Genomic DNA, 54,383 nt, shown 5'->3' on the forward strand with positions numbered 1-54,383 from the left:
TCAGTTGGATCAGCGCGTTGGCGATCAACTCGGTCCCGCCCGACGTCTCCAGCGCGCTGCCCAATGGGATCATTGAACCCAAAAGCACCACCACGGGCCATTCGATGTGATTGTAGATATCGGCGATGGGCATGATCTTGGTCAGCACATAGGCCACAACGACCAGTCCCAAAGCGATGGGCAGATAGATCAGCCCGATACTGGCCGCCAGCACGGCGGCGGCAAACAGGCCAATTGCCAGCCACGCCTTGTCATTGGCCGTCACGTTCAGGCCCCGCTGGGCCAAGGGCAGACAGCCCAGCCACTCGGTCACATCCGCGCTGCGGTCGCGCGGGCAGAGCAGCAGCAGAATGTCCCCGGCCTCAACCTCGGTCTTGCGCACCTGCTGGGTGATTTGACGTCCCTGACGCGAGATCCCCATCAATACCGTGCTCTGCCGCCACGCCAGACCAAGACCCTGCGCGGTGCGCCCGGTGATGCGGGCGCTTTCGGTTGCCACAACTTCGATCACCTCAAGCCCGTCGCCTTCGGCGGTCAACAGCTCCTGTCGCCGTGTGTCCGAAAAGTTCAGGTTGAGCGCGGCGCGGAATTCATCCAACGCTTCGGGGCGGGCCTCTAATACCAGCGCGTCGCCTTCCTGCAATGTCCTGTGGGCAGACCGCCCATAAAGCCGTTTCCCATCCCGAATCAGGCCGATGATGGCGACATCAGATTTCTCGGCATCCTCATAAAGCTGGCTGACACGTTTGCCGATCTGGGGTGACTCGGGTGGGATGGTCAGTTCCGCAATGTACTCGGCCAACGCCTCGGATGTTTCAGTCTGCGGTCCCCGGTTCGGAATCAGACGCCAGCCCACCAATGCCACAAACGCCAACCCTGTCAGCGCAGCGATGCCACCGACCGGGGCGAAATCGAACATTCGGAACGGCTCGCCCAGGGTTTCGGCCCGGATCGAGGCGATGATGATGTTGGGAGGTGTGCCGATCAGCGTGGCCATCCCGCCCAGAATGGTCGCGAAACTCAGCGGCATCAGGGTCAGACCCACGGACCGCCCCGCCTTGCGCGCGGTCTGGATGTCGACCGGCATCAGCAACGCAAGTGCTGCGACGTTGTTCATGAAGGCCGACAGAACCGCCCCGATGCCACCCATTAGCGCAATATGCGCCCCCAGCCCGCGCGAGGCATCAACCAGCGAACGCGTGATCAGAAACACTGCCCCCGACCGCACCAGCCCGGCCGAGACGACCAGAACCAGCGCAACGATAATGGTCGCCGGATGGCCGAACCCGGCAAAGGCGCGTTCAACCGGGACAACACCGAGGACGACACCAACCATAAGGGCCGTGAAAGCCACCATATCGTATCTGAAACGCCCCCAAAGCAGCATCCCGAAAACAGTGGCAAAAAGGCTAAATAGAATAATCTGGTCCGTCGTCATGCCGCCACCATACCTGTGGGGGGCGTGTGAACAAGCCGGTCTCTTGAACTCAAGCGCTGCAACCGTCTATATGAGCGCCGAACACGAAACTACGATGACGAGGACGCACCATGGCAGGCCATTCCAAATGGGCCAATATCCAGCACCGCAAGGGACGTCAGGACGCCGCGCGGTCCAAACTGTTTTCCAAGCTGTCGAAAGAGATCACCGTGGCCGCCAAGATGGGCGACCCCGACCCCGACAAGAACCCGCGCCTGCGTCTGGCGGTGAAAGAGGCCAAGTCGAACTCGGTCCCAAAGGACGTGATCGACCGCGCGATCAAGAAATCTGTGGCCGGTGAAGGCGACGATTACGAAGAAATCCGGTACGAGGGTTATGGTCCCAATGGTGTGGCGGTGATCGTCGAGACCATGACCGACAACCGCAACCGGACGGCTTCGACCGTACGTTCGACCTTTTCGAAGAATGGCGGCAATCTGGGTGAGACCGGTTCGGTCGGGTTCATGTTCGACCGCAAGGGAGAGGTTGTGTATCAGGCGGATGCAGGCGACGCGGACACGATTTTCGAAGCGGCGATCGAGGCCGGGGCCGAGGATGTTGAAAGCTCGGAAGACGGTCACATCATCTGGTGCGCCGACACCGATCTGAACGATGTGTCCAACGCGCTGGAAGAGGCGCTGGGCGAATCCGAATCCACCAAGCTGGTCTGGAAACCCACCACCACCACCGAGCTGGGTCTGGAAGACATGCAAAAGCTGATGAAGCTGGTGGACGCGCTGGAAGATGATGATGACGTGCAGCGTGTTACCACCAATTTCGACGCAACCGACGAGGTCATGGCGCAGCTTTGACGCGCCGTCATATCACGATTCAGGCCCGGCCATCTGGTCGGGCTTTTTTGTTTCTGCCGGGATGTCGTCGTGGGACTAGTCTGAGCGTAGCGTCAAACGTCACCTTCCACTGCAATCAGGTGCTTGGCCGCCATTCGCCGAACCGCCCGAGACAGAGGTTTTAGCGCAGGGGCGAGGATGCGCCGCGTTTGCCATGACAGGGGCACATCCAGTGGTGTTCCGGGGACCAGTTCGCACAGTTTACCCTCGGCAAGGGCAGTTTGCACCAGCGCGATCGGGTTCATCCCCCAACCAAGCCCGGCCATAGCTGCCTCGACAAAGCCCTGCGTGGACGGGAGGTAGTGGGTCCGCGTGGACAGGCGACGGCCAGTCCGTTCGGCAACCCAAGTCTTTTGCAGGTTGTCCTTGCGATTGAATGTCAGGCACGGCGCCTTTCCCAGCGCTTCTGTCGATACCCCGGTTGGAAACCACCGCGCTATAAATTCCGGACTGGCAGTTGCCAGATAACGCAGCGTGCCTAACGCATGCGTATCACACCCCGCCACAGGCTGGCCGCCGACAGTCACGGCCGCGCTGACCTCACCCCGCCGCAGCCAATCGGCCGAGTGATCCTGATCATCGATCACCAGCTCGAACAGCATATCCGATGTCTGTGCCATCGCGCCGATGAACCATGTGGCCAGACTGTCGGCCGGAACCGCGATCCGTACCCTTGCCGGGCCATCAGTTTGGCCCAGTGTCAGTTCCCGGCTCAGTTGTGCCTCAAGCAGGCCAATATCCTCGGCGTGCCGTGCAATCCGCAGGCCTGCCGGTGTCGCCGTGCAGGGCGTCCCGCGATGAACCAGTGCCGAGCCGACACGATCCTCAAGTGATTTGATGCGCTGGGAAATGGCCGAGGGCGTCACCGCCAGCTCGGTCGCGGCGGCATCGAAGCTGCCGGTGCGCAGAATGGCCGACAACGCCGCGAGGTGGCTAGGATCGAGCAACATTAGTCAAACTTAACTCATGCAATTTTCTTTAATTTGATTGGCGCACAGCCAGAGGTTAGTCAACAGCGCATTACAGGAGATCACATGTCCAATCCCATGATCGCCGGGTTCGTGCTTGGCTTTAGCCTCATCCTCGCCATCGGAGCGCAAAATGCCTTTGTCCTGCGTCAGGGCCTTCGGCGCGAGCATGTCTTGCCGCTGTGCCTGACCTGTGCCGTGTCCGATGCCATCCTGATCGCAGCAGGGGTGGCCGGGTTCGGTACCCTTGCACACACGGTGCCATGGTTTGAAACGGTGATGCGGTACGGAGGCGCCATTTTCCTCACATGGTATGGTCTGCGCAGTCTTGCCTCTGCATGGAAGGGTGGAGCAGTCATGGACGTCGGCGGCGCTCATGCTACGACGTTGCGCACAGCCATGCTGACGGTGCTGGCGTTCACATGGCTCAACCCCCATGTTTATCTGGATACGGTTGTCTTGATCGGGTCGATTTCAGCCCAATATGACAATCGGCTGGCCTTCGCGCTGGGCGCGATGACTTCCAGCTTCGTCTTCTTCTTTTCACTGGGCTACGGGGCCGGAATACTGTCGCCGCTCTTTGCCCGCCCCCGGGCTTGGCAGGTGCTGGATGCGGTGGTTGGACTGGTCATGCTTGGCATCGCGGCGAAACTCGTTGTCATGTGAAGGGTTGTGGCCACCCTCAAATGGGTGTTCAACCGTGCCATGACCCAAACCACCGATCTGTCGCGCCCAATGGCCGGAATGTTCTGGATGTTCGCGGCTGGTCTGTCCTTTGTGGCCATGACGGCGCTGGTCAAAACTCTGGGCAGCCATATGAACCCCATACAGGCGGCGTTTCTTCGCTATGCTCTGGGCTTGGTGTTTCTGCTTCCCGCCTTGCGCGCCCTATCTGGAACGCCTCTGTCAAAGCGCAACCTGACGCTATTTGGTGTACGGGGTGTCGTGCACGCACTGGCCGTGATGCTGTGGTTTTTTGCGATGACGCGCATTCCTCTGGCCGAGGTCACGGCGATGAACTACATGACACCGGTTTACGTGACCGCCGGTGCGGCCCTGTTTCTGGGCGAGAAACTGGCCTTTCGGCGGATCGCGGCAATCTTGGTGGCGCTTGTCGGTGTCCTCATTATTCTGCGCCCGGGGTTTCGCGAGGTCACGGCAGGGCATATGGCGATGCTGGGCACGTCTTTGACGCTTGGCATATCCTATCTGCTGGCCAAAGTGATGGTGCGCGAAATCCGCCCGTCGGTTGTTGTGGCGCACCTTTCGATTTGGGTTACCATTGCGTTGGTTCCCTTCGCGGTTTCGGTCTGGCAGCCCCCAAGTCTGTGGGATCTGGGTATCCTGTTCCTAATCGCCACATTCGCGACAGGCGGGCATTATTTCATGACGCTTGCATTGCAGGCCGCGCCTGTTGCGGTCACTCAGCCGGTCACTTTCCTGCAGCTGATCTGGTCCACCATTTTGGGAGCAGCGGTGTTCCACGAAGGCATTGATATCTGGGTCGTCGCCGGAGGCACTCTGATCCTGACCGCAGTCAGCTTCATCACGTGGCGCGAAGCTGTGATGAGCAAAGGTCGAACTGCAAGGCCAACCCCGCTTCAGGGGTCTGAAAGCCCGCCACCGCGGAATTCAAGTTTATTGATTGACGAGTCAATAAAGAAGCCCTAGCATTTTTGTCACAACTCCAAAGGCGTGACAAAGGGGCAGGAATGCCGAAACTCGGAATGGAACCGATCCGGCGGGATGCGATCGTCAAGGCCACGATCGCCGAGCTTGGTGTGAAAAAATCTCTGGATGTCACCGTCAGCCAGATCGCCAAACGCGCAGGTATGTCCAGCGCTCTGGCGCATCATTATTTTGGCGGTAAGGATCAGATTTTTCTGGCCGCCATGCGCCAGATTCTGACCGATTTCGCGACCGAAGTGCGGGAGCAATTGAAAGCCGCCGCACCAAAGGAACGCGCACAGGCGATCATCCGGGCCTGTTTCGCACCCTCCTGTTTCACCCCTGATGTTATTGCTGCCTGGATGACCTTTTATGTGCTGGCCCAAACCAATCAAGAGGCGCTGCGCCTGTGGCAAATCTATCAGGCGCGGATCAAATCCAACCTGATCGACGCGTTGCGCCCGGTGCTCAGGGATCCGGTTGAGGCCGCCGAGGACATGGTCGCCCTGATTGACGGCCTGTATATCCACGCCGCCCTCAATGCGCCGGAAGAACCCGACCTTGCCGTCACTCACGCCATGCGTGTGCTTGATACGTTCCTTGAGGTTGAAAAATGACAAAACCCAACATCCTGATCCTGATGGTGGATCAGTTGAACGGAACCCTCTTTCCTGACGGTCCCGCAAACTGGCTCCATGCTCCGAACCTGAAAAAACTGGCCGAGCGATCCACGCGGTTCGCAAATGCCTATACCGCATCGCCCTTATGCGCGCCGGGACGAGCCAGTTTCATGTCCGGCCAACTGCCCTCGCGCACCGGGGTCTATGACAACGCGGCCGAGTTCCGCAGCGATATCCCGACCTACGCGCATCATTTGCGCCGGGCCGGGTATTACACCTGCCTGTCCGGTAAAATGCATTTCGTTGGCCCCGATCAGCTGCACGGGTTCGAAGAGCGCCTGACCACCGATATCTATCCGGCCGATTTTGGCTGGACGCCAGACTACCGAAAACCCGGGGAACGGATTGACTGGTGGTATCATAACATGGGCTCGGTCACGGGGGCCGGCGTCGCGGAAATCACGAACCAGATGGAATATGATGACGAGGTCGCCCATCACGCCAAGGCAAAGCTGTATGACCTTGCGCGCGGCAAAGATGATCGTCCGTGGTGCATGACTGTCAGTTTCACCCATCCCCATGATCCATATGTGGCGCGCCGTAAATACTGGGACCTTTATGAGGATTGCGAGCATCTTCTGCCCCAGACCGCCGATCTTGGTTATGACAATCAGGACCCGCACTCGAAACGAATCTTCGACGCAAACGACTGGTGCAGCTTCGACATAAGCGAAGAGGATATCCGCAAATCCCGCCGTGCCTATTTTGCCAATATTTCCTATCTGGACGACAAGATCGGAGATATTTTGGAGGTGCTGAACGCGACCCGGCAAGAGGCGATCATCCTCTTTGTTTCAGATCACGGAGATATGCTGGGGGAACGCGGCCTGTGGTTCAAGATGACCTTCTTCGAAGGCTCGGCTCGGGTTCCGCTGATGATTTCAGCAGCCGACCTTCCCGTGGGGCGCATCGATTCACCGGTATCCACAATCGACGTTACACCAACCCTTGGGGCGCTCGCTGGCGTCGACATGGCCGAGATCGCTCCATGGACGGATGGCGAGGATCTGGTGCCGCTGGCTCGTGGGCAAGACCGCACCGTGCCGGTTGCGATGGAATATGCCGCCGAAGCCTCTTATGCACCGCTGGTGTCGCTGCGCTATGGCAAGTGGAAATACAACAGATGCGTGCTGGACCCCGATCAGCTGTTTGATCTCGAAGCCGATCCGCACGAAACGCAAAACCTGGCCGCGAATCCCGATCACGCCGGAACCCTGCAAACCCTGCGCGCCAAATCCGAAGCTCGCTGGGACCTCGACCGCTTTGATGCGGAGGTCCGGGCCAGTCAGGCCAGTCGATGGGTGGTCTACGAGGCCCTGCGGCAAGGGGGGTATTATCCGTGGGATTATCAACCGCTGCAGAAAGCGTCTGAACGCTATATGCGCAACCACATGGACCTCAACGACGTGGAAGACACCCAACGCTTCCCGCGCGGAGAATAACCTCTTCATCTTTTTGAAAATACTCCCGCCGGAGGCAAAGAGATTTTTCGACGAAAAATCTTGACCCGCGCGGACCGGAGATAGAGCTATGGAAGCAGATTTTGTTATCGTCGGGGCTGGGTCCGCAGGGTGTGCGATGGCCTATCGGCTCAGCGAGTCCGGGGCCTCGGTTCTGGTAGTCGAACACGGCGGTACCGACGTCGGGCCCTTTATTCAGATGCCTGCTGCCCTCAGCTATCCGATGAACATGGCGCGTTATGACTGGGGGTTTCAATCAGAGCCAGAGCCGCATTTGAACAACCGCCGGCTGGCCTGTCCGCGCGGCAAGGTGATCGGCGGGTCATCTTCGATCAACGGCATGGTTTACGTGCGCGGTCACGCGCGCGACTTTGACACCTGGGCCGATATGGGCGCGGATGGCTGGTCTTATGCGGACGTGCTTCCGTATTTCAAACGTATGGAGACCTGGCATGATGGCGGCCATGGAGGTGACGCATCTTGGCGGGGCAGTGATGGCCCCTTGCATGTGTCACGAGGGCCTCGACATAACCCCTTGTTTCAAGCCTTCGTCGATGCGGGGCAACAGGCTGGGTACGAAGTTACAGGCGATTATAATGGAGAAAAACAAGAAGGCTTTGGCCCGATGGATCAGACTGTCTGGAAAGGACGGCGCTGGTCGGCGGCGAATGCTTATCTGAAACCCGCACTCAAATACGACAACTGCAACATTGTGCGCGGGCTTGCGACCCGGGTGGTCATCGAAGAGGGGCGCGCGACCGGGGTTGAACTGATCCGTGGCGGGCAGACAGAGGTGATCCGCGCCCGCCGCGAGGTTGTCCTTGCGGCTTCTTCCATCAATTCCCCAAAGCTGCTGATGCTGTCCGGAATCGGCCCCGCCGCGCAACTTGCCGCGCACGGGATTTCTGTCGTGGTTGACCGTCCGGGAGTAGGCGCAAATTTGCAGGATCATCTGGAGCTTTATATCCAGCAGGCCTCGCTGCAGCCGATCACGTTATACAAGCACTGGAACCTGCTCAGCAAAGGGTTGATCGGCGCGCAGTGGGTATTTACAAAATCCGGTCTGGGCGCATCGAACCAGTTCGAGAGCGCGGCCTTCATACGTTCGAGACCCGGTGTCGAATATCCCGATATTCAGTACCACTTCCTGCCGATGGCAATCCGGTATGACGGGCAGGCCGCAGCTGAAGGGCACGGATTTCAGGCACATGTGGGGCCGATGCGTTCACCGTCGCGCGGATCGGTGACCCTCCGCTCGGGCAGGCCCGAAGACGCGCCGGTGATCCGGTTCAACTACATGAGCCACAAACAGGATTGGGAGGATTTTCGCACCTGCATCCGCCTCACGCGCGAGATTTTCGAACAGCCCGCATTCAAACCGTTTGCAAGTCATGAAATTCAACCGGGGGCTGCTGTTCAGTCGGATGCAGATCTGGATGCCTTCATCGCTGAACATGCAGAAAGTGCATATCACCCCTGCGGAACCTGCCGAATGGGGCGTGCAGATGACGATGATGCGGTTGTAGATCCTCAGGGCCGGGTGATTGGGGTGGACGGGCTTCGGGTCGCGGATAGCTCGATCTTCCCGCAGATCACCAATGGAAACCTCAATGCGCCGTCAATCATGGTGGGTGAGAAAATGTCGGATCATCTGCTGGGTAAAGAGGCTTTGTCGAAGGCCAATGACCGGCCTTGGGTTCATCCTGAATGGGCGACTGCGCAACGATAAAGAGAGCGGGAAGTAAGCACTTAATCACAGGTTTTGATGTGAAGTTTGATCCGCGTCAAAGCGGTATTTGCCCGACAGGTTTAATTCTGGCTTGCAACAACGCATCAAGGAGCAAACCGGATGTCCCACACCCCGCATGAACTGGCCGAAGAGTTTCCCGAAAAGGTCGAATTGATGAGCCAGCTCAAGCAAACCGATGCCCATTTTGCCCGGCTGGCGGATGAATATCACGAGGTCAACCGTATCGTCCATCGGGCCGAAACCAATGTCGCGCCGATGGAAGAACTGGCCGAAGTGGAATTGCGCAAGAAACGCGCGGTTCTGAAAGATGCGATATGGGCGATCCTGTCTAAAAGCTGAGGCTTCGGCGGGGGCTCTGCCCCCGTCGCGGCAGGCCGCGACTCCCCCGAGGTATTTTTGAACAGAAGAAGATCAGGTTACTTCGTAAGGAAGGGTGCCACGTTTGTGCGCGTCGATTTTCAATCGGCGTTCTAGCGGTGGAACCGAGCGCTGGTGGCAGGTTTGTCTTTCGCAGATGCGGCAGGAAATCCCGATGGGTTCAAAGGCAGTGGCATTGGTGATGTCGAGGTTGTCGGCATAGACCAGTGCCTCGGCATGGCGGATTTCGCAGCCCAGCGCAATGGCGTAGCGGCGCGTGGGTGCGCCGAAGGACCCGCCTGATTTGGATACGTCGCACGCGAGCGAGATGTAGCGCACGCCATCGGGTGTTTCCGCAAGCTGCTGCAGGAAATGGCCGGGTGTTTCGAAGGCGCGGTGGACATTCCACAAGGGGCAGGCCCCGCCGAAGCGGGCGAATTGCAAACGCGTAGCCGAGTGGCGTTTGGTGATCGTCCCTGCCTGATCGACCCGGACAAAGAAGAACGGGATGCCTTTGGCCCCGGGGCGTTGCAGCGTGGACAGGCGATGCGCCACCTGTTCGATGGAGGCGCCAAAGCGATTGCTCAGTAATTCCAGATCATGCCGACAATCCTGCGCCGCGCCGAGGAAGGTGCTGTAGGGCATCAGCGACGCACCGGCAAAGTAGTTGGCCAGGCCGATTTTTGCGATTGACCGGGCTTCTTCCGTTTGAAATCTGGCAAAATCCAAAGTTGCCTCAAGCAGTTTGTCCTGGCTGAGAAGCGCCACCTGCAACAAGAGTTGAAAGACTTGGGTTTGCGGCGCGGTGCGGGAAGAAAGCCGCAGAGTTTTGTCTGTCGCATTATAAATGCGAAAGGTTTCGGTGTCGGAAAACGTGACGTGTATCCCCCGTTCGGACAAACTCTTCAATGCGGCCTGGCGGATGCCTCCGGCCTCTTCGGCGCGCATGGCAAAACGTTCCGCGGCACGGTCCACCGCGTCGATGTAGTTGTCGCAATAGTGGAAGAAATCGCGGACCTCCTCCCAGGGGCTCGCCTGAATGCGGGCGTCCTCGCGCCCCAGTGCTTCATCCAGAGATGCCAGTCGTTCATGGGTCTGGCGATAGGCTTTGTGCAGCTCGATAAAGGCTCGGGCCAGTGCGGGCGCGTTGGATGCGGTCAGCCTGAGATCGGCAAGGGGGGGCATGGCGTCGGCAAAAACCGGATCAGCCAATGCCTCGCGCATGTCGGACACCAGACGCTCGCTGTCGCCGGTGCTAAGTTCTGTGACGTCCATTCCGAACTCTTGCGCGAGCGCCAGAACAACGGTGGTCGAGATTGGACGGTTGTTGTTCTCCATCTGGTTCAGATAGGGCAGGGAGACGCCCAGTTTGGACGCAAACTCTTTTTGCGTCAAGGTCAGGCGCGTGCGCATTTCACGGAGTTTTGCGCCGGCATAGAGCTTTTGAGTGGCCATGGCATTTCTTTGCAGATTTACTTGCTGATTAGGCTAACTTTGCAAAGCCACGGGTGCAAGCGGACTAAAGGCCCAATTGGCGCTCGCGCCAGATGACGCTGCTGATGGCGAATATCGCGAGGCCAGCGGTTGCCAGCATCAGCCACAATAGAGGCATGGCTCCGGATTCCAGTGTCAGCAAGGCTCCGGCCCAGGCGCTGAGGGCTGCGCCTCCGCCCAGCATGATCGCGCCACTGAGCCCTGAGGCGGTGGCCGCCAGATGTGGTCGGACGGACAGAGAGCCAGCTGTTGCGTTCGGAATGGACATGCCGTTGCCCAATCCGACAAAAGTCATCAACCCGAAGAAGCTGAGCGCTGTGCCCATGCCGAGCAGAAAGAGCAAAGCCGAGAGGGCGACGCCAGAGGCGTTCAGTATGCATCCCCACAGCACCATGCGATTGACTCCGAAGCGGACAGAGAAACGCCCGCTGATGAAATTGCCAAAGAAATATCCGACGGCGGGTGCGCCAAAGTAAATACCCACCTCGGCGGCCGTCATGCCGAAGATTTCTGTGCCGATGAAAGGCGCGCCACCCAGATAAGCAAAAAAGGCACCAGACGACATGCCGGAGGACATCGAATACCCCCAGAACCGGGGTGAGGTCAGCAACTCGGGATATTCACGAAACTGCTGGAACAAGCTTTTTCCGCTGGCGGCGGCGGTTTCGCCGAAATCCCGGTAGGTCAGGTACAGGGTCAAGGCTGCCAGGATGAACGGAAGCCAGAAATTGGCCTTCCACCCAAAGGCTTCCTCAAGAATCCCGCCGATGGCAGGCCCGATCATAGGAACGATGGCCATGCCCATGGTCACATATCCGATCATCGAGGCGGCCTGATCCTGATCATACATATCCCGAACGGCCGCCCGGCTGAGCACGATACCCACTACGATCACAGCCTGAAACATCCGAAAGGCCAGAAAAGTCTCGACATTTGGGGCATAGATGCAGCCCAGGGTGGCAAGCAGGAACAACCCCAGACCCCACAGCAGAACCGGCCTGCGCCCGGCCTTGTCAGCCAGCGGTCCGATCAGAATCTGCAGTACGGCATTGACCAACAGGTACAGCGCAATCGACAGCTGCATGGTTTTGTAGTCAGTTTCGAAATACGTCGCCATAAAGGGCAGGCTGGGCAGGTACAGGTTCATGCTGAGCGCCGACAGGCCCGACAGCAACACGAGCGTTGCAAGTGTCGGCGGTGTGCGATGGGTTGATGCCGGGCTGAACTGCATGGTTCACAATTATAGCCCACCCCGGAGAAATACCATGCACAGGCGGCGATTGTCGTGTTAATTAACAAATTTGCAGTTTTATAAATTAATCTCGAAAGGTATTTGCAAATTTGCTGAATATTTCTTTGGCTCAGCCTGCGCTGCGGCTAAGGTCTGGCAAAATTTCAAAGGGGACTACCGTCATGAAAGACATCCTTTCCGAACTTGAAGATCGCCGGAACAATGCGCGTCTGGGTGGCGGGCAACGGCGGATCGATGCTCAGCACACCCGTGGCAAACTGACGGCGCGCGAGCGGATCGAACTGCTGGTGGACGAAGGCAGCTTTGAAGAATTCGACATGTTTGTCAGCCATCGCTGCACGGATTTCGGCATGGAAAACCAAAAGCCTGCAGGGGACGGCGTGGTCACCGGGTGGGGAACCATCAATGGGCGTATGGTCTATGTGTTCAGTCAGGATTTCACTGTATTCGGCGGCTCGCTGTCGGAAACCCACGCGCAGAAGATCTGCAAGATCATGGATATGGCGATCCAGAACGGCGCGCCGGTGATCGGAATCAACGACTCGGGCGGGGCGCGGATTCAGGAAGGTGTGGCCTCGCTTGCCGGGTATGCCGAAGTGTTCCAACGCAATATTATGGCGTCCGGCGTGGTGCCGCAGATCAGCGTCATCATGGGGCCGTGTGCGGGCGGAGCGGTTTACAGCCCGGCGATGACCGACTTTATCTTTATGGTCAAAGACACGTCTTACATGTTCGTGACGGGCCCGGATGTGGTCAAAACCGTTACCAACGAGGTCGTCACAGCCGAAGAACTGGGCGGGGCCTCGACCCATACCAAAAAGTCCTCGGTTGCCGATGGAGCGTTTGAAAACGATGTCGAGGCTTTGGCCGAAGTCCGCCGTCTGGTTGATTTCCTGCCTCTCAACAACCGCGAAAAGCCACCAGTACGGCCATTTTTTGATGAGCCCGATCGGGTCGAAACCTCGCTGGACACGCTGATCCCGGAAAATCCGAACTCACCTTACGACATGAAGGAACTCATCACCAAGATCGCGGATGAGGGGGATTTCTACGAGATTCAGGAAGATTACGCCAAGAACATCATCACCGGATTTGTCCGTCTTGAAGGGCAGACGGTTGGGGTCGTCGCCAATCAGCCGATGGTCCTGGCGGGTTGTCTGGATATTGACAGCAGCCGCAAAGCCGCGCGGTTCGTCCGCTTTTGCGACTGTTTCGAAATCCCGATCCTGACGCTGGTCGATGTGCCGGGCTTTTTGCCTGGCACCAGTCAGGAATATGGCGGGGTGATCAAGCACGGCGCGAAGCTGTTGTTTGCCTATGGCGAAGCGACTGTACCGAAGGTCACGGTGATCACCCGTAAAGCTTATGGCGGTGCCTATGATGTGATGGCATCCAAACACCTGCGCGGGGATTTCAACTATGCCTGGCCAACGGCCGAGATCGCGGTAATGGGCGCTAAGGGCGCGACCGAGATCATCCATCGTGCCGATTTGGCCGATGCCGAAAAAATCGCGCAGCACACGCAGGATTACGAAGACCGGTTCGCCAACCCGTTCGTTGCCGCTGAGCGTGGGTTCATCGATGAGGTGATCATGCCGCAATCGACCCGCCGCCGTGTGTCGCGCGCCTTTGCCAGCCTGCGCAACAAGCAGCTCAAGAACCCGTGGAAAAAGCACGACAACATCCCGCTTTAACCAGGCGGTGTCGGACGCAGTCATGCTTGAGGTGACCTGAACGCTGGTTTTCAGGACGCCTCGGGCGGGGCGGGCGCAGGCAAATTTGACTTTGAGGCCGGAACTGATAAATGCGCTTAGCAATCGGACATAGAGTTGCGCAGGCCCATAGCCAGGCGCGCGCGACCCCGGAGAGAGGAGCTTGCCTTTGGCAGGTCCGGGGTCGCGCCTTGATTCTGGCCGTTCTGGGCTGCAGCTCACCCGCATTTGCCGAAACCGAGAACCTTCTGCCCGTGCCGTCTGGCCAGCCTGTTCATCTGAATGAGGTCCTGCTGGACACCAATCCCGGTGAGCTTTGGATCAGGTTTCGGTTTGTTGCACCCAAGATCGGTTCAACCACGGGCTATATCGGGCACGATATTGCAACCGTTGATATGGCGCATCTGTGCGAAAGCCTGGCTGTCGCCTATGTTGCCAAATACGAGCTGGACCCGGCACGCGTCATCATTTCCTTTTCGGATCGTGCGGTCGAATTCGGACAATCCTCGCCCGACGCTACACAGTTTTTCGAAGCCTACCGGCTGGAGCAATCTCAATGCATTTGGGAGGAATTCTGATGGCTTTTGCACCTCGTGAAAGGGGTTTGCCCGCCACCCGCTTTGACAAAGGGACGCGTCGTTTGGTCCGCAATACCAGCACCGCTTTTCTCGGACATCACACCAGTGACAAGGAGCCGACATGCTGAAGCATCGCGGATTTCCCGGACGCCTGGCCGGCACCGATTTTCAATTCACCATCCGGCGCGCCAACCCCAAGGGCGTCACACCCCTGACCCGACGCGAGCGGTTTCGGGATCGCAAGCCCGCCGATCGTCGTGCGGACGCGGCCTTTATCGAAGCGCTGTGGCAGCATTTCGGGGATCAGCCTTTTGAGCGCGGCAATCTGGATGCCGGACGCCTGAGCTGGTTTTTCGAGCGCGAAGTCGTACCTGCCGAAGACCCGTTCGATCCGGCCAGCTATGATGCGCTGCTGGTGATCGATGTCACGACGGCGCGCGTTTCATTTCCTGAAATTTTCGATGGGGTACGCTGAACGTGGGCCCGGTCGTTGCATATACGCAACCTGCAACCGGACATGGGGTGATCCCGCCCTGTGTCGGGCGGGATCGGTTTTATGCATCAGAAGTTCAGCTGAGCCGCCAACTGAATACGGCTGGCGTCGAAATCCTGCCCCGAAGGAGAATCGTTCCGTTCGCCATAAATGTATTCGGCGCTCAGTGTCAGGCTGTCAGTCGCCTGGTAGAACGCGTTGACGTGGATCGTCTCAAGCTCGGTGAAGGCCAGTGTGCCGGTCGAGGTCGGCAGGTCGTAGTCTTCGTAACCGTAGGCGATACCCACGTTCCATTTGGGCGTCAGTTGCTGGCGCAGTTCGACTGTGAAGCCGTCCACATCGTTGGCTTCGCCACCGACGACAGCATCACCCAGGCCGATCAGCCAGGGGCCAAGGGCCTCACCGGTCACGTAGTTGACCTGGAACAGGCCGCCTTCCCACAGACGAGCCGAGCCCGACAGGGTCAGACCAGTCTGGTCCACTTCATCTCCGCCACCTTCGGCTTTACCGTACAGCAACGCGCCGCGGGCGATGTACTTGCCGTCATTATATTCGGCGGATGCGGTAAAGACTGGATCTTCCGAATTCGAGCCGCTGACGTTTTCCTCGATGGCGATGGCAAACTCGGTGTTGGCCCCAAACGAGTTGGTGTAGCGAACCTGCGGAACACGCGCAAAGGCGATACCCACCGGGCCGTTGAATTCGACCGAGGTCGGGTAGGTGTCGAGCGGCTGGAAGTTGGTCCAGAACTGACCGATCAGCCATTCATCACCAATCCGGATGTTGGCATGACGCAGGCGGAATTCGGCATTGCCGTCTGCTGCGAACAGGTCAACCTCGATCTGGCCGCGAATGTCGCCGATGCCGCTGGGCGTGCTGGTGTTCAAACCGATACGCGACTGACGAACCGTGGCGCCAAACGAACCGGAGGTTGCGTTCGCGGGTTCACCAACGACGTTAACGAACGCCGTGTCGCCCTGGTCAAAGTCGAAATCATAAAAGAAGTCGGCCTTGACGTATCCATAGACGTCCAAAGTCGTGTTCCCGACTGTCAGATCACCCGTCCCGGAACCGGGTGTGGACGCTTCGAGCGCCTCAACCCGGGCTCGCAGCGCGTCAAGCTCCGCTTGTGTCTGTGCATCTTGCGCCAAGGCAGGCAAGCCAGTCGCGCAAAGCGCGCTGGCAGCAAGCAGGCGAGCGTATTTACCCTTTTTTTTCATGAGGATAGTCCCTTGTGTGCGATATTGCACGGCCAAGGTTTCACGCAAACGTTAATGAGTGAAATCACCAATTTGAGAGAAATCGAGCGAGGAATCTCAAGTATTCGTGTGAATTTGCACATCCAAATTCACGGGCCGGTGAAACTGGTGAATAAAACGCTGAAAAGAAGCCGTTTTTCTATCCCGACACGAATTCCAGGCCGTGAAGTGGGCTTTGCTGGAAGTCTCGAATTGAGAGGGAAATGTAACAGCAACGTGACGGTTTCAGTAGCGGCTGTGAACGCTCGTGTGCCGTTTCTCGTCGGCGCAAATTTGCGCGGGATTCCGCCGTTTTGGCGGGTTTTAGCCGGAAATCACATCGGAAACAATGCATGGTTGGCGCGGGGAATTGTGCAATGCAGACTGAGCGGGCTGCGTGGCTCTGTTTTGCCTGCGTCGCGCATGCACCTACTATTCCGTACCCCTTCCTTGCGCGGGCAGGCTTGTGTTGATCACATCGTCCTGTCCGCGTTTTTCTGTTCTAAGCGGTGGAAAAAGCAGCAGAAACTCGCGCACTCGGCGATTTTTGTGCCTTTGTTATTGCATAACAATGACCGCTTGATGCATGTCGCGGCAGAGGCATCAAGAAACCTGAAGGGGCAGAACACATGCGAATTTCGAAACTCTTCCTTGCCATATCGGTCTGCGCAGGCTTGGCGGCCTGTGGCAACAGCACGGGCGAACAGGCCATCCTTGGCGGCGGCGCGGGCGCGGTTGGGGCGGCGGTCCTCAGCGCCGATCCGCTGTTTGGCGCGGCAGTCGGCGCGGCCGGCAATGTGCTGTATTGCAAGACGCAAGGTAACTGCCGGTAACTCTGAGTTTATCGGGGCGGACACCGCCCAAACTGTCATCGCGCATCACGCCGTCGTGGGGTCATCGCCCTGCGGCGGCGTTTTGCGTTTCCAGAACTTCAAGACAAAGGACGTTCCATGTTCAACAAGATCCTGATCGCCAACCGGGGCGAGATCGCCTGCCGGGTCATCAAGACCGCCCGCAAAATGGGTATCGGCACCGTCGCAATCTATTCGGATGCGGACAAGAACGCGCTGCATGTCTCGATGGCAGATGAGGCGGTGCATATCGGCCCGCCGCCCGCGAATCAGTCGTATATCGTGATCGACAAGGTGATGGACGCCATCCGCCAAAGCGGCGCGCAGGCGGTGCATCCCGGCTATGGCTTCTTGTCCGAGAATTCGAAATTTGCCGAGGCGCTGGATGCCGAAGGCGTCGCCTTTGTTGGTCCGCCTGTCGGTGCGATTGAAAGCATGGGTGACAAGATCACCTCGAAGAAGATCGCGCAGGATGCAGGGGTTTCGACCGTGCCCGGCTATATGGGGCTGATCGAGGATGCGGAAGAGGCCGTGAAAATCTCCAACGACATCGGTTATCCCGTGATGATCAAGGCCAGCGCTGGGGGTGGCGGCAAGGGGATGCGGATCGCGTGGAACGATGACGAAGCGCGCGAGGGGTTCCAGTCGTCCAAGAACGAGGCCGCGAATTCCTTTGGCGATGACCGGATTTTCATCGAGAAATTCGTCACCCAGCCGCGCCACATTGAAATTCAGGTGCTGTGCGACAGCCACGGCAACGGTATCTATTTGGGCGAGCGCGAATGCTCGATCCAGCGCCGGAACCAGAAGGTTGTGGAAGAGGCGCCGTCGCCGTTCCTTGATCCCGAGACCCGCAAGGCGATGGGAGAACAGGCGGTCGCCTTGGCCAAGGCGGTGAACTATGCCAGCGCCGGGACGGTCGAGTTCATCGTGGATGGGGAAAAGAACTTCTACTTCCTTGAGATGAACACCCGCCTTCAGGTGGAACACCCGGTGACCGAGTTGATCACCGGTGTTGATCTGGTCGAACAGATGATCCGCGTCGCCGCTGGTGAAAAACTGACCATCACACAGGACGATGTGACCCTGACCGGTTGGGCCATCGAAAACCGTCTCTATGCCGAGGACCCGTATCGTGGCTTCCTGCCCTCAATCGGTCGCCTGACCCGCTATCGCCCGCCGCAGGAAACTGCCGCTGGCCCAATGCTGGTCAATGGCAAATGGCAGGGCGATGCGCCCGAAGGGCCTGCGGCGGTGCGCAACGATACCGGCGTCTATGAGGGCGGCGAGATCAGCATGTATTACGACCCGATGATTGCCAAGCTCTGCACATGGGCCCCGACCCGTGATCAGGCGATCGAAGCGATGCGCGTGGCGCTGGACAGTTTTGAGGTCGAAGGCATCGGTCACAACCTGCCCTTCCTGTCGGCGGTGATGGACCATCCGATTTTCATCAAGGGCGACATGACCACCGCCTTCATCGCCGAGGAATATCCCGATGGGTTTGAGGGCGTCGAATTGCCCGAGGGTAACCTGCGCCGCATCGCGGCCTCGTGCGCGGCCATGCACCGGGTTGCCGAGATTCGCCGGACCCGCGTGTCGGGTCGGATGGACAATCACGAACGCAAGGTGGGCTCGGACTGGGTTGTGACCTTGCAGGGGCAGGAGTTTGAGGTCGGAGTGGACGCGGATCGCGATGGATCGACCGTGACGTTTTCCGACGGCACCGCGACGCGCGTGACCTCGGACTGGACACCGGGGGATCAGCTGGCGGTTCTGGATGTAGATGGCAGCCCGCTGGTCCTGAAGGTGGGCAAGGTTTCGGGGGGGTTCCGCATCCGCAACCGGGGTGCGGATATGAAAGTGCACGTGCGCACCCCACGTCAGGCGGAGCTGGCAAGATTGATGCCGGAAAAACTGCCCCCCGACACCTCGAAAATGCTGCTTTGTCCGATGCCCGGTCTGATCGTGAAGGTTGACGTTGAAGTGGGCCAGGAAGTGCAGGAAGGGCAGGCGCTGTGCACCGTCGAGGCGATGAAGATGGAAAACATCCTGCGCGCCGAAAAGAAAGGCACTGTGTCCAAGATCAACGCGGCACCGGGCGACAGTTTGGCCGTCGATGATGTGATCATGGAATTCGAGTGACCATGACCGCGTTTTCGTCATATCTTGTTGGGTCTCTGGCGATAGACGCCGGAGGCTCAATACGTGGCGGAAATGTTCAGCCGCCTTGGCGCCGTTCGCGGATCTCGCGTTCGCGCAGGGGGGTCTTGTCGATTGACCTGCCAATCTCGCGCACGCTCCAGGGCGAGGGTTTGCGCAGTTTGACCACGCCATCCTTGTCGACAAACACCATCTGGAAACCACGCGGGCGTAATTGCGACCGAATCGGGGATCGCGCGGCCGGGTCAGTATCGGTCAGCACGATCACGTCACGGTCCCGCATCGCCTCTTCGCCCTGCAAAAGCATGTCGATCTGCTGCTGGAAACGTGGGTCAGCGGGGGTATCGGCAAAGACAACAATGGGGCGGCTGACCCACAGAAACTCGCTCAACTCGCTATCCCCCGCAGGGCGTACAAATGCATCCTCGGCTGGTGCAGCGCCATCTGCAGCCAGTGCGGCCAGTGGCATAAGTGACGAGAAAATAATGCCAATCAAGCGTGTCATGAGGTCTCCTGTCACGTTGAATATAGCCCCTGTGCTGATGAATGCGACATGCGATTTGCAGGTGGGCTTCAAAAATATGCGTGCGGAAGCGACAGCCATGGACCCAGGCGCAGTTAGGCGCGCAGATTGCACCTGCCCTCGACACAATGGGGTGCGCAGATGGAAGTGATCCTGCATTGCGGCGCGCATCGCTGCGCGACCACCAGTTTCCAGAAATACCTGAGCACCAATGCACAGGCGTTGAAAGCACAGGGTGTGGCGTTTTGGGGGCCGCCGCGTACTCGAAAAAATGGTCTGAACAGTCTCGATCAGCTGACACCTGACATCCGGTCGGCGCTGCAGAAAGAATTGGATGAATGCGCGCGATCAGGGGCCACACAACTTCTGATCAGTCAGGAAAACTTTGTGGGCTCGATGCAGCGCAACGTTGGTTATGCCCGCCTTTACCCCAGCGTTGAGGAGCGTGGACAAATCTTGGCGTGTGCATTTGCAGGCCGGGTGACAAGAATCGCTCTGAACATCCGGGCGCTGGACAGTTATTGGACATCAGTTGCGGCCTATCTGCACAAACGAGGCGGCGCGCCGATCGATCCCGCACGCTGGACGCGCATAGCAAATTCCCGACGCAGTTGGCGCAACGTGATTACCGAGCTGGGTCGTGCGTTTCCCGACGTGCCTCTGCTTGTACTGCCGTTTGAAGAATTCGCAGGACATCCGCAGACGCAACTTGAGATGCTTTTGAACCGTCCCGTCACTGGCCGCGATGATAGTGCGTCGTTGAACGGCGCGCCCGAGCCTGCGCCTCATGGTCTGAATCCTGCGCAGGTGATGAAGCTGTGGGCGGGTTATGCCGATGATCTGGCCTGGCTTGCAGCGGGTGCTGATGGGGTGGCCGAACTGATGTGCAATACAAAAACCGAAGATTGCGGGTTTGCGCCCGCCGAAGTCCGAATGGAACAAAGGAAACCGACATGACCGATACGAAGGATTGGCGCGCGCTGGCTGAGAAAGAGCTGCGCGGACGCCCGTTGGGCGATCTGACCAAAGAGACGCTGGAAGGCATCGATGTCAAACCGCTTTATACGCAGGAAGACACCGCCGATCTGCCGCATATGGGATCGTTGCCGGGGTTTGGTCCGTTCACACGCGGGGTTAAGGCCACGATGTATGCGGGGCGTCCGTGGACGATCCGTCAGTATGCGGGCTTTTCCACGGCCGAGGAATCGAACGCCTTCTACCGCCGCAATCTGGCCGCCGGTCAGCAGGGCGTGTCAGTCGCCTTCGATCTGGCGACCCATCGGGGTTATGACAGCGACCATCCCCGTGTTGTCGGCGATGTGGGCAAGGCCGGTGTGGCTATTGACAGTGTTGAGGACATGAAAATCCTGTTTGACGGTATCCCGCTGGACAAGGTCTCGGTCTCGATGACGATGAACGGCGCAGTGATCCCGATTCTGGCAAGCTTCATTGTAGCGGGCGAAGAGCAGGGCCATGACAAATCGGTTCTGTCGGGCACCATTCAGAATGACATTCTGAAAGAATTCATGGTGCGCAACACCTATATCTACCCGCCTGAACCATCAATGAAGATCATCTCGGACATTATCGATTACACCTCGAACGAGATGCCCAAGTTCAATTCGATCTCAATCTCGGGCTATCACATGCAAGAGGCCGGGGCGAACCTTGTGCAGGAGCTGGCCTATACGCTGGCGGACGGGCGCGAATACGTGCGCGCCGCGACACAGGCCGGGATGGATGTGGACAAGTTCGCGGGGCGGTTGTCGTTCTTCTTTGCCATCGGCATGAATTTCTTCATGGAAATCGCCAAGCTGCGCGCCGCGCGTACCTTGTGGCATCGGGTGATGACGGATTTCGGGGCGAAGTCCGAACGGTCCAAGATGTTGCGGACGCATTGCCAGACCTCGGGCGTCAGCTTGCAGGAACAGGACCCCTATAACAATGTGATCCGCACCGCCTATGAAGCGATGAGCGCGGTTCTGGGTGGCACGCAAAGCCTGCACACCAACGCTCTGGACGAGGCGATTGCCCTGCCCACCGATTTCTCGGCCCGCATCGCGCGGAACACGCAGCTGGTGCTACAGGAAGAGACCGGTGTGACTGACGTGGTCGATCCGCTGGCGGGCTCTTATTACATCGAAAGCCTGACCAATGAACTGGTCGAAAAAGCCTGGGCCTTGATGGAAGAGGTCGAGGAGATGGGCGGCATGACCAAGGCGGTTGCCAGCGGAATGCCCAAGCTGCGGATCGAAGAAAGCGCGGCCCGTCGTCAGGCGATGATCGACCGTGGTGACGAAGTGATCGTTGGCGTCAACAAATACCGCAAGGAACAGGAAGACCCGATCGACATTCTGGACGTCGACAATGTCGCGGTGCGTGAGGCGCAGGTGGCGCGGTTGGAACGCATCCGCGCGACCCGGGACGAAGCTGCATGTCAGGCTGCACTTGACGCGCTGACCACCACCGCCCGCGAGGGTGGCAACCTGCTGGCCGCTGCTGTCGAAGCAGCTCGCGCCCGCGCATCCGTAGGAGAGATCAGCATGGCAATGGAGAAAGAATTCGGCCGCCACCGCGCCGAGGTGAAAACGCTGGCCGGTGTCTATGGCGCGGCGTATGAGGGCGACGAAGGGTTTGCCGCCATTCAGAAATCCATCGAGGATTTCGCCGAAGCCGAAGGCCGCCGCCCGCGTCTGCTGGTGGTCAAGATGGGTCAGGATGGGCATGACCGTGGGGCCAAGGTCATCGCGACCGCTTTTGCCGATATCGGCTTTGACGTGGATGTCGGTCCCTTGTTCCAGACCCCGGCTGAGGCCGCGCAGGATGCGGTGGACAATGACGTTCATGTCATCGGGATCTCGTCTCAGGCGGCAGGGCACAAGACGCTGGCACCTCAACTGGTCGAAGAGCTGAAGAAGGCAGAAGCCGAGGACATCATCGTGATCTGCGGTGGCGTCATCCCGCAGCAGGATTATCAGTTCCTGTATGATCATGGGGTCAAGGCGATCTTTGGTCCGGGGACGAACATTCCCGAGGCGGCTCAGGATATTCTGGGCCTCATTGGCGCGGCGCGGGCGTAAGGCGGGCAGGGGGCTGTCTGCCCCCTCTTTGCCTGACGGCAAATTCACCCCCGAAGGTATTTTCAAACAGAAGAAGGGCGCGGCTTGGGCTTGCGCCCTTTTTTGCGGCGGGTAGGCTGCCGGGAATGGAGGACGCGATGGAATTGGATCATATTGCTGTGGCAGGGACCACTTTGGACGAGGCTACGGCGCATGTTGAAGAGGCGCTTGGCGTTCGGCTGCAGGCTGGCGGCAAGCATGAGACATTCGGTACGCATAACCGTTTGTTGGGCCTGCAAGACGGGTTGTATCTGGAAGCGATTGCCATTGATCCTGAGGCACCGAACCCCGAGCGTACCCGGTGGTTCGATCTGGATCGGTTCGAGGGGGCACCGCGCCTGACCAACTGGATTTGCCGGGTTACGGATATCGAGGCCGCGTTGTCTGTCTTTCCGGACGGCGTCGGGCATCCTATCGATCTGACGCGGGGCGCTTTGCGGTGGCGTATGGCGGTGCCGCCGAATGGTCGGCTACCGTTCGACAACCTGTTTCCGGCGCTTATTCAGTGGCAGGGGGATCTGCATCCCGCCCGGATGTTGCAGGATAGCGGATGCGGGCTGCGCCGGCTTGTTGTTTTCCATCCCGATGCTTTGGATTTGGCAGCCCAGTTCGGCGCATTGGAGCGCGTGGTATTCGACACCGGACCAGCCGCGTTGCGGGCTGAGTTCGATACGCCGCATGGTCCGCGAGTTCTGGAATGATCATCCGACAGGCAAGTGCTGGGGATGCGGACGCGATCGCCCGGATCACCAATCAGATCATACGGGAAACTCTGGTCACCTTTACGACGGAAGAACGCTCGGTTGACAGTATCGGTCTAGATATCAAAGCGCGGGGGGCCGCGTTTCTGGTGGCCGAGGATGCCGGTCGGGTTGTGGGGTTTGCATCTTATGGGCCGTTCAGGTCAGGACCGGGTTATGCGCAATGCCGCGAACATTCGATCCAACTGATGCCTGTGGCGCGAGGGCAGGGTGCGGGCCGTGCTTTGATGACCGATTTGGAAGACATCGCGCGGCGTGAGGCCGTACATGTGCTTGTGGCAGGCATCTCCTCGGCCAATCCGGCGGCGGTGGGCTTTCATGCAGCGATGGGGTTCAGCAAGGTTGGTCATTTGCCTGAAGTTGGCGTGAAATGGGGCAAACGGTTGGATCTTGTGCTGATGCAGAAAATTCTTGGGCCGGAGTGATTGGTCGCACCTGACAGTCGGTCTTTACGGCGTTAGGGTGCCCCTATGTCGATCTGGACCCGAATATCCGATGCGTTGAGTGCGCTTGCCCAGGGCGAAAGCCTGGCCGCCGTTTTTGAGAAGCTGCGGACACCTCCGGAACGCTCGGTCGCGTTTGCGATTGCAGTGATTGCGCTGGGTGCGAAAATGGCCAAGGCCGATGGGCAAGTGACGCGCGACGAAGTCACTGCCTTTCGCGAGGTCTTTCAGATCGCCCAGGAGGACGAGGCAGGCGCGGCGCGCGTCTTTGATATGGCCCGCACGGATGTGGCCGGGTACGATGACTATGCCCGCAAGATCGCCCGCATGTTTGCCGATGACAGCACCACCTTGTGCGATCTGATGGAAGGTCTGTTTCACATCGCCATGGCGGACGGGTTCTATCATCCGAATGAAAACCAGTTTCTGGAGGAGGTCAGCCGTATTTTCGGCCAGACCGATGCCCAGTTTCAGGCGCTTCGCGCTCGGTTTGTACCGGATGCGCCCAAAGACCCTTATACGGTTCTGGGAGTGCCACGTGACATGGCGCTGCCCGATATCCGCAAGGTCTGGCGACAATTGGTGCGCGATACACACCCCGATTCGATGATGGCAAGGGGCGTACCGGAAGAGGCGATCCGTCTGGCGGAAAAGAAGATGATCGACATCAACCGCGCCTGGGATGAAATAAAGGGCGCGCAGGCCTGACGGGATGCGGCTGGCGACCTACAATATCGAATGGTTCGCCAACCTGTTTGATCGCGAGGATCGGTTGATTGCGGATGACAGCTGGTCAGGTCGGCGTGATGTCACGAAACTTCAACAACTTGAGGCGATTGCCAAGGTTCTGACCGCCCTTGACGCGGATGCAGTTCTGGTGGTCGAAGCGCCCAATACAGGAAAAACACAGAATACAGTGCGGGCTTTGCAGCGCTTTGCCGACGCGTTTGATCTGAGGACCTCTCATGCGGTTATGGGGTTTGCCAATGACACGCATCAGGAACTGGCGTTGCTTTTTGATCCGACCAGCCTGACCGCGCGGCATGTTCCGGTGGGCGAAGCGACCTCGGACGCAGGCAGCCCGGATGCGCCGCGATTTGACGGAACATTTCGGATTGATCTGGACGTCGACGCGAAGGAGGACCTGGTTCGGTTCTCGAAGCCACCGCTGGAACTGGCGGTCGAGACAGCCTCGGGGACGGCGTTTCGACTGATCGGGGCGCATCTGAAGTCCAAGGCTCCGCATGGTGCGGCATCGCGGGACGAGGCGATACGGATTTCGATCGCCAACCGGCGTAAACAACTGGCGCAAGCCGTTTGGCTGGCGCGCCGGGTCGGGGGGCATATTGCCGTAAAAGACCCAGTGATCTTGATGGGAGATCTGAATGATGGGCCAGGCCTGGATGAGTTCGAGCATTTGTTCGGACGCTCATCGGTCGAAATCTTGTTGCAGGCGGGGCTCTATGATCCGCATGCCGCTCGTGCGTTCGGGCCGCGCCCGAGGTCACTGCCGGCAACAGCCCGATTCGCCAAGCCGGAAGAGGGCCGGTTTCTGGAAGCGCTGCTGGACTACATCATGATCACCGAAGATTTGCGGGGCCGTTTGCCGAAATGGCGCATCTGGCATCCGTTTCGCGATGCCGCCTGTTGGTCGAACCCTGAATTGCGTGATGCGCTTTTGATGGCTTCGGATCATTTTCCTGTCACGCTGGACATTGATCTGTGACCTTTCAACGCTGTTGCACGTGCCTTATATTCAACCCATGCGACATGTTCTGATCCTGTGCGCGGCCTGTGCCGTGACCGCATTCCCTGCCCAAGCGCAGGACGACTCGGGAAAATCCCTGATGGAGCGGGGGGCCGAGTTGTTTCTGGAAGGGCTGCGTCAGGAGATGGCGCCGACCTTGGAGGATTTGCAAGACCTGGCCGATCAATTTGGCCCGGCAATGCAGTCTTTCATCAAAGAGATGGGTCCCGCGCTGGCCGATCTGGCGGCTCAGGTGCAGGATTGGAGCCGCTACGCGGCCCCCGAGATGTTGCCCAATGGCGATATCATCATCCGCAAGAAACCTCTGCCGGAAACGCCAGATGACCCAGATACGGCAGAAACGCCCGACGGGTACACTGATATCTGATCAGCCGCGGATAATAACGCGGGGTTCGGATTTCAACGCGGTGGCAAGAGAGTTGAACCGGGCCTCGGCCACCTCGTTGAACAAGGGTTTTGCGGCTTTGGGCAGGCGCAGTTCCAGCGCGTGTTTCTTCGGGTAGAATCTGAGCGATCCCATGGGGGCGTCGCTTTGCATCCACAGCATGGCTCCGAATCGCATGGCCTTGCCCAAGATTTCGGCCTGGGTCTGCCCGCGCTCGTCCAGCAACTCGTAAAGACCGGCAAACCGGGCGCCCTCGCGCTTGTTACGATAGCGATGTTGGAGGGCAAGGCCGATAAAGACACGTTCAGAGTGCTTCAGCCCGCTCATATTGGCCCGGGTGACGTTCTCAAAACACACTTCGGCACGATAATCGGGATGCGCGCGCCAGCTGACATCGTGCAGCAGACATGCTGCCTTTATCAGCCGAACTTTTTGCGGCGGGGCGGACTTGAACAAGGGCATCACGAAATCGAACAGATGTTTGCCAAAGCCTGGCAATCTGGCGTCCTTGGCCTCGGCAAAGCGGCTGGCTTCGATCAGCGGATCGCGGTCGCGCAGATGTTGCGGCATCTGCTGGTACAAAAGGCCTTCGCGGATACCATAGCTTGAAATTGCGATATCCTTGGGTTTGAACGTTCGGATCAGGCGCGAAAGAACGTCCATCGCGTAAGGGATCAGCGCCATGCGTGAACCCGAGACCCCCGCCTGACTGCGCAGTTTGTCCGGGTCGCTTTGCTCGATAAACTTGATGGTTTCCTGCACCTGCTTATGCGACATTCGGTATTCGTGCAGAACGTTTAGTGGATAGTCCCGTCGCAGCATGTCGATACGCGCAAAGGCGCGCCAGCTGCCACCAACCAGAAACAGTCGGTCACGTTGCGGGCCCAATTGGTCCCGCATATCTTCCAAAGTCTTCTTGATATGCGCCTTGCGCGCCCGGCGACCGCCCTTGATGTCCCGCAGTTTCAGGGGCCCGAGAGGCGAGGTCATGCGGCGGCCCACCTCGCCGTCTCCGATCTCGGCCAACTCGACCGAAGACCCGCCGATATCGCAGATCAGGCCATAAGCGCCGGGCCAGCCCAGCAACACGCCTTGTGCAGACAGGCGCGCCTCTTCTTCTCCATTGACGACGTTGATCGCCAGGCCGGTTTCGGCCTGAACCTGATCGCAGAATTCCGGGCCGTCCTGCGCTTCACGCACTGCCGCAGTGGCTACGGCGTGCAGGGCCGGAAGGCCGATATCGCGGGCCAGGAATTGAAATCGCTGGATCGCGGCCAGCGCGCGTTCGCGTCCGCGCGGGTTCAGCCGCCCGGTTTCCGAGAGACCGGCCCCCAACTCGCACATGACCTTTTCGTTGTAGAAATAGGCGGGTGACCGCGCGGCCCCGTCAAAGATGACCATGCGGACCGAGTTCGATCCCACATCCACGACACCAACCCGCGACAAGGCCCGCGCACCGGGATCGTCGACCAGCGGTTTTCCGAAGGGCCCATAGTCATGGGGTTTCGTCTGGATGGTCTGTTCCATGTGGCTTCCAGTTACTTGTGGCTCAGGATGCGCAATGAAAGATGCCCGGTCAATCGCCGCGAGCGGAATTGGTGGGCGACGTCTTCAGAACGCGAACAGCGAGGGCGCGGGTGATGTCTCGTTTCTCGGTTAGCGCCAATCGGTCAAGTTGGCCGACCACCGCTGCGGCAGTTTCAAAACTGCGCTCCATGTGTTTCACCAGATAGGCGATGACATCGGGGGGCGGACTAAGCTGGCGGTCCAGAAACAGTTTCGCCAGAACAGCGCCCAACAGCGCATCATCGGGTCCATCCAGCGCAACATGATGCGCACCATCGACCCGGCTTTGCAGATCGGCCAGAGGCAGATGCCAAAGGTTCGGAGAGGCGCGCCCCGTCATCAGCAGTGCATGCCTTTCGGCAAGCACCAGATTGTGCAGGTGAAACAGGGTTTTCTGCTTCTCGGTGTCAGATGCGATCAACGGTACGTCTTCGACGGCAACGGGTCCACGGACCAGATCGGGTACATCCTCGTGTCGCAGTGTCGCCGCCTGCACGATCCGCCCACCGGTTTCAGCGGCCCAGACATGAGCCAGATGCGTCTTGCCTGAACCTGCGGGCCCACTGAGCACCAGCTTGTTGCCGGGCCACGACGTGGCCGAGATCATCGCCACAGCCAGCGCGTTTGCGGGTGAGACAAAGAAATCTTCGCGCCCCAATGCGGTTTTTGAAGGCAGATCAAAGCTCAGCTGGGTGGGCATTTATTCGCTGTCCTGCTGCGAGCCTTCCAAGCCGGTGTAAAGCCGGCTGCCAAGGTATTGCGAAGTCGCAAACCGCGCCAGAACACCTAAGGCGGCGGCGACAGGCACCGCGACCAGCATGCCGACAAACCCGAACAGTGCGCCAAACACTGACAGCGCCAGCAGCAACCAAACCGGATGCAGGCCGACTGAACTGCCGACCAGCTTCGGGGTCAGGAGGTTGCCCTCGGTCACCTGCCCGATAACAAAGATGCCCGCGACCATGCCGACATGTGCCCAGTCGCCCCAGAACTGGAACAGCGCCAGCCCGATGGCCAGCGTGCCCCCGATCAGCGCGCCCAGATACGGGATGAAGGTCACCAGCCCGGCGATGAAGCCGACGATCAGGCCGAATTGCAGCCCGACCAGCATCAGCGCCACGGCATAATAGGTACCGAGGATCAGGCAGACCGTGCCCATGCCGCGCACGAATGAGGCCAGAACAGCGTCGATCTCACCGGCCAGCCGCTTGATCGTGGGGGCGTGATCGCGGGGCAGCAGCTCTCCGATGCGGGTGATCATACGGTCCCAGTCCATCAGCATGTAGACCGCGACAACCGGCACGATGACCAACAATACCACCAGGTTGATCGCTGATCCGAGCGAGGCCAGGACGCCTTGCAGAACGTCTCCGGTTTTGGATTTCAGCGTATCTCCGAAAGAGACCAGCATCTGATGCGTGTTGGATTCGCGGTCCAAGAGCGATGGGAACTGTGTTTCAACAAAGGTGCGTAATTGTTTGAAGAGGCTTGGCAGGATGTCGATCAGGTCCAGCAACTGGGTGATCAGCGCAGGCACCACCATCAGGATCATTAGAACAAAGCCCAGCACACCGACGACCGTGATGATCCCGGTTGCAGCCATGCGCGAAAGGCCCAGCCGTTCCAGGCGGTCGGCCACAGGGTCGAGGAAATAGGCGATGGCCCCACCGATCACAAAGGGCAACAGAACGTCACCCAGCAGGTACAGAAGCACCACAAAGACCGCGGCAGTGACGCCCCAATATCGAAGCTGGTCCTTTACCGGCAAGGCCATGGCGCATTCCCTTGTTGCACAGCGTTGCCGTGTTCTTGGCCCATGATGTCCCGCGATGCAAGCGGTTCATGGCGCGCGGTTTTTGCGCCTCAATCGGTCAGGGTGCCCAGTTCGGGCGTGTCCTTGGTAGCCGCCTCATCGGGCCAGTTGGTGCGCCAGATCTCGGCCGACCAATGGCCGCAATGTACCGAAGGTCGGTTAAAGCCGGGAAGGGCAGGCAGCAAAGGTGTGACCACCACGTCATGGCGGGGCACCGCAAAATAGGGGAAGGAATAGCGCTCGCGTCCCGAGCGATTGACCACGCGATGCGGTGTCGATTTCAGCCGCCCACCGGACCACAGCTCCAGCATGTCGCCGATATTGACAACGAAGCCTCCGGGCGGGCAGTCGGGCGTGATCCAGCCGCCCTCGCGCGTTTGCACTTCAAGCCCGCCCACAGGGTCGGGGGCGATAATGGTGAGGGCGTCGGTATCCTTGTGCGGGTGGATGCCATAGCCGCCCTCATCCGGGGCCTGCGGAGGGTAGTGCAGCAGCGTCATGTTTGTCATCGGGTCTCGGAACGCATCGCGTAGCGTGCACGGCGTCAGGCCCAATCCGGCCTCAAGCGCGCCCAGCAACAGATCGGCCACCCCGTCCAGTTGTTGCCAATAATCAAGGATGGTCTCGCGGGCCTGTGGTACCTCAATGGGCCAAAGGTTCGGGCCATAGAGCGTACAGTCCTGCCGGATCGCCGCATCCTCGGGCACCTCATGGTGCAGCTTGTAGCCTTCGTATTTGTCTGCCGTGCCCGAGCCATCATTGGGCGAGAAAAACCCCATCGGGATATAGCCGCGATAATTCTCGCGGGTGATCGCCTGATCCCATTTGCGCGCCTCGTCGATGCCAAAGATCGCGCGGACTACCTGCCGGACCTGTTCTACCGTCTGCTGAGATATTCCGGTTCCGATGATCGACAGAAACCCGATATCAGAACAGGCCTCCATGATCTGCCGGACGGTCCGGTCATAGGTGTCCCCGTCGGGATTGGCCAGCGGTGTGATGTCGATGGTCGGTATGTGCTGCATCAGGTGATCCGGACCCCTTGGCGTTCCAATTCCCGATGCACCGGGGCAAGGTTCATGCGGTCCAGCTCTTGATTGCTTTGCAGCGACACGGCAGCAGCGATGCCCGCGCCCTGACCCATGACCGCGCAACAGGCCATGTTGCGGGTCGCCGCGTGAGCCACCCGATCCGCCCCATGCGAACGGCCCGCGACCAGCAACCCCTTGATCCCCTTGGGCAGCATCGAGCGGTACGGTATCTGCATGTACCGCCCCGTCGTCGGCAGGATCAGGATGCCATAGCCGTCGATGAATTCGGGGTAGATGCCGATAGTATCCTCGAACCGGCCCTGATGGCGGGCGTCATCCTCGGTCATATTGTAAACGGCGTCGATCTTGCGGGTGTCGCGAATGCCAATGGTCATTCCGAAATTTCGCAGCCGGGCATTTTCACAGCCCGGCATAAAGCGCCGCAGGGCCTCAATGGCCAGCATGGATTGCCGCCGCCCTTCGATCTCGCCGCGCGTCATACTGTCGGGGTCGGTGCCGTCGATCTGATCCAGATGGATCAGATTCATATAGGTCAGCTCTCCGGTATCATGCATCGCGCCCCAGGTGCCCGCGATGGTGTTCAGATGCGGCGGGATCAGCCCTGCATCAATCGCCTGCTGAAAGGGTTTGTGTACGAAGGGCGAGAACATGTCGTCCTCTTTCCCCGAGGTCTCGATATTCCACTCACCGCCGCCGCCCCAGTCCTTGTAGGTTTGCGGATCGGCCTTGACCCCTTCCATAAACGCGCGCTTGTCGACACCGGCCAGATGGAACATGACCGAGGCCGCCATCATCTGCTCCGGCGCGGATTTATGCGTCGGCGCGCCCGCGCGATGGGCCACATCGGCGTCGCCAGTGGCGTCGATCACGACACGCGCCAGAATGGCCTCGCGTCCGGCCTTGGATTCGGTGATGACGCCGGTGATCCGATCCCCTTCCATGATCGGAGCGACGAATTGCCGGTGCAGCATGGGATGCACGCCAGCCTCTTCGACCAAACGGTCGGCGACCAGCTTGAACCCTTCGCTGTCCAGCTCATAGCTGAGCGATTGGCTTTCCGGCACCGCCGCGCCCATGTCTTTAGCGCGGGTCTCGAACTCCATGCCGATGCCGCCTGCCTCGACCGTCTGTTCGTGTCGGTACCACGCAAAGCCTTCGACGCCGACAGCGGTGATGTTGCCGCCCATGCAGCCGAACCGGTCCATGATCGTGACCTCGGCCCCGGCGCGCGCGGCGGCCAGCGCGGCGGCCAGCCCGGCAGGGCCAGAGCCCACGACCAGAATGTCGGTCTGGTGAACAACCGGTATCTGCCGGGCGGGTTCGGTGATGGTCTGCATCAAAGCCTCATGTCGCGCGTTCCCGCCACCTTTGAGAACCGGCGCAGGCGGGTCAATCAGAAAACCGACCGCCCCGACGTCGCAAAACGGCAATGCATGATTGCCCCCGGCGGGGCTTTGGCATAATCACCTTTCGACGTCCAAATTCACCTTTGAAGGTTAAACCATGCGCCTCAGCCGTTACTTTCTGCCCGTTCTCAAGGAAAACCCCTCCGAGGCTCAGATCGTCAGCCACCGGCTGATGCTGCGCGCGGGTATGATCAAGCAGGCCGCAGCCGGTATTTATTCCTGGCTGCCGCTGGGCTTCAAAGTGCTGCGCAAGCTCGAAAACATTGTGCATGAGGAGCAGGCGCGAGCCGGTCATATCGCGATTCAGATGCCGATCCTGCAATCGGCGGATCTGTGGCGCGAATCCGGGCGGTATGACGATTACGGTCAGGAAATGCTGCGGATGAAAGACCGGCATGACCGCGACATGCTGTACACGCCGACCGCCGAAGAACTGGTGACCGATATCTTCAGGGGTCATGTCAGCAGCTACAAGGATTTGCCGCTGACGCTCTATCAAATCCAGTGGAAATTCCGCGATGAAATTCGCCCGCGTTTCGGCGTGATGCGGGGGCGCGAATTCTACATGAAGGACGGCTATAATTTCGACCTGACCAAAGAGGACGCGCTGCACGCTTACAACCGCCATCTGGTCAGCTACCTGCGCACTTATGAGCGTATGGGCCTGCAGGCCATCCCGATGCGCGCCGATTCCGGACCCATCGGTGGCGATGACACGCATGAATTCCTTGTGCTGGCCGACACCGGTGAATCCGAGGTCTTCTATGACAGCGCCGTCACCGACCTGACCTTTGGCGACCGCCAGATCGACTATGATGACCGCGCGCAATGTCAGGCGATCCTCGAAGAGTTCACCTCGAAATATGCGCGCACGGATGAGACCCATGACGAGGCGCTGTTCAACCAGATCCCCGAGGACCGCCGTCGCGTCGCGCGCGGGATCGAGGTGGGGCAGATTTTCTACTTCGGCACCAAGTATTCCGAACCTCTGGGCGCAACGGTGCAAGGCCCCGATGGCAAACCGGTTCCGGTGCATATGGGCAGCCACGGCATCGGCGTCAGCCGCCTGATCGGCGCGATCATCGAGGCCAGCCATGACGACAAGGGCATCATCTGGCCAGAGGGCGTGACACCGTTCCATTGTGGCATCGTCAACCTGAAGCAAGGGGATGATGAGGCCGATGCGGCCTGTGACAAACTCTACAACGCCTTGACGGCGTTGGGTCTTGAACCGCTGTACGATGATCGTAATGAACGGGCAGGGGGCAAGTTTGCCACTATGGACCTGATCGGCCTGCCTTGGCGTATAACGGTCGGTCCGCGAGGTCTGAAAAACGGTGTGGTCGAATTGACCTGTCGCCGTACCGGTGAAAGCGAAGAACTCAGCCCCGAGGCTGCGGTGACCAAAGTCGCTGAAATCTACGAAGGCATCGCCTGAGAGCTATTGTGTCAGGTGAAAATCAGGTTGCGCCCGAGGTCGGGCGCGCCCTCAGCAGATCGCCATCCGCGTCATGACCACGCGCCACGACAATCGGGCGTCCCATTCGGCGCACAAGATCAATGAACTCGATGCCCAGAAAGCGCAGGCCGCACACGCGATCTCGGGTCATGCGATCCGTGACACACAGGCGGCCTTGCCGGAATTCCAGTCGATAGCCTTTGTCTTTGAGAATATCCGCCAGACTGGCCCAGCTTGCAGCGCTTGCAAAGATCGGCCGGATCGCGGCTCGTAACAATGCAGCTGTCTCACAATCCAGTTCCGAGGCTGCGTTGCGGGCGACAACTGGACCCGCGTTTTCAATGTTTCCTTCAATACCCATGAGCGACCCCCGCTCCACTAATACGTTCCCCCAAGAACAGAGTGACAAAATTCCTCAAAAGAAGCAAAAGGCGAAATAAAATTACGCGAAATTTGTTGCATTTGGAATTCAGTTTATAACTCCACGCTCGTATTGATGTCATAGCTGAAACAATAAACCGCTGTCTGTGAAGAGCGTCACAACCCTTGGTATAGCTGGTTTTCGCCGCAATCGCTTTTTTCTTGCGCAGATGTGCAAGCCTTCGATTCGGTTCGCTTTGAGTCAGATGTTCAAACTCTGGCCTATGAGCCGCCAGAGCGCATAACCTGCTTGACCCTCGGACCAAATGCCGAAAGGGTCTCGCAAAACCGGTAGCCGAGGCAGGAATGGCCAAATCTCCCCCGCCCTTTGCAATGTTTGAATGGAAAATCGCCTGGCGCTACTTGCGCGCGCGGCGAGCCGAAGGTGGTGTCAGCGTCATGACGTGGATTTCGCTGATCGGGATCACGCTGGCTGTGTTCGCACTGATTGCCACCTTGTCCGTTCGATCCGGGTTCCGGTCTGAATTCGTCGGAACCATTCTGGGGGCCAATGCCCATGTTACGGTTTATTCGGCGGGCGAGTTTGATGAACGCGGTCGGGTGGATCGCACCATCGCCGACTTTGACGCCATGGCGGAACGGATCGCCGAAGTGCCCGGCGTGGAGCGGGCGGCCCCACTGGTCAAAGGGCAGGTGCTGATTACCAATGCGGACCGCAGTTCAGGGGTGCAGGTGTTCGGTATCCGCCCCGAGGATTTGCAAAGCTTGCCGGGGATCGCCGAAGCCGAACAGTCCGCAGGCGATCTGGCGAACTTCCCGCAGGGGATCGCCATCGGATCCGGCGTCGCCCGGGCGATTGGGGCCACGGTGGGAGATCGGGTCAAGGTGACCTCGCCCAACGGGGTCAAAACGGCCTTTGGCACGTCGCCGCGCGTGAATGCCTATGAGGTGGTTTATGTGTTCTCGGCCGGGCGCTATGACATCGACCGCACGCGCGTCTACATGCCTTTTGCCGAAGCGCAGAGCTTTTTCAACCGCGACGGCGTGGCTGATGAGATCGAGGTAATGGTCGACCGCCCGGAAGAGCTGGGGCCGATCCTGATCCCGATCCTCGAAGCTGCGGGTGAGCGCAGTCAGGTCTGGACGTGGCAGGATGCCTCGGGTGGTTTCCTGCGCGCGCTGGAGGTTGAAGACAACGTGATGTTCATCATCCTGTCGATCCTTGTGCTGATCGCGGCGATGAATATCGTTTCGGGTCTGATCATGCTGGTGAAGAACAAGGGACGCGATATCGGAATCCTGCGCACCATCGGTCTGAGCGAAGGGTCGATCCTGCGTGTATTCTTCATCTGCGGTGCGTTCACCGGGATCATCGGCACCACGATGGGTGTGATCCTGGGGTGTCTGTTTGCGCTGTATATCGACCCGATCTTTTCCTTCGTGAATTACGCGATGGGCGGCGGCGTGTGGGACCCCTCGATTCGCGGCATCTATGCATTACCGGCCGAGTTGCATCTGTCGGATGTGCTCAAGGCGATTGCGCTGTCTTTGGGGCTGTCCTTTCTGGTGACATATTTCCCGGCCCGGCGCGCGGCGCGGCTGAACCCGGTCGAGGCGTTGCGCTATGAATGATGTGACATTGCGTTTGAACGGTCTGGCCAAGACCTATCTGCAGGGCACGCCCGGTGAGGTGCAGGTATTGCGCGGTGTTGATCTGGAACTGCGCGCGGGCGAGGCGGTGGCTCTTGTGGCCCCATCCGGCGCGGGAAAGTCGACCCTGTTACATATCGCAGGGCTGTTGGACATGCCTGATCGGGGCACGGTTGAGCTCGCAGGGCAGGTGGCGACCGGCAAAGGCGACCGCACACGCACCGCTATCCGCAGGCGCGACGTCGGGTTCGTCTATCAGTTCCACCACCTGCTGCCCGAGTTCACCGCGCTTGAGAATATCGTGCTGCCGCAACTGGCCAATGGAAGCTCTGAGAAATCTGCGCGCCAAAGGGCGATGATGTTGCTGAATCGTGTCGGCGTTGCACCCCGGGCCAATCACAGGCCAGCGGCGCTGTCCGGCGGCGAACAACAGCGTGTGGCATTTTGCCGGGCGCTGGCCAATGAGCCGAGTGTTCTGCTGGCCGATGAACCAACAGGCAATCTGGATCCCGGCACGTCCGATCAGGTCTTCACAGCCTTGATGGACCTGGTCCGCGAGGCCGGGCTCTCTGCGCTGATTGCAACCCATAATCTGGACCTGGCCGCGCGCATGGATCGGATTCTCAAGCTGGAAGGCGGGGCACTCAGGCCAGCTGAGTGATCGCGACGCCCGCCGCCATGACGGCAATTCCTCCTGCCCGCATCAGGGTCAGCGGTTCAACTTGCGCGCCGAACAAGCCAAAATGATCGATAGCGGCCGCGCTGATCAATTGTCCGATCAGAACGAAGAACACTGCATTTCCGACCCCGAAATGCGGGGCCACGTGGGTGATCGCAAGCACATAAAACGCGATCAAAACACCGGCAAGCAGCAGGTGTTTGGGCGCTTGCGCGACTTTCGACAGCACTCCTGTGCCCGGAAACGCCAGCATCACAACCGCTGAGGCCCCAAAAGCTATCGCGAACAGGATCACGGCGGCTGTGGTTGGCGAACCGATCAACTTGCCCAAAGCGGCGTTCAGTGCCGCGAGGATCGGAACACCGATCCCGGCTGCCAGCATGATAGCAGCATATTGTGTCATTGCCCGAACCCCTTGAACCGCTTCGTTGATCTGGATCATTGCGTCATAAGGCCCATCGGGCAAGTCTGTGTTTGCGGGGCACAAAGGAGGAAAGCGATGAACAAGTCGACACTTGCAGCAGTCATGATGCTCGCATTCACCACCACCTCACACAGCGCCTTGGCGCAGGACGTCGAAACCGGGGCCGAGCTTTTCAGGCACTACTGCGCTTCATGCCACGGCCTGGACGCGACCGGTCATGGCCCGATGGCGGGTGTGCTTGTGATCCAACCGGCGGACCTGACAAAGCTTGCCGATTCTGATGGGGTTTTTCCAACCGCCCGGGTGGTCGCGCGGATAGACGGGCGCGATCCCTTGGTTAGTCACGGCAGCCCGATGCCGGTCTACGGCCCGTATTTCGAGGGTCAGGACACCGCGCTCAAAACTCCGGCAGGACAACCGATCCTGACCAGCAAACCGATTGTGGATCTTGTCGCGTATCTGGAGACAATCCAGGGCAACTGATCTGCGTCAGCCGCAAATCCCATCAATCTCGGCCCCGGCCCAAGGCAGCCCAACATCGTTTTCGCGACGGCTGCCAGGTAATTGTGCGGGGTCGAAATGCGCGGCCAGCATCTGATGCAGGCGCTGGGTGCGCGGGGCATCGGGGTCCAGCGCGCGACAGCAGACATATTCCTCGACAATCGCGCCCTGTTGTTCGAACCCATAGGCCAGAAAGTCCGGCGAGGTGTCCAGATCGAACAGATAGGGATCGTCGGCCCGGCCATGCTCGGCGGCTGCGCGCAGAGGGTGATATCCGGTGGTCTTGCGGTTCTGCCATTGCCAGACATGAGTCAATTCGTGGGCCAGCAACATGGCGGCGATCAGGTTCACGCGTTCGGGGTATTGCGACATGTAATCGTCCAGATACCAGTCCCGGGTAAAGTAAACACGGTTGAACAGCGCAACTGCCGCCGGTTTTCCAGTGACGGTCTCTTCCTTGACGGGGGGCAGGATACGTTCGCGGCAGGCCAGTCGGGGACGTGCTTTTCGGGTATATGTAATGGCAGCAACCGGCGCCCCCTCGACCAGTCGGACACGATCCAGATTCAAGGTCTCGCCGTGAATCTGACCTGCAAATGCGCGTTCTTGTTCGGTCAGGGGACGACCGCAAGATAACAGAAGGCACAGGATCGAAATCAGTAGGGGGCGGATCATACCCGGTAGCCTAGTGTACCTGATCCCTGCGGCAAGACGTTTTCAAAGGCTCATCGCCAAAACCCGGCTGATTTCTGTCAGCGACCGGCCGGATTGATCCATCCAGGTGTTAAAGGCGTCCTGCACTGCTGTAAGGGCCTTCTTTGATGTTGCCGCTTTGTCAATCACACCTTCTGCGATCAACCGCGCAGTTACGTCCCGCGACAGGATGAAACTGTCCCGCCCGGCAAACCGCATGGCGTATTGCGCCGTGGCACCGCCCAGTCGTGACCCGCGTTTGCCCAGCATTGCCAGTAACCCGACATAATCATTGGACGGCCATCCGCCCAACATCTGACCCACGCCGCCTTCGTTGCGCAACTCCAGTAAAAAGGCGGCGTTATCGCGTACAGCAGCGATCTTGGTTCCATTGCGCACGATCCGGGTGTCTTGAATCAGGGCATCAAACTTTTCATCATCCATGAATGCGCATCTGCCCACGTCAAAACCATCAAAGGCGGTTTCAAAGCCGTCCCACTTTGCTTCGATCACTTTCCAGTTGAAGCCGGCCTGAAAGATGCATTTGGTGATGACCGACAGCCAGCGGTCGTCCGGCATCGCCGCAAGCTTTGAGGGTGTTTTGGGCTTGCTGAGCGTCGCCTCCAACGCTTCGGGCCCGCCGTGACGGCTGGCCGAGATTTTGTAGATTTCCTCAAAGTGGCGCATGTCCGGATCCTCCACCCATAAGTGTTGCCTTTTTGTTCCTTTCAGGCAAGCGGAAATACTGGTTGGAGAGATCGGGGACAGAAGATAATTTATTGACTGGTCAGTCAATATCCTTAACGTGCGCCAATGATGACTGCAGGGTGCAAATTTCGGTTGAGGTTCGGGGCGTAACTTCCGTGTTTCCGCTCGGTCGCGGAAAGTGGTAAGTGGGGCAACAGTTCCCTTTCCTTTTCCGACCAAAATTGTGCATGTTGCGACAGGTGCTGTCACCACGGATTTCCCCCGATGGTCGCTGATGCGGCTGTCGGGCAAACAGAACAAAACAGGGAGTAATACCATGAAGAAGTTAAGCGTAAGCCTATTGGCCATCGCCGTTGCCGGATCGGCCCACGCCGCCGACATGGGTGCGGTGGACGAGCCGATCAAGCTGGCGATCAACGAATGGACCGGTCAGCACGTCACCACGCATGTGGCGGGCGAGATGCTGAAAGCCGCAGGCTACAACGTCGAATACGTCACTGCCGGGATGATGAACCAGTTCCAGGCGCTGGCCGATGGCGACATTGATGCAACGCTGGAAATCTGGTCGTCCAACGTGTCCGACGAATACGCCAAGAAGATTGATGAAGGCACGGTTGTCGAGATCGGTGATCTGGGCCTCGACGCCAAGGAAGGCATTGCCTACCCGGCGCATGTCGCTGACCTGTGCCCGGGCTTGCCCGCATGGGAAGCGCTGAAGGACTGTGCGCAGGTCTTCGCCACGGCGGAAACTCTGCCCGGAGGTCGTCTGGTCGATTACCCGGCGGATTGGGGTACCCCCGGCGCGGACCGCATGACCGGGCTTGAACTGCCGTTCAAGGCAGTTCCCGCAGGGTCCGAGGGCGCGCTGATCGCCGAACTCCGCGCCTCGACCGAGCGCAATTCGCCGCTGCTGATCACCTTCTGGCAGCCGCATTGGGCGATGTCGGCTTATGATGTGCAGTTCGTTGAATTGCCCGCAGGCGAAGAGGCCTGCTTTAACGATCCGGCATGGGGGCCAAACCCGAACGCGGTCAACGATTGCGATTTCTCGCCCTCGCGCATCTTTAAGGCCGGTTGGAGCGGCATGGCCGACAAATGGCCCGCCGCTTACGAAATCCTGACCAACTATCAACTGGCGGTCGAAGACCAGCAGCCGATGATGGGTGCAATCGACGTGGATGGCGGTAAAGTCGAGGAAGTCGTCGCCGCTTGGATGGCCGAGAACGAGGGCAAATGGCGCCCCGTCGTTGACGCGGCGACCCAGTGAGCTGACATCAGTGACTGACGCAAACACGCCAGCCATCGCCTGCCGGAATCTTTGGCAGGTGTTTGGCCCTGGCGCAGACAAGGCCCTGACCGACGCGCTGTCTCGGTCAGGGAATGACGCCGACCAAGCCGCCGCCAATCTGCGTGAAGGCGGGTTCATCCCCGCCGTTCAGGACGCCAATTTCGAAGTACATGAGGGCGAGCTGTTCGTCATTATGGGCCTGTCCGGCTCGGGCAAATCGACGCTGATCCGCTGCATCTCGCAACTGCTGCCGGGCACGGGTGGCGAGATTCGTGTGGATGGCGAGAATGTCATGGGCGCGTCCAAAAAGGTGCTGACCGATCTGCGGCGCAAAAAGTTGGGCATGGTGTTCCAGCATTTCGGCCTGTTTCCCCATATGACCGTGGCCGAAAACGTGGCCTATCCGCTGCGCGTGCAAGGTGTTGGCAAAAAGGAACGTCTGGCCCGCGCGCAGGAAGTGATCTCGCTGGTCGGGCTTGAAGGCCGTGAAGACAGCTTCCCCCGGCAGCTTTCGGGGGGCCAGCGGCAACGCGTGGGGATCGCCCGAAGCCTCGCCGTAAACCCGGACATCTGGTTTCTGGACGAGCCGTTCAGCGCGCTCGACCCGCTGATCCGCCGCCAGTTGCAGGATGAATTCCTGCGCATTCAGGCGACGTTGAAGAAATCCATCGTCTTCATCACTCATGACATTCAAGAGGCCCTCAAACTGGCCGACCGCATTGCCATCATGCGCGACGGCAAGATCGTTCAGATCGGCACACCCACAGATATCGTGCTGCGCCCGGTCGATGACTACGTGCGCGAATTCTCGAAAGACGTGGCCAAAGGCCAGCACGCCAAAGTTGCCTCGGTCATGCGAGATGAGGCCGAATGCGGCCCGGATGATCCCGGTCTGACGACCTCAATGACGCTGGACGCGGCATTGGCGCATTGCATGGAATTGTACGAACCCGTGCCGGTTCGGGATGCCGAGGGTAATGTCGTCGGCACCGTGCACCCCTCTGATCTGGCGGCTGCATTGCAGGTGGACGACGCATGACGGCGCTGGATATCCCTGCGCAGCAGGCGCGCCTGACCGCCGGTGCGCAGGCGGCGCTGATCACCGTGATCGTTGGCGCGGTATGTCTCGCGCTGGAAGGCGTCGCCCCGTGGCTGGTCAAATGGCCCGCCGCATGGGAACTGCCCGCCACCCAATGGGTCGGGGCGTTTCTCGACTGGTTCCTGAACGGCATCAAACCGGCGATGAGACTGTTCTCGGACCTGATGACCTATCCGATGAATGCCGCCAACTATGTGCTGGGCAACACGCCTTGGCCGATCCTGATCGGTATCGTCACCGCGCTGGGCTGGTATCTGGGCGGCTTGCCGATGGCGGCGCTGGGCTTTATCGGGCTCAGCTTTGTGCTGGCCTCGGGCTATTGGGCCGAAAGCATGAACACGCTGGCCCTTGTCGCCGTGTCTGTGCCCGTGGCGCTGATCATGGGCGGTGCGATTGGCATTCTCGCCAACGAAGTGCCAAGGGTGAAAGCGTTCGTGCAGGCCGTGCTGGACATCATGCAAACGGTGCCGACCTTTGCCTATCTGACACCGCTGTTGCTGCTCTTTGGCTTTGGTCCGGTGGTTGGCCTGATCGCCTCGGCCATCTATGCCGCCCCGCCCATGGCGCGCAACGTGATGCTGGGGCTGGAACGGGTCGAGCCCGAGATCAAAGAGGCCGCCATCATGTCCGGCGGCACCCGGTTCCAACAGCTGTTTCAGGTCGAAATCCCCGCCGCCACGACGCAGATCATGGTCGGCGTGAACCAATGCCTGATGGCCGCCCTGTCGATGGTGATCATCGCAGCCGTCATCGGGGGGTTCAACGACATCGGCTGGGAGGTCCTGCTGACTATGCGTAAGGCGCAGTTTGGCGAATCCCTGATGGCCGGTCTCGTCATCGTGGTCTTTGCGGTGGTGATCGACCGGATGAGCGGCACGCTGGCGACAGAACGCAAACGCTATGACAGCCGCGTGGTCTGGGCGATGCTGGGCTTTGCCGTGCTGTTCACCGCCGCGTTCTGGGCGTGGCTGCCGAATCCGTCTGAACTGACCGTTCTGGACCCCATGGCTACGGCCATCGACAGCGGCCTGACCGCCTTTACGCAAGCCAACGGGCCGTGGCTGGATGCGCTCAAGAACAACTCGCTGTTCTACGTGCTGTTGCCGCTACGGATCGGGCTGGATCAGGCCGTTCTGCCCTTCACATGGGGCTTCGCATGGACGCCCGCCATGAGCTACGGGCTCTTTGCCGTCGGCGCTGCCATCGCTCTGCTCATGTCATGGCGCGGGCATTTGACCGGAGGTCTGATCGTCCTGATCCTGATCGGCATACTGGAGACCGGCATTGCCAACCTGCCATGGCCCTTCGTCCTGACCGGCGCTGCCGCGCTGGGCTGGGTCGCGGGCGGCTGGCGTCTGGCTGCGCTTTCGGTGGGTCTGCTCTGCACCATCCTCGTCTCGGGTCTGTGGGAGCGCGCGTTGCTGTCGCTGTATCTCAGCGGCGCGGCGGTGTTTTCCTGCGCTGTGGTCGGTGGGTTGATCGGTCTGGCCAGCGCGGTCTGGAAGCCGGTTTGGACCATCGTACGCCCGATCTGCGACATGCTGCAGACCATACCGCTGTTCGTGTTCCTGATCCCGGTGCTGATGGTCTTTCAAATCGGAGAGTTCTCGGCCTTCCTCGCCATCTGCGCCTATGCCATCGTCCCGATGATCCGCTACACGCGGCATGGGCTGGTTAACACGCCGGATGAGATGATGGAGGCTGCAATCTCCAGCGGCGCGACCGAGTGGCAGATCATGCGCGACGTCCGCGCGCCCTATGCCGCGCCGACCATCCTGCTGGGGCTGAACCAGACTATCCTATACGCTTTTGCGATGCTGGTGATCGCCGCGCTGATCGGCACGACTGGTCTGGGCCAGTCGATCTATCTGGCGCTGGGTCAGGCGGATGTGGGCTTGGGCATTTCTGCCGGGGCAGCGATGGCGATTCTGGCGCTGATCGCCGATCGCATGGTGCAGGGCTTTGCCGAGGAACGCCGCAAGGCGCTGGGCCTATGAAACAGAGCAGGGGCGGGCAGCCGCCCCTGTGCCCTCACTTGATTTCGGACAAAGACCAACGCCGATCCAAGGCCTAAACCGGACGCAACACGTTCGGAGACACTCATGACCGGTTGGGGCCTCTTCCTCGCTGCACTCGCCACGTTCCTGCTGAGCCACATGATCCCGGCCCGCCCGGTGGTGCGCGGCTGGCTGATCGGCACTTTGGGCCGCACCGGCTATTTCGCCACCTATTCGCTGGTTTCACTGGCCGTGCTGGGCTGGCTGATCATCGCCGCCGCCAACGCGCCTTATGTCGAGGTTATCCCACCGCTCACAATCTTCCGCTGGCTACCGCTCCTGATCATGCCGATTGTCTGCTGGCTGGCGATTGCGGGCCTGTCGATCCAGAACCCGTTTTCCTTCGGCGGGTTGGGGAACCGCCCTTTCGATCCTGACAAACCCGGCATCCTGCGTACCACCCGTCATCCGATCCTTGCGGCACTGATGCTGTGGGCCGTCGCACATCTTCTGGCCAATGGCAGCCTGTCGCATGTCATCCTGTTTGGCCTCTTCGCAGGGTTCGCCGCGATGGGCATGGCCCTGATCGACCGCCGCACCGCGCGGCAGATGGGGTCAGACTGGCATCGCCTGTCCCGCAACACCGCGCGCCTGTCCCTGCGCGCGCCCCGTCCCTGGCCGCGCCTCTGGGTGTGGCTTACTGCCATCGCCGCTTATGCGGCCATCCTCCACCTGCACGCATCCGTGATCGGGCTTTCGCCGCTGCCTTGACCCGTCAGAGTGGCCGACCCGCACAACCCGTGCTATCTGAAACACCAGTATACGAAGTCTAGAGGTCCCAAAATGCATCTGGCCTATGTCACAACCACCGATCGCGGCGCAACTGATCGCCTGCTGAGCGCGGTGGCCGAGCGCCTGTTGGAAAAGGGCGCACGCCTGTCCGGTGTCGTACAAACAAACACGGAATGCGCTGACCACACCAAATGCGACATGGATGTTCGCGTCCTGCCTGAAGGTGAAACCATTCGCATCTCGCAATCTCTGGGCACGCAATCGCGAGGATGTCGTCTGGACCCGGCTGCACTGGAGCAGGCGGTGGGTTACGTGACGGCGTCGCTGGAAGATGCACCGCAATTGCTGATCATCAACAAGTTTGGCAAGCACGAGGCAGACGGGCGGGGATTCCGCCCCGTTATTGCCGAGGCTCTGGCGCAGGACATCCCGGTTCTGGTGGGTGTAAACGGCCTGAACAAAGACAAGTTCGAAGAATTCACCGGAGGCGCAGCCGAGCAGGTCAACGCTGATCAGGACGCAATCGTCGCATGGTTTGACCGCGTCTCCGCCTTGCGAGCCGCCGCAGCGTGAACCAAATCAATACCACTGCTTCACGTCTGTCGGGAACGACCCCGACAGGCGCAGGAACGCTGATCTCCGTACAACGCACGGTTCTCAAGTGTGGATTTTTGAGTGTAAGAGATGGTGGGCGACCCTGGAATCGAACCAGGCGTGCGTCTCCGCGAGGGAGTTACAGTCCCCTGCCACACCTTGCGGCCTGTCGCCCACTGTCAGGCGTTGCACCTGACGTGGAGGCGTGATTACTAGCGCCTTAGAGAAGCGTCAACAGGAAAATACCGCTTTGACGCAGGAAACCGATTTCCCGGTCCGGAGGCCCGCGACATGAAGAAACCCAAGTGGGTCGTCGAAAAAGAACAGGCGCGCAAAGCAGCTGCAGCCGAGACCGTTTGGCTGTTCGGTCTGCATGCCGTTCGGGACGCATTGATGAACCCGAACCGGCAGAAACTGCGCCTGATTGTGACGCGAAATGCGCAGGATAAACTGGCGGATGCCATTGCGTTTGCAGGGATAGAGGCCGAAATGGCTGACCCGCGCAAATTCCCCGCTCCGATCGATCCAGGTTCGGTCCATCAGGGGGCCGCGCTTGAGGTCAAGCCGCTGGATTGGGGCGGTCTGGTCGAGAACTGCATCGGACGGGAAAACCCGCGAGTCATCCTGCTGGACCGGGTGACCGACCCGCACAATGTGGGTGCAATTTTACGGTCGGCCGAAGTGCTTGGTGCCAGTGCGGTGATTGGAACGCGTCACCATTCGGCGCCAGAAACAGGTGCGTTGGCCAAAACCGCCAGCGGTGCTCTGGAACGACAACCCTATCTGCGTGTGCGCAATCTGGCGGATGCGATAGTCGAACTTCAGGGTATGGGATTTCTTGTGCTCGGGCTGGATGGTGAGGCCGAAGGCACCATCGAGACCGCGTTGGGCGGCAATCTGCACCAACCCGTCGCCCTTGTGCTTGGGGCAGAAGGGCCGGGTTTGCGCCAAAAGACGAAGGAAACCGTTGATCAGTTGGTGAAAATCGACGCCGCGGGTGGATTTGGGTCGCTCAACGTCTCAAATGCCGCCGCGATTGCCCTATATGCATCTAGACACAGATAAACGGGAGAGCACCATTTCCACCCCCTCGAAAATCGCGACCTGCTGCTATTGCGGAACCCGCGCGGCGCTGGTTCTGAAGGGCAAGCAGCGCCATGAACTAAGCTGTTCCAGCTGCGGCGCGCCGCTTCATGACCTGAAAATGGTTCCCAAGCGAAAGCTCGCGGAACACAAGACAACGCGTCATTCGGGCAAAGGCGAGCAGCCTTACAAAAACAAGAAGAAAAAGAAGAAAAAGAGTATGTTCTCGCGGGTGCTGGATGAAGCGTGGGACGTCATCGAAGATGTATTCGACTAAATCAGCCCTATTCACCCACGCGCGTTCACATCCGCGTTAATTCGGGTTTCAGATGCATAAATGATTTGTATCTAGACGGTCTGGTTTTCTAACTAGGTTGCGATGAAACTGAATCGACGTACTCTGATCGGCGCGCTGGGCGCTGCCGTTTTTGCGCCTGCTGCATTTGCGCAGGATATGCCTGTCTTTTTCAAGAGAGGTGGTGCAGCCATGTCCGGCTATGACCCGGTATCCTATTTCAGCAATGGTACTCCTGTCCGCGGTTTGCCCGAATACTCTGTGGTTTGGAAAGGGGCCGAGTGGCACTTTGCCAGTGCTGAAAACCGCGATGCTTTCGAAATGAACCCGCGCGCCTACGCGCCCCAGTTCGGTGGATACTGTGCATATGGCATGGCTCAAGGTGAACTTGTCAGCACCGATCCGACGCTGTGGCAAGTGGTCGATGGGCGCCTGTACCTGACCCATTCCGCTGAAATCGAGCAATTGTGGGACCGGGATCGTACTGAATTCATTCGTATGGCCGAGGAAAACTGGCCGGTTATTCTGTACCACAATTAGGCGATTCTCCGCTTTTCGTGAGCTGTCATCACAAAAACGCGCACCCCCTCTTTTTTTCTGCAAATACATGCTTAAATGTCACATGACCGCGGAACGGAACTGCCGCGGGTCATTTCACTGTCCCTCGTTCCAACAACTTGCGCCCAGGTGTTTACCTGGGCGCTTTTTTCTTGTCCAAGCTCCGGTTAGGGTGACCCATGCCAGACTATTCTGATGAGTTCCTGACAACGATCCTGAAGCGCACCAAGGTGGTGGCCGTGGTCGGCGTATCGATGAACCCGGTGCGGCCCAGCTATTATGTGGCGCGGTACATGTCGCTCAAGGGATATACGGTTATACCGGTCAACCCGGGGCATGCGGGCAAGATGTTGTTCGGTCAGACTGTGCAAGCCTCCCTGTCCGAGATTTCCGAGCCCGTCGACATGGTCGACATTTTCCGCCGATCCGAGGCAGTACCGCCCATCGTAGACGACGCGCTTGCCGCGTTCCCCGACTTGCGCACGATCTGGATGCAGATCGGCGTTGAACATCATGACGCGGCCGCCACGGCACAGGCGCGGGGCGTGGATGTGGTGATGAACCGCTGCCCCAAGATCGAATATCAACGCCTGTTCGGAGAGCTTCGGATGGGCGGGTTTGCCACCGGGGTGATTTCGTCCAAGCTGTAACTTCGCCAAAATTCGAACCACATCCTCAGAAAGCTGGAACGCATGCGTTACGAACCGATAAATCTATCCGAGAAACTCTCGACCTTCTCCGAGCATTGGAGCCCGAAGATCGTATCTCGGTACAACAACAACGATGTCATGGTCGTCAAAGTTCAGGGCGCGTTTCAGTGGCACCATCATGACGAAACGGATGACTTCTTTCTGGTTCTAAAGGGCACGTTGCGGATTGAAATGCGCGACGGGGAAGTGACACTGCGCCCGGGTCAGATGTTTGTGGTCCCCAAAGGGGTCGAACACAGGCCGGTTGCGGAAGAAGAAGTTCACTTGCTGCTTATCGAACCCGAAGGCCTGCCCAATACCGGAGATGCGGCAACTGCTGCCGAAAAGGTGGTGATCTAGGCGCAAGCCGCCCGTTGCGGCGGGCTTAACGCGCGGTTAGCGGAGCCAGCTTCGCTGCCTGTTCCAGACGCCGCTTTTCCAGCACCACGTCACGCGGGACCCAGTCATAGCGCGTGTCTTCGGTCAACGGCCCCCAATACAGCACACCGCCATAGCGCCACGGGTCCAGCACCACGCCTTCATACATGCTCTCGCCCTTGCGGCTGATGATGGCGGTGCTGTGGTCGATGCGGAAGGGGTTATCCGCATTGGCGATGGCGCGGTGCATTTCCAGCGTGCGGAACTGTTCCTGATCCAGACGACGCTCGATATCCTCGGCCCAGTGCCAACACAGGCCGCGTGGGCGCAGGCCCTTGTTGACCTTGGCATTGTGGATCAGCGGCGGGTCGGTGATTTCGTATTCCTGCGCCAGTTGCGCGGTATAAGCATAGGCGATCTGCGCGGCACGGTTCGCCTCGGCAGGGTCAATATCGGGCCCGAGGTTTTGGATTTCCGCCGCCAGCCGCTGCACCTCATCCCCGGTGGATGGCGGCGGTGTGGCGCAAGCAGCGAGGGCGACAAGCGCGGCTGCAAACACCAAAGCTCTGATCATGCGCGCGCCCCTTTGCCCAATCCTTCCGGAACCCGAACTATAGCGGCCCATGCCACCCCACGAAACCCGCTTACCCTTTGGGCCGCGCCGCCTTTTCAGCAATGCCGCTGGTGCCCTGACGGCGGGCCAGTTCAGCCAGCACATCATCCAGCGCCACGTCGCGTGCGGCCAGCATGACCAGCAGGTGATACAGTACATCCGCCGCCTCGGCGGTCAGCTTTTCCCGATCCCCCTTGATGGCTTCGATGATCGCCTCGATCGCCTCTTCCCCGAATTTTTCGGCGCATTTTTCTGGGCCTTTCGCCAACAGCTTGGCGGTCCAGCTGCTGTCGGGGTCGGCCCCTTTGCGGGCGTCAATCGTTGCGGCCAGATCGTGCAGTATGCTCATGTCAGCCTCATCGGAATGCCAGCGGCGGCCATGTGGTCCTTGACCTCGCGGATGCTAAATTCGCCGAAATGAAAGATCGAGGCTGCCAGTACCGCGCTGGCACCGCCCTTGGTCACGCCCTCAACCAGATGGTCCAGAGTGCCGACGCCGCCCGAGGCGATCACGGGCACGTCAACCGCGTCGGAAATCGCACGGGTCAGGGGCAAGTTGAACCCGGCCTTGGTGCCGTCGCGGTCCATCGACGTCAGCAGAATTTCCCCCGCGCCCTTGGCCACAACGGTCCGGGCAAACTCCACCGCATCGATGCCGGTGGGTTTGCGACCACCATGGGTAAAAATCTCCCACTTGCCGGGGCTGACGGTCTTGGCGTCGATGGCGCAGACGATGCACTGGCTGCCGAACTGGTCGGCGGCCTCGGCGATCACATCCGGGTTCGCCACGGCGGCCGAGTTGAAGCTGACCTTATCCGCCCCCGCCAGCAACAGGGCGCGCACGTCGTCCTTGCTGCGCACACCACCGCCCACGGTCAGTGGCACAAAGCACTGTTCGGCGGTGCGCTGCACCACGTCAAACATCGTGCCCCGGTTTTCATGCGTGGCGTGGATGTCCAGAAAACAGATCTCATCCGCGCCGGCGGCGTCATAGGCCTTGGCCGATTCCACCGGATCGCCCGCATCGCGCAGGCCGACGAAATTCACGCCCTTGACCACGCGGCCATCGGCGACGTCCAGACAGGGAATGATACGGGTTTTCAGCATGGTGTGTCCTTTATTGAGGGCACCTTTACCGGCAACGCCTCGCCGATGCCAGACTTGTGATTGTGATGTCACGCAAAGCTGTGGAACTTAGGGGTGAAATTCATCAAAGGGAATATAACTATGCGACATCTTCTGCTGGCTTCAATACTCACATTCGGAGGCGCGCTATCCGCCATGGCTGACGACATCATCAAAGTACAAACCAACAAGTCCGTGGCCGAGGCGCTGGACGCGCTGGAAGCTGCCGTTGGCAATGCTGGCGCCACCGTCTTTGCCCGCATTGACCACGCAGCGGGCGCCGAAAAGGTCGGCACGCCGATCCCGCCCAATCAGGTGCTGATCTTCGGCAACCCGGCTCTGGGCACGCCTGCCATGCAGATCGACCCGCGCGCCGGGCTGTTCCTGCCGCTGAAAGTGCAGGCTTATCAGGATGCGGATGGGCAGGTCTGGCTGATCTATGAAGACCCGAAAGAGACCATGGATGACTTCGATGAGGTCGAAAAATCGCCGGTCATCGAGAAAATGCGCGGCGCTTTGGCGAAATTGACCGCCGCTGCCGCGCAGTAACTCAGCTCAGGGCGCGAATGGCCTCGGCCAGGTCAATCGCGCCATCATAAAGGGCGCGGCCAGAGATCGCGCCGTTCAATTCCACTCCGCAATCGCGCAGGGCGATCAGGTCGTCCAGCGAACTGACGCCCCCCGACGCGATCACCGGTATCGAGACCGCCTGTGCCAGCGCCGCCGTGGCCTCGATATTCGGGCCCTGCATCGCGCCGTCGCGGTTGATATCGGTGTAGATGATGGCGGCGACGCCTGCGTCCTCGAAACTGCGGGCCAGATCGGTGACCTGCACGTCGGTTTCCTTGGCCCAGCCTTTGGTGGCCACCATGCCATTGCGTGCGTCGATACCTACGGCGACCTTGCCGGGGAAGGCTTTGGCGGCTTCGCGCACCAGGTCGGGGTTTTCCACGGCGACGGTGCCCAGAATCACCCGCGCCAGACCCTTGTCGATCCAGGTCTCGATTGTTGCCATATCCCGGATACCGCCACCCAATTGCGCAGGCACGTCGCAGGCGTTCAGAATCGCCTCCACTGGGGCGGCGTTGACCGGCTCTCCGGCAAAGGCTCCGTTCAGATCGACCAGATGCAGCCATTCGCACCCGGCCTCGACAAAAGCGCGGGCCTGTGCCGCCGGGTCTTCGTTAAAGACGGTGGCCTTGTCCATCTCACCACGTAGCAGGCGCACGGCATTGCCGTCTTTCAGATCGATGGCGGGGTAGAGGATCATGTCGGGCGGCCCTATATCACTGTTACACGCGCGGGATATCGCACAGGCGGGGCAGGGGCGCAACGCGACGCAAAGTCAGGCTTGCCCGGTGCCCAACCGCAGGCCAGACTGATGGGAAATACAGGGAGAAAACCATGAAGACATTTACTCTTGCAGCGGGTTTCGCCGTAATGGCCACCGCAGCGATGGCCGCCGATCCGGTGGACGGTCTGTGGAAGACAGCTCCGGGCGATACGGGCGGCTATCTGCATGTGTCGATTTCCGAATGCGGCAGCGCCATCTGCGGCACCATCGACAGCGCCTTTGACGCCGACGGCAATCAGCAACTGGAATACGAGAACCTCGGCAAGCAAATCATCTGGGACATGATCCCCGAAGGCGGCGGCAGCTATGACGACGGCAAGATCTGGGCCCCCGATCGCGACAAGACTTATAGCTCGAAAATGTCGTTGGACGGCCAGAACAAGCTGACCGTCAAGGGTTGCGCTGTCGGAGGTCTGGTCTGCCGCGGGCAAGTCTGGACGCGCGTGGAATAAGGCCTCAGGGCGTCCAGGTCAGGAAATTCCCGATCATCCGCAGGCCCACATCCTGACTTTTTTCGGGGTGGAACTGCATTCCGACCATCGTGTCGCGGCCGACCACGGCCGTGACCTCTTGACCATAGTCGACATAGGCCAGCCGCTGCGCCGGATCGGTGACGCGGAACTGGTAGGAATGCACAAAATAGGCGTGATCGCCCGATGTCACGCCACTGAACACCGGATGGTCGCTCTCCAATACCAGATCGTTCCAGCCCATATGCGGCACCTTCAGCGCAGCATCTGACGGTTCAATACGAACCACATCCCCGGCGACCCAACCCAGCCCATCGGTTTCGCTGTATTCATGGCCCTTAGAGGCCATCAGCTGCATCCCCACGCAGATACCCAGAAACGGGCGGCCCTTCTGTTCGACCGCCTCGACCATCGCGTCATAGATGCCCTTGTGCCCTCGCAACTCTGCCGCGCAAGCCGGAAAAGCACCGTCACCGGGCAGCACCAGACGATCCGCGCGCGCCACGACGTCGGCGTCCGAGGTCACGATGACCTCACCCGCATCCACCTCGCGGGCCATGCGCTGAAACGCCTTTTCTGCCGAGTGCAGATTGCCGCTCTCGTAGTCAATAATGGCGGTGAGCATCTACAGCGCGCCTTTGGTGGACGGAATCGCATCCGCCTTACGCGGGTCGGTCTCGACCGCATCGCGCAATGCGCGGGCGACAGCCTTGAAGGCGGCCTCGGCAATGTGGTGGCTGTTGAAGCCATGCACCTGATCGATGTGCAGCGTGATGCCGCCATGGGTGGCCAAGGCCTGAAAGAACTCGCGCACCAGTTCGGTATCGAAACTGCCGATTTTCTGCGTCGGCAGGTCCACGTTCCAGATCAGAAACGGTCGCCCCGACAGGTCCAGTGCACAGCGCACCTGCGCGTCATCCATGGGCAGGTGGCATTCCCCGTACCGGCGAATGCCCTTCTTGTCGCCCAAAGCCTGCGTCAAAGCCTGACCCAACGCGATTCCGGTGTCCTCGACCGTATGGTGATCGTCGATGTGGTAATCGCCCTTGGCACGGATCGTCATGTCGATCAGCGAATGCCGCGCCAACTGGTCCAGCATGTGATCAAAGAACCCGACGCCGGTCTGGTTGTCATACTGGCCGGTGCCGTCCAGATTGACCTGAACCGAGATTTCGGTCTCGGCGGTCTGACGGCTGATCTTTGCGCTGCGCATGGGCGAATTCCTTTTGCTTCAAGGGCGCTTATAGACGCGGATGGGTGGGTATATCCAGTCCACTAAACGCCTTCGCCGTAAACTGTTGCGGGGGATTGCACCCGAGGGCCGCCCGTGCCAGCCTGCGGGCAACACGAACCAACAAGGCCCGGCCCATGTCCACCTGCGTCTTCATCCAGATCCGCTGTAAACCCGGCACCACTTACAAGGTGGCCGAAGACATCGCCCTGCGCGAAATTCACTCAGAGCTTTATTCCACCAGTGGCGAATATGACCTGCTGTTGAAGCTCTACATCCCGGAAACCGAAGATGTCGGCCATTTCATCAACGAAAATCTGCTGGTGATCCCCGATATCGAAAGGTCACTGACTACGATGACATTCAAGGCGTTCTGAAAGATTAGATATCTGGAGCGGGCGAGGCGATTCGAACGCCCGACCCTAACCTTGGCAAGGTTATGCTCTACCCCTGAGCTACGCCCGCATCAGATACTTATGTGGTCCGAAGACCTCTCAATGGAGCGGGCGAGGCGATTCGAACGCCCGACCCTAACCTTGGCAAGGTTATGCTCTACCCCTGAGCTACGCCCGCGCCGTTGAGTGAGGAGGGATGTATAAAGTCCAACGCGGGCCTGCAAGAGGAAAATGCCGGGCGCTGGCAAATTTCTTTCGACGGAAACCCGAGTAAGGCACGTTCAATAGACATCAGAACGCAAACACGCATAAGGGGGCGGCGAGACAATGATCAAAGGTTCGGATATCAAGGCGATTGCCCTGGGCATCATGATTGTTCTGGTCACGGTGACGTCGAAGCCGGCGCATGACCAGGACGGCGTGCACGCGGTCGGGATGGAGCGCGCGCAGGTGCTGGTCTGGAGGGGTTAGGGCGTGCGCCTATAGCGCCAGAACCAGCGCGGCCAGTGCAGCGATCAGAATCGCCAAAAATGTCAGGCCCATGCCGATTTGACGCAAAATGATGGTTTGTGGCGTTTTGCCGAAACCATATGCGTGCAGCAGACGTCCGGCCAACAGCATCAACCCCAACAGGTTCACCAGCCAGCCGCCCGCGCCCTGCAATTCGACCATCGCGATCAGTAGAAGACCAAAAGGGGCATATTCGGCGCAGTTCGCCTGCGTCCGCATTGCCTTGATCATCGCTTTGTCGCCATGGTCCCCGACCGAAATCTTGCCTCTGCGCCTTTGCATAATGACATTCACGCTGAGCGCGACGAACAGGAACGCGATCAGCGCGGCATAGATCGGGGTGATGGTCAGCATGGGGGCCTCCTGATGGTGAAGAGGCCGCGCAGTTGCCCGCGCGGCCCCGTGAGCTGCAAAACGATATTTGGTTTATTCCAGCTCGACCAGCAGGTCCTTGGCGTCAATCTGGCCGCCGGGCTGTACATGGACGGCTTTGACCACCGCGTCGCGCTCGGCATGGATGCCGGTTTCCATCTTCATCGCCTCGATGGTCAGCAGCAGATCGCCTTCGTGCACCTCTTGACCCGCGCTGACCGCAACCGTGGCGACAACGCCGGGCATCGGTGCGCCAATGTGGTTGGCATTGCCAACCTCAGCCTTAGGGCGCTGTGCGGTCGTGGCCTTGACCAGACGGTTCGGCACACGAATCACGCGCGGTTGGCCATTGAGTTCGAAGAAGACTTTGACCTCGCCCTTTTCATCCGTTTCACCAATGGCCTGACAGCGGATTTCCAGTGTCTTGCCGGGGTCGATTTCTGCGGTGATTTCCTCGCCCGGCTCCATGCCATAGAAGAAGGTGCGCGTGGGCAGGGTGCGAACCGGGCCATAGGTGCGGTGGCGGCCCATGTAATCGAGGAAGACCTTGGGATACATCAGATAGCCGTTCAGGTCTTCGTCATCGACCTCTTTGCCTTCAAGCTGCTTGGACAGTTCAGCGCGGGTGGCTTCCAGATCGACCGCTTCGACATGCTTGCCGGGGCGTTCCGTGTTGGGCGCCTCGTCCTTGAGGACCTTTTGGATGATGCCCGCAGGGAATCCGCCCGGAGGTTGACCCAGATTGCCACGCATCATGTCCACAACCGAGTCGGGGAAGGCGACATCGGTCGACGGGTTTTCTACGTCATCACGGGTCAGGCCCTGGCTGACCATCATCAGCGCCATGTCGCCAACAACTTTGGACGACGGCGTCACCTTCACGATGTCACCGAACATCTGGTTCACGTCGGCATACATCTGGGCAACCTCGTGCCAGCGCTCCTCAAGTCCCAAGCTACGCGCCTGCGCCTTGAGGTTGGTGAACTGGCCGCCGGGCATTTCGTGCAGATATACCTCGGAAGCCGGGGCCTGCAGCCCGGATTCGAACGCCGCGTACTGGCCGCGCACAGCCTCGAAGTAATCGCTGATCTCGCGGATGGCCTTGATGTCCAGCCCGGTGTCGCGGTCGGTGTGGCGCAGCGCCTCGACCACGGTGCCCAGCGTCGCTTGGCTGGTGTTGCCCGAGAACGCATCCATCGCGCAGTCCACCGCGTCCA

At 59.6% G+C, this 54,383-nt stretch carries 60 protein-coding genes and 3 tRNA genes (2 of these 63 cut by a window edge); 37 read left to right on the plus strand and 26 right to left on the minus strand.

Features of this window, described 5'->3' with window-relative positions; all coding sequences use genetic code 11:
* Positions 1-1,438, minus strand: the 5' portion of a protein-coding gene (locus tag ACR0K4_RS03895) for an SLC13 family permease (RefSeq protein ID WP_480852889.1). The gene continues 335 nt to the left of window position 1, outside the view; 1,438 of the gene's 1,773 nt are visible here — the first part of the coding sequence; it begins with the start codon at positions 1,436-1,438; its stop codon lies off the left edge, out of view.
* Between the two features lie 110 nt (positions 1,439-1,548).
* Between ACR0K4_RS03895 and ACR0K4_RS03900 the strand changes: the two genes are divergently transcribed.
* A complete protein-coding gene (locus tag ACR0K4_RS03900; protein ID WP_480517196.1) occupies positions 1,549-2,289 on the plus strand; it encodes a YebC/PmpR family DNA-binding transcriptional regulator in 741 nt (246 codons plus the stop codon).
* Between the two features lie 92 nt (positions 2,290-2,381).
* Here ACR0K4_RS03900 and ACR0K4_RS03905 read toward each other — a convergent pair whose 3' ends face one another.
* The gene (locus ACR0K4_RS03905) at positions 2,382-3,278 is read right to left on the minus strand and encodes a LysR family transcriptional regulator ArgP (protein WP_480852891.1); all 897 of its coding nucleotides are present in this window, start codon (positions 3,276-3,278) and stop codon (positions 2,382-2,384) included.
* Positions 3,279-3,362: 84 nt separating this feature from the next.
* Here ACR0K4_RS03905 and ACR0K4_RS03910 point away from each other — a divergent pair, with 84 nt between their 5' ends.
* The 6 genes from ACR0K4_RS03910 to ACR0K4_RS03935 all read left to right on the plus strand — a co-directional run bounded on the left by ACR0K4_RS03910 (position 3,363) and on the right by ACR0K4_RS03935 (position 9,193).
* Complete coding sequence (locus tag ACR0K4_RS03910; protein WP_480517192.1) at positions 3,363-3,962, plus strand: LysE/ArgO family amino acid transporter; 600 nt, start codon at positions 3,363-3,365, stop codon at positions 3,960-3,962.
* A gap of 39 nt (positions 3,963-4,001) precedes the next feature.
* Positions 4,002-4,967 carry a DMT family transporter gene (locus ACR0K4_RS03915; RefSeq protein WP_480853109.1) on the plus strand — a complete coding sequence of 322 codons (966 nt, stop codon included), beginning with the start codon at positions 4,002-4,004 and terminating at the stop codon, positions 4,965-4,967.
* Positions 4,968-5,008: 41 nt separating this feature from the next.
* Complete coding sequence (betI, locus tag ACR0K4_RS03920) at positions 5,009-5,581, plus strand: choline-binding transcriptional repressor BetI (RefSeq protein WP_480517190.1); 573 nt, start codon at positions 5,009-5,011, stop codon at positions 5,579-5,581.
* A complete protein-coding gene (betC, locus tag ACR0K4_RS03925) occupies positions 5,578-7,086 on the plus strand; it encodes a choline-sulfatase (protein ID WP_480517188.1) in 1,509 nt (502 codons plus the stop codon). The genes betI and betC overlap by 4 nt, the downstream gene beginning before the upstream one ends.
* Positions 7,087-7,174: 88 nt before the next feature.
* Positions 7,175-8,833, plus strand: coding sequence for a choline dehydrogenase (betA, locus tag ACR0K4_RS03930; RefSeq protein ID WP_480517186.1), 1,659 nt, complete (start codon positions 7,175-7,177; stop codon positions 8,831-8,833).
* A 120-nt stretch (positions 8,834-8,953) separates the two neighbouring features.
* Positions 8,954-9,193, plus strand: coding sequence for an HP1242/YdcH family protein (locus tag ACR0K4_RS03935; protein ID WP_480517184.1), 240 nt, complete (start codon positions 8,954-8,956; stop codon positions 9,191-9,193).
* A 72-nt stretch (positions 9,194-9,265) separates the two neighbouring features.
* Here ACR0K4_RS03935 and ACR0K4_RS03940 read toward each other — a convergent pair whose 3' ends face one another.
* Positions 9,266-10,666 carry a helix-turn-helix domain-containing protein gene (locus tag ACR0K4_RS03940; protein WP_480517182.1) on the minus strand — a complete coding sequence of 467 codons (1,401 nt, stop codon included), beginning with the start codon at positions 10,664-10,666 and terminating at the stop codon, positions 9,266-9,268.
* Positions 10,667-10,730: 64 nt separating this feature from the next.
* On the minus strand, positions 10,731-11,936 hold the full coding sequence (locus ACR0K4_RS03945) for a multidrug effflux MFS transporter (RefSeq protein ID WP_480852894.1): 1,206 nt from the start codon (positions 11,934-11,936) through the stop codon (positions 10,731-10,733).
* Positions 11,937-12,118: 182 nt separating this feature from the next.
* On the opposite strand from ACR0K4_RS03945, the gene ACR0K4_RS03950 reads away from it, so the two are divergent.
* From ACR0K4_RS03950 to ACR0K4_RS03960, 3 genes are all read left to right on the plus strand, one after another.
* Positions 12,119-13,651 (plus strand): acyl-CoA carboxylase subunit beta, encoded by a 1,533-nt coding sequence (locus ACR0K4_RS03950; RefSeq protein ID WP_480517178.1) that lies wholly within the window; start codon positions 12,119-12,121, stop codon positions 13,649-13,651.
* 110 nt (positions 13,652-13,761) lie between these two features.
* Entirely contained in the window at positions 13,762-14,247 is a 486-nt protein-coding gene (locus ACR0K4_RS03955) for a DUF6497 family protein (RefSeq protein ID WP_480852896.1), read from the plus strand.
* A 121-nt stretch (positions 14,248-14,368) separates the two neighbouring features.
* A complete protein-coding gene (locus ACR0K4_RS03960; protein WP_480517174.1) occupies positions 14,369-14,722 on the plus strand; it encodes a hypothetical protein in 354 nt (117 codons plus the stop codon).
* Positions 14,723-14,808: 86 nt separating this feature from the next.
* Here the strand turns inward: ACR0K4_RS03960 and ACR0K4_RS03965 are convergent, their stop codons facing one another.
* Positions 14,809-15,960: a DcaP family trimeric outer membrane transporter gene (locus ACR0K4_RS03965; protein ID WP_480852898.1), complete on the minus strand. Its 1,152-nt coding sequence runs from the start codon at positions 15,958-15,960 to the stop codon at positions 14,809-14,811.
* 54 nt (positions 15,961-16,014) lie between these two features.
* Between ACR0K4_RS03965 and ACR0K4_RS03970 the strand changes: the two genes are divergently transcribed.
* Positions 16,015-16,947, plus strand: coding sequence for a hypothetical protein (locus ACR0K4_RS03970; RefSeq protein WP_480852900.1), 933 nt, complete (start codon positions 16,015-16,017; stop codon positions 16,945-16,947).
* Positions 16,929-18,974, plus strand: a complete 2,046-nt coding sequence (locus tag ACR0K4_RS03975) for an acetyl-CoA carboxylase biotin carboxylase subunit (RefSeq protein WP_480852902.1) — start codon at positions 16,929-16,931, stop codon at positions 18,972-18,974. The genes ACR0K4_RS03970 and ACR0K4_RS03975 overlap by 19 nt, the downstream gene beginning before the upstream one ends.
* Positions 18,975-19,050: 76 nt before the next feature.
* Here ACR0K4_RS03975 and ACR0K4_RS03980 read toward each other — a convergent pair whose 3' ends face one another.
* Positions 19,051-19,497 carry a DUF4174 domain-containing protein gene (locus ACR0K4_RS03980; RefSeq protein WP_480517166.1) on the minus strand — a complete coding sequence of 149 codons (447 nt, stop codon included), beginning with the start codon at positions 19,495-19,497 and terminating at the stop codon, positions 19,051-19,053.
* Between the two features lie 159 nt (positions 19,498-19,656).
* Between ACR0K4_RS03980 and ACR0K4_RS03985 the strand changes: the two genes are divergently transcribed.
* The 7 genes from ACR0K4_RS03985 to ACR0K4_RS04015 all read left to right on the plus strand — a co-directional run bounded on the left by ACR0K4_RS03985 (position 19,657) and on the right by ACR0K4_RS04015 (position 25,973).
* The gene (locus tag ACR0K4_RS03985) at positions 19,657-20,472 is read left to right on the plus strand and encodes a hypothetical protein (RefSeq protein WP_480852904.1); all 816 of its coding nucleotides are present in this window, start codon (positions 19,657-19,659) and stop codon (positions 20,470-20,472) included.
* Positions 20,469-22,595 (plus strand): methylmalonyl-CoA mutase, encoded by a 2,127-nt coding sequence (gene scpA, locus ACR0K4_RS03990; RefSeq protein WP_480517162.1) that lies wholly within the window; start codon positions 20,469-20,471, stop codon positions 22,593-22,595. Before ACR0K4_RS03985 ends, scpA begins: the two co-directional genes overlap by 4 nt.
* A gap of 137 nt (positions 22,596-22,732) precedes the next feature.
* Entirely contained in the window at positions 22,733-23,335 is a 603-nt protein-coding gene (locus tag ACR0K4_RS03995) for a VOC family protein (RefSeq protein WP_480852906.1), read from the plus strand.
* Positions 23,332-23,820, plus strand: coding sequence for an N-acetyltransferase family protein (locus tag ACR0K4_RS04000; protein WP_480852907.1), 489 nt, complete (start codon positions 23,332-23,334; stop codon positions 23,818-23,820). The genes ACR0K4_RS03995 and ACR0K4_RS04000 overlap by 4 nt, the downstream gene beginning before the upstream one ends.
* Before the next feature lie 45 nt (positions 23,821-23,865).
* Positions 23,866-24,546, plus strand: a complete 681-nt coding sequence (locus ACR0K4_RS04005) for a TerB family tellurite resistance protein (RefSeq protein ID WP_480517156.1) — start codon at positions 23,866-23,868, stop codon at positions 24,544-24,546.
* A 4-nt stretch (positions 24,547-24,550) separates the two neighbouring features.
* Positions 24,551-25,564 carry an endonuclease/exonuclease/phosphatase family protein gene (locus tag ACR0K4_RS04010; RefSeq protein WP_480517154.1) on the plus strand — a complete coding sequence of 338 codons (1,014 nt, stop codon included), beginning with the start codon at positions 24,551-24,553 and terminating at the stop codon, positions 25,562-25,564.
* Positions 25,565-25,601: 37 nt separating this feature from the next.
* Entirely contained in the window at positions 25,602-25,973 is a 372-nt protein-coding gene (locus tag ACR0K4_RS04015) for a hypothetical protein (protein WP_480852909.1), read from the plus strand.
* On the opposite strand, the gene ACR0K4_RS04020 is transcribed toward ACR0K4_RS04015, so the two are convergent.
* From ACR0K4_RS04020 to ACR0K4_RS04040, 5 genes are all read right to left on the minus strand, one after another.
* Positions 25,974-27,518: a Ppx/GppA family phosphatase gene (locus ACR0K4_RS04020; RefSeq protein WP_480852911.1), complete on the minus strand. Its 1,545-nt coding sequence runs from the start codon at positions 27,516-27,518 to the stop codon at positions 25,974-25,976. It lies immediately after the preceding gene.
* Between the two features lie 49 nt (positions 27,519-27,567).
* Complete coding sequence (locus ACR0K4_RS04025; protein ID WP_480852913.1) at positions 27,568-28,257, minus strand: P-loop NTPase family protein; 690 nt, start codon at positions 28,255-28,257, stop codon at positions 27,568-27,570.
* The gene (locus ACR0K4_RS04030) at positions 28,258-29,331 is read right to left on the minus strand and encodes an AI-2E family transporter (RefSeq protein WP_480852915.1); all 1,074 of its coding nucleotides are present in this window, start codon (positions 29,329-29,331) and stop codon (positions 28,258-28,260) included.
* An 89-nt stretch (positions 29,332-29,420) separates the two neighbouring features.
* Complete coding sequence (locus ACR0K4_RS04035; protein ID WP_480517143.1) at positions 29,421-30,395, minus strand: isopenicillin N synthase family dioxygenase; 975 nt, start codon at positions 30,393-30,395, stop codon at positions 29,421-29,423.
* Positions 30,395-31,759: an FAD-dependent oxidoreductase gene (locus tag ACR0K4_RS04040; protein ID WP_480852917.1), complete on the minus strand. Its 1,365-nt coding sequence runs from the start codon at positions 31,757-31,759 to the stop codon at positions 30,395-30,397. The genes ACR0K4_RS04035 and ACR0K4_RS04040 overlap by 1 nt, the downstream gene beginning before the upstream one ends.
* 166 nt (positions 31,760-31,925) lie before the next feature.
* Here ACR0K4_RS04040 and proS point away from each other — a divergent pair, with 166 nt between their 5' ends.
* A complete protein-coding gene (gene proS, locus ACR0K4_RS04045) occupies positions 31,926-33,266 on the plus strand; it encodes a proline--tRNA ligase (RefSeq protein WP_480852919.1) in 1,341 nt (446 codons plus the stop codon).
* Between the two features lie 22 nt (positions 33,267-33,288).
* On the opposite strand, the gene ACR0K4_RS04050 is transcribed toward proS, so the two are convergent.
* Entirely contained in the window at positions 33,289-33,648 is a 360-nt protein-coding gene (locus ACR0K4_RS04050) for a hypothetical protein (RefSeq protein WP_480517139.1), read from the minus strand.
* Between the two features lie 365 nt (positions 33,649-34,013).
* Here ACR0K4_RS04050 and ACR0K4_RS04055 point away from each other — a divergent pair, with 365 nt between their 5' ends.
* Together ACR0K4_RS04055 and ACR0K4_RS04060 are read left to right on the plus strand one after the other, a co-directional pair.
* Complete coding sequence (locus ACR0K4_RS04055) at positions 34,014-35,300, plus strand: lipoprotein-releasing ABC transporter permease subunit (protein WP_480852921.1); 1,287 nt, start codon at positions 34,014-34,016, stop codon at positions 35,298-35,300.
* Entirely contained in the window at positions 35,293-35,979 is a 687-nt protein-coding gene (locus ACR0K4_RS04060; RefSeq protein ID WP_480852923.1) for an ABC transporter ATP-binding protein, read from the plus strand. Before ACR0K4_RS04055 ends, ACR0K4_RS04060 begins: the two co-directional genes overlap by 8 nt.
* Here the strand turns inward: ACR0K4_RS04060 and ACR0K4_RS04065 are convergent.
* Positions 35,963-36,400 carry a DMT family transporter gene (locus ACR0K4_RS04065; RefSeq protein WP_480852925.1) on the minus strand — a complete coding sequence of 146 codons (438 nt, stop codon included), beginning with the start codon at positions 36,398-36,400 and terminating at the stop codon, positions 35,963-35,965. The genes ACR0K4_RS04060 and ACR0K4_RS04065 overlap by 17 nt on opposite strands.
* A 96-nt stretch (positions 36,401-36,496) precedes the next feature.
* Between ACR0K4_RS04065 and ACR0K4_RS04070 the strand changes: the two genes are divergently transcribed.
* Positions 36,497-36,904: a c-type cytochrome gene (locus ACR0K4_RS04070; protein ID WP_480852927.1), complete on the plus strand. Its 408-nt coding sequence runs from the start codon at positions 36,497-36,499 to the stop codon at positions 36,902-36,904.
* A gap of 6 nt (positions 36,905-36,910) precedes the next feature.
* Here ACR0K4_RS04070 and ACR0K4_RS04075 read toward each other — a convergent pair whose 3' ends face one another.
* Together ACR0K4_RS04075 and ACR0K4_RS04080 are read right to left on the minus strand one after the other, a co-directional pair.
* The gene (locus ACR0K4_RS04075) at positions 36,911-37,597 is read right to left on the minus strand and encodes a hypothetical protein (protein WP_480852929.1); all 687 of its coding nucleotides are present in this window, start codon (positions 37,595-37,597) and stop codon (positions 36,911-36,913) included.
* A gap of 42 nt (positions 37,598-37,639) precedes the next feature.
* The gene (locus tag ACR0K4_RS04080; protein ID WP_480852930.1) at positions 37,640-38,302 is read right to left on the minus strand and encodes a DNA-3-methyladenine glycosylase I; all 663 of its coding nucleotides are present in this window, start codon (positions 38,300-38,302) and stop codon (positions 37,640-37,642) included.
* A gap of 337 nt (positions 38,303-38,639) precedes the next feature.
* Here ACR0K4_RS04080 and ACR0K4_RS04085 point away from each other — a divergent pair, with 337 nt between their 5' ends.
* From ACR0K4_RS04085 to ACR0K4_RS04105, 5 genes are all read left to right on the plus strand, one after another.
* Positions 38,640-39,590 carry an ABC transporter substrate-binding protein gene (locus ACR0K4_RS04085; protein WP_480730897.1) on the plus strand — a complete coding sequence of 317 codons (951 nt, stop codon included), beginning with the start codon at positions 38,640-38,642 and terminating at the stop codon, positions 39,588-39,590.
* Between the two features lie 10 nt (positions 39,591-39,600).
* Positions 39,601-40,650 carry a quaternary amine ABC transporter ATP-binding protein gene (locus ACR0K4_RS04090; RefSeq protein WP_480852931.1) on the plus strand — a complete coding sequence of 350 codons (1,050 nt, stop codon included), beginning with the start codon at positions 39,601-39,603 and terminating at the stop codon, positions 40,648-40,650.
* Entirely contained in the window at positions 40,647-42,707 is a 2,061-nt protein-coding gene (locus ACR0K4_RS04095) for an ABC transporter permease (RefSeq protein WP_480852933.1), read from the plus strand. Before ACR0K4_RS04090 ends, ACR0K4_RS04095 begins: the two co-directional genes overlap by 4 nt.
* 105 nt (positions 42,708-42,812) lie before the next feature.
* Positions 42,813-43,478 (plus strand): NnrU family protein, encoded by a 666-nt coding sequence (locus ACR0K4_RS04100; protein WP_480852934.1) that lies wholly within the window; start codon positions 42,813-42,815, stop codon positions 43,476-43,478.
* 72 nt (positions 43,479-43,550) lie between these two features.
* Positions 43,551-44,072, plus strand: coding sequence for a DUF2478 domain-containing protein (locus tag ACR0K4_RS04105; protein ID WP_480517117.1), 522 nt, complete (start codon positions 43,551-43,553; stop codon positions 44,070-44,072).
* Positions 44,073-44,184: 112 nt separating this feature from the next.
* Here ACR0K4_RS04105 and ACR0K4_RS04110 read toward each other — a convergent pair.
* A tRNA-Tyr gene (locus ACR0K4_RS04110) sits at positions 44,185-44,268 on the minus strand.
* Positions 44,269-44,384: 116 nt separating this feature from the next.
* On the opposite strand from ACR0K4_RS04110, the gene rlmB reads away from it, so the two are divergent.
* From rlmB to ACR0K4_RS04135, 5 genes are all read left to right on the plus strand, one after another.
* Positions 44,385-45,158 carry a 23S rRNA (guanosine(2251)-2'-O)-methyltransferase RlmB gene (gene rlmB / locus ACR0K4_RS04115; RefSeq protein WP_480852935.1) on the plus strand — a complete coding sequence of 258 codons (774 nt, stop codon included), beginning with the start codon at positions 44,385-44,387 and terminating at the stop codon, positions 45,156-45,158.
* Positions 45,139-45,453, plus strand: coding sequence for a hypothetical protein (locus tag ACR0K4_RS04120; RefSeq protein ID WP_480517113.1), 315 nt, complete (start codon positions 45,139-45,141; stop codon positions 45,451-45,453). Before rlmB ends, ACR0K4_RS04120 begins: the two co-directional genes overlap by 20 nt.
* A 102-nt stretch (positions 45,454-45,555) precedes the next feature.
* A complete protein-coding gene (locus ACR0K4_RS04125) occupies positions 45,556-46,011 on the plus strand; it encodes a YHS domain-containing (seleno)protein (RefSeq protein WP_480852936.1) in 456 nt (151 codons plus the stop codon).
* 197 nt (positions 46,012-46,208) lie between these two features.
* Positions 46,209-46,679, plus strand: a complete 471-nt coding sequence (locus ACR0K4_RS04130) for a CoA-binding protein (RefSeq protein WP_480852938.1) — start codon at positions 46,209-46,211, stop codon at positions 46,677-46,679.
* Between the two features lie 42 nt (positions 46,680-46,721).
* The gene (locus ACR0K4_RS04135; RefSeq protein ID WP_480852939.1) at positions 46,722-47,078 is read left to right on the plus strand and encodes a cupin domain-containing protein; all 357 of its coding nucleotides are present in this window, start codon (positions 46,722-46,724) and stop codon (positions 47,076-47,078) included.
* Positions 47,079-47,103: 25 nt separating this feature from the next.
* Here the strand turns inward: ACR0K4_RS04135 and ACR0K4_RS04140 are convergent, their stop codons facing one another.
* From ACR0K4_RS04140 to hisF, 3 genes are all read right to left on the minus strand, one after another.
* Positions 47,104-47,670 (minus strand): hypothetical protein, encoded by a 567-nt coding sequence (locus ACR0K4_RS04140; RefSeq protein WP_480852940.1) that lies wholly within the window; start codon positions 47,668-47,670, stop codon positions 47,104-47,106.
* 70 nt (positions 47,671-47,740) lie between these two features.
* Entirely contained in the window at positions 47,741-48,058 is a 318-nt protein-coding gene (locus tag ACR0K4_RS04145) for a phosphoribosyl-ATP diphosphatase (RefSeq protein ID WP_480852941.1), read from the minus strand.
* Complete coding sequence (gene hisF / locus ACR0K4_RS04150; protein ID WP_480852942.1) at positions 48,055-48,816, minus strand: imidazole glycerol phosphate synthase subunit HisF; 762 nt, start codon at positions 48,814-48,816, stop codon at positions 48,055-48,057. Before hisF ends, ACR0K4_RS04145 begins: the two co-directional genes overlap by 4 nt.
* Positions 48,817-48,936: 120 nt before the next feature.
* Here hisF and ACR0K4_RS04155 point away from each other — a divergent pair, with 120 nt between their 5' ends.
* Positions 48,937-49,383 (plus strand): DUF302 domain-containing protein, encoded by a 447-nt coding sequence (locus ACR0K4_RS04155; protein WP_480852943.1) that lies wholly within the window; start codon positions 48,937-48,939, stop codon positions 49,381-49,383.
* A 1-nt stretch (position 49,384) separates the two neighbouring features.
* Here ACR0K4_RS04155 and hisA read toward each other — a convergent pair whose 3' ends face one another.
* Positions 49,385-50,104: a 1-(5-phosphoribosyl)-5-[(5-phosphoribosylamino)methylideneamino]imidazole-4-carboxamide isomerase gene (gene hisA, locus ACR0K4_RS04160; protein WP_480852944.1), complete on the minus strand. Its 720-nt coding sequence runs from the start codon at positions 50,102-50,104 to the stop codon at positions 49,385-49,387.
* A gap of 134 nt (positions 50,105-50,238) precedes the next feature.
* Here hisA and ACR0K4_RS04165 point away from each other — a divergent pair, with 134 nt between their 5' ends.
* On the plus strand, positions 50,239-50,640 hold the full coding sequence (locus ACR0K4_RS04165; RefSeq protein ID WP_480852945.1) for a DUF2147 domain-containing protein: 402 nt from the start codon (positions 50,239-50,241) through the stop codon (positions 50,638-50,640).
* A 4-nt stretch (positions 50,641-50,644) separates the two neighbouring features.
* On the opposite strand, the gene hisH is transcribed toward ACR0K4_RS04165, so the two are convergent.
* Together hisH and hisB are read right to left on the minus strand one after the other, a co-directional pair.
* The gene (gene hisH / locus ACR0K4_RS04170; protein ID WP_480852946.1) at positions 50,645-51,283 is read right to left on the minus strand and encodes an imidazole glycerol phosphate synthase subunit HisH; all 639 of its coding nucleotides are present in this window, start codon (positions 51,281-51,283) and stop codon (positions 50,645-50,647) included.
* A complete protein-coding gene (gene hisB / locus ACR0K4_RS04175; RefSeq protein ID WP_480531225.1) occupies positions 51,284-51,871 on the minus strand; it encodes an imidazoleglycerol-phosphate dehydratase HisB in 588 nt (195 codons plus the stop codon). It abuts the gene before it with no gap.
* A gap of 155 nt (positions 51,872-52,026) precedes the next feature.
* On the opposite strand from hisB, the gene ACR0K4_RS04180 reads away from it, so the two are divergent.
* On the plus strand, positions 52,027-52,266 hold the full coding sequence (locus ACR0K4_RS04180) for an Lrp/AsnC family transcriptional regulator (RefSeq protein ID WP_170753098.1): 240 nt from the start codon (positions 52,027-52,029) through the stop codon (positions 52,264-52,266).
* Positions 52,267-52,279: 13 nt separating this feature from the next.
* On the opposite strand, the gene ACR0K4_RS04185 is transcribed toward ACR0K4_RS04180, so the two are convergent.
* Positions 52,280-52,354 (minus strand) — tRNA-Gly (locus tag ACR0K4_RS04185).
* Positions 52,355-52,387: 33 nt separating this feature from the next.
* Positions 52,388-52,462 (minus strand) — tRNA-Gly (locus tag ACR0K4_RS04190).
* A gap of 149 nt (positions 52,463-52,611) precedes the next feature.
* Here ACR0K4_RS04190 and ACR0K4_RS04195 point away from each other — a divergent pair.
* The gene (locus tag ACR0K4_RS04195) at positions 52,612-52,755 is read left to right on the plus strand and encodes a hypothetical protein (protein ID WP_480852947.1); all 144 of its coding nucleotides are present in this window, start codon (positions 52,612-52,614) and stop codon (positions 52,753-52,755) included.
* A 9-nt stretch (positions 52,756-52,764) separates the two neighbouring features.
* Here ACR0K4_RS04195 and ACR0K4_RS04200 read toward each other — a convergent pair whose 3' ends face one another.
* Together ACR0K4_RS04200 and ACR0K4_RS04205 are read right to left on the minus strand one after the other, a co-directional pair.
* Entirely contained in the window at positions 52,765-53,148 is a 384-nt protein-coding gene (locus ACR0K4_RS04200; protein ID WP_480852949.1) for an MAPEG family protein, read from the minus strand.
* A 72-nt stretch (positions 53,149-53,220) separates the two neighbouring features.
* Positions 53,221-54,383, minus strand: partial view of a pyruvate carboxylase gene (locus ACR0K4_RS04205; protein WP_480852950.1) — the 3' portion only. It continues 2,275 nt past the right edge of the window; 1,163 of the gene's 3,438 nt are visible here — the last part of the coding sequence; its start codon lies beyond the right edge, outside the window; its stop codon occupies positions 53,221-53,223.

It is taken from the genome of Ruegeria sp. K11 (assembly GCF_056531905.1).

Coding starts and splice junctions, on each gene's coding strand:
- ACR0K4_RS03900 (WP_480517196.1), top strand. CDS start 1,549: ATGGCAGGCCATTCCAAATGGGCCAATATCCAGCACCGCAAGGGACGT.
- ACR0K4_RS03905 (WP_480852891.1), bottom strand. CDS start 3,278: ATGTTGCTCGATCCTAGCCACCTCGCGGCGTTGTCGGCCATTCTGCGC.
- ACR0K4_RS03910 (WP_480517192.1), top strand. CDS start 3,363: ATGTCCAATCCCATGATCGCCGGGTTCGTGCTTGGCTTTAGCCTCATC.
- ACR0K4_RS03915 (WP_480853109.1), top strand. CDS start 4,002: ATGACCCAAACCACCGATCTGTCGCGCCCAATGGCCGGAATGTTCTGG.
- betI (WP_480517190.1), top strand. CDS start 5,009: ATGCCGAAACTCGGAATGGAACCGATCCGGCGGGATGCGATCGTCAAG.
- betC (WP_480517188.1), top strand. CDS start 5,578: ATGACAAAACCCAACATCCTGATCCTGATGGTGGATCAGTTGAACGGA.
- betA (WP_480517186.1), top strand. CDS start 7,175: ATGGAAGCAGATTTTGTTATCGTCGGGGCTGGGTCCGCAGGGTGTGCG.
- ACR0K4_RS03935 (WP_480517184.1), top strand. CDS start 8,954: ATGTCCCACACCCCGCATGAACTGGCCGAAGAGTTTCCCGAAAAGGTC.
- ACR0K4_RS03940 (WP_480517182.1), bottom strand. CDS start 10,666: ATGGCCACTCAAAAGCTCTATGCCGGCGCAAAACTCCGTGAAATGCGC.
- ACR0K4_RS03945 (WP_480852894.1), bottom strand. CDS start 11,936: ATGCAGTTCAGCCCGGCATCAACCCATCGCACACCGCCGACACTTGCA.
- ACR0K4_RS03950 (WP_480517178.1), top strand. CDS start 12,119: ATGAAAGACATCCTTTCCGAACTTGAAGATCGCCGGAACAATGCGCGT.
- ACR0K4_RS03955 (WP_480852896.1), top strand. CDS start 13,762: ATGCGCTTAGCAATCGGACATAGAGTTGCGCAGGCCCATAGCCAGGCG.
- ACR0K4_RS03960 (WP_480517174.1), top strand. CDS start 14,369: ATGCTGAAGCATCGCGGATTTCCCGGACGCCTGGCCGGCACCGATTTT.
- ACR0K4_RS03965 (WP_480852898.1), bottom strand. CDS start 15,960: ATGAAAAAAAAGGGTAAATACGCTCGCCTGCTTGCTGCCAGCGCGCTT.
- ACR0K4_RS03970 (WP_480852900.1), top strand. CDS start 16,015: ATGAGTGAAATCACCAATTTGAGAGAAATCGAGCGAGGAATCTCAAGT.
- ACR0K4_RS03975 (WP_480852902.1), top strand. CDS start 16,929: ATGTTCAACAAGATCCTGATCGCCAACCGGGGCGAGATCGCCTGCCGG.
- ACR0K4_RS03980 (WP_480517166.1), bottom strand. CDS start 19,497: ATGACACGCTTGATTGGCATTATTTTCTCGTCACTTATGCCACTGGCC.
- ACR0K4_RS03985 (WP_480852904.1), top strand. CDS start 19,657: ATGGAAGTGATCCTGCATTGCGGCGCGCATCGCTGCGCGACCACCAGT.
- scpA (WP_480517162.1), top strand. CDS start 20,469: ATGACCGATACGAAGGATTGGCGCGCGCTGGCTGAGAAAGAGCTGCGC.
- ACR0K4_RS03995 (WP_480852906.1), top strand. CDS start 22,733: ATGGAATTGGATCATATTGCTGTGGCAGGGACCACTTTGGACGAGGCT.
- ACR0K4_RS04000 (WP_480852907.1), top strand. CDS start 23,332: ATGATCATCCGACAGGCAAGTGCTGGGGATGCGGACGCGATCGCCCGG.
- ACR0K4_RS04005 (WP_480517156.1), top strand. CDS start 23,866: ATGTCGATCTGGACCCGAATATCCGATGCGTTGAGTGCGCTTGCCCAG.
- ACR0K4_RS04010 (WP_480517154.1), top strand. CDS start 24,551: ATGCGGCTGGCGACCTACAATATCGAATGGTTCGCCAACCTGTTTGAT.
- ACR0K4_RS04015 (WP_480852909.1), top strand. CDS start 25,602: ATGCGACATGTTCTGATCCTGTGCGCGGCCTGTGCCGTGACCGCATTC.
- ACR0K4_RS04020 (WP_480852911.1), bottom strand. CDS start 27,518: ATGGAACAGACCATCCAGACGAAACCCCATGACTATGGGCCCTTCGGA.
- ACR0K4_RS04025 (WP_480852913.1), bottom strand. CDS start 28,257: ATGCCCACCCAGCTGAGCTTTGATCTGCCTTCAAAAACCGCATTGGGG.
- ACR0K4_RS04030 (WP_480852915.1), bottom strand. CDS start 29,331: ATGGCCTTGCCGGTAAAGGACCAGCTTCGATATTGGGGCGTCACTGCC.
- ACR0K4_RS04035 (WP_480517143.1), bottom strand. CDS start 30,395: ATGCAGCACATACCGACCATCGACATCACACCGCTGGCCAATCCCGAC.
- ACR0K4_RS04040 (WP_480852917.1), bottom strand. CDS start 31,759: ATGCAGACCATCACCGAACCCGCCCGGCAGATACCGGTTGTTCACCAG.
- proS (WP_480852919.1), top strand. CDS start 31,926: ATGCGCCTCAGCCGTTACTTTCTGCCCGTTCTCAAGGAAAACCCCTCC.
- ACR0K4_RS04050 (WP_480517139.1), bottom strand. CDS start 33,648: ATGGGTATTGAAGGAAACATTGAAAACGCGGGTCCAGTTGTCGCCCGC.
- ACR0K4_RS04055 (WP_480852921.1), top strand. CDS start 34,014: ATGGCCAAATCTCCCCCGCCCTTTGCAATGTTTGAATGGAAAATCGCC.
- ACR0K4_RS04060 (WP_480852923.1), top strand. CDS start 35,293: ATGAATGATGTGACATTGCGTTTGAACGGTCTGGCCAAGACCTATCTG.
- ACR0K4_RS04065 (WP_480852925.1), bottom strand. CDS start 36,400: ATGACACAATATGCTGCTATCATGCTGGCAGCCGGGATCGGTGTTCCG.
- ACR0K4_RS04070 (WP_480852927.1), top strand. CDS start 36,497: ATGAACAAGTCGACACTTGCAGCAGTCATGATGCTCGCATTCACCACC.
- ACR0K4_RS04075 (WP_480852929.1), bottom strand. CDS start 37,597: ATGATCCGCCCCCTACTGATTTCGATCCTGTGCCTTCTGTTATCTTGC.
- ACR0K4_RS04080 (WP_480852930.1), bottom strand. CDS start 38,302: ATGCGCCACTTTGAGGAAATCTACAAAATCTCGGCCAGCCGTCACGGC.
- ACR0K4_RS04085 (WP_480730897.1), top strand. CDS start 38,640: ATGAAGAAGTTAAGCGTAAGCCTATTGGCCATCGCCGTTGCCGGATCG.
- ACR0K4_RS04095 (WP_480852933.1), top strand. CDS start 40,647: ATGACGGCGCTGGATATCCCTGCGCAGCAGGCGCGCCTGACCGCCGGT.
- ACR0K4_RS04100 (WP_480852934.1), top strand. CDS start 42,813: ATGACCGGTTGGGGCCTCTTCCTCGCTGCACTCGCCACGTTCCTGCTG.
- ACR0K4_RS04105 (WP_480517117.1), top strand. CDS start 43,551: ATGCATCTGGCCTATGTCACAACCACCGATCGCGGCGCAACTGATCGC.
- rlmB (WP_480852935.1), top strand. CDS start 44,385: ATGAAGAAACCCAAGTGGGTCGTCGAAAAAGAACAGGCGCGCAAAGCA.
- ACR0K4_RS04120 (WP_480517113.1), top strand. CDS start 45,139: ATGCATCTAGACACAGATAAACGGGAGAGCACCATTTCCACCCCCTCG.
- ACR0K4_RS04125 (WP_480852936.1), top strand. CDS start 45,556: ATGAAACTGAATCGACGTACTCTGATCGGCGCGCTGGGCGCTGCCGTT.
- ACR0K4_RS04130 (WP_480852938.1), top strand. CDS start 46,209: ATGCCAGACTATTCTGATGAGTTCCTGACAACGATCCTGAAGCGCACC.
- ACR0K4_RS04135 (WP_480852939.1), top strand. CDS start 46,722: ATGCGTTACGAACCGATAAATCTATCCGAGAAACTCTCGACCTTCTCC.
- ACR0K4_RS04140 (WP_480852940.1), bottom strand. CDS start 47,670: ATGATCAGAGCTTTGGTGTTTGCAGCCGCGCTTGTCGCCCTCGCTGCT.
- ACR0K4_RS04145 (WP_480852941.1), bottom strand. CDS start 48,058: ATGAGCATACTGCACGATCTGGCCGCAACGATTGACGCCCGCAAAGGG.
- hisF (WP_480852942.1), bottom strand. CDS start 48,816: ATGCTGAAAACCCGTATCATTCCCTGTCTGGACGTCGCCGATGGCCGC.
- ACR0K4_RS04155 (WP_480852943.1), top strand. CDS start 48,937: ATGCGACATCTTCTGCTGGCTTCAATACTCACATTCGGAGGCGCGCTA.
- hisA (WP_480852944.1), bottom strand. CDS start 50,104: ATGATCCTCTACCCCGCCATCGATCTGAAAGACGGCAATGCCGTGCGC.
- ACR0K4_RS04165 (WP_480852945.1), top strand. CDS start 50,239: ATGAAGACATTTACTCTTGCAGCGGGTTTCGCCGTAATGGCCACCGCA.
- hisH (WP_480852946.1), bottom strand. CDS start 51,283: ATGCTCACCGCCATTATTGACTACGAGAGCGGCAATCTGCACTCGGCA.
- hisB (WP_480531225.1), bottom strand. CDS start 51,871: ATGCGCAGCGCAAAGATCAGCCGTCAGACCGCCGAGACCGAAATCTCG.
- ACR0K4_RS04180 (WP_170753098.1), top strand. CDS start 52,027: ATGTCCACCTGCGTCTTCATCCAGATCCGCTGTAAACCCGGCACCACT.
- ACR0K4_RS04195 (WP_480852947.1), top strand. CDS start 52,612: ATGATCAAAGGTTCGGATATCAAGGCGATTGCCCTGGGCATCATGATT.
- ACR0K4_RS04200 (WP_480852949.1), bottom strand. CDS start 53,148: ATGCTGACCATCACCCCGATCTATGCCGCGCTGATCGCGTTCCTGTTC.